This window comes from Curtobacterium sp. 18060, assembly GCF_902706105.1.
Classification (GTDB): domain Bacteria; phylum Actinomycetota; class Actinomycetes; order Actinomycetales; family Microbacteriaceae; genus Curtobacterium.
In genome coordinates this window covers 1-56,469 of record NZ_CACSJV010000001.1, presented here as the reverse complement: position 1 = coordinate 56,469, position 56,469 = coordinate 1, and the positions used below count along the sequence as shown (strand labels likewise).

The 56,469-nt window shown below is 71.2% G+C and carries 55 protein-coding genes and 1 tRNA gene (1 of these 56 only partly in view); 35 read left to right on the top strand and 21 right to left on the bottom strand.

From position 1 onward, the window contains the following. Position 1 carries a 1-nt sliver of an aldo/keto reductase gene (locus GVL05_RS00280; RefSeq protein WP_159570227.1) on the top strand. Its footprint begins 968 nt before the window's first position, so a 1-nt sliver of its 969-nt coding sequence is all that appears in the window; the start codon falls outside the window, past its left edge; only part of the stop codon is in view: it crosses the left edge, with 1 base visible at position 1. A 91-nt stretch (positions 2-92) separates the two neighbouring features. On the opposite strand, the gene GVL05_RS00275 is transcribed toward GVL05_RS00280, so the two are convergent. The 6 genes from GVL05_RS00275 to GVL05_RS00250 form a co-directional block, all read right to left on the bottom strand. Next, positions 93-377, bottom strand: coding sequence for a GlsB/YeaQ/YmgE family stress response membrane protein (locus tag GVL05_RS00275; protein ID WP_123293341.1), 285 nt, complete (start codon positions 375-377; stop codon positions 93-95). 101 nt (positions 378-478) lie between these two features. Continuing rightward, entirely contained in the window at positions 479-1,156 is a 678-nt protein-coding gene (locus tag GVL05_RS00270) for a FadR/GntR family transcriptional regulator (protein WP_111086323.1), read from the bottom strand. Between the two features lie 87 nt (positions 1,157-1,243). Continuing rightward, on the bottom strand, positions 1,244-2,101 hold the full coding sequence (locus GVL05_RS00265) for an SDR family NAD(P)-dependent oxidoreductase (protein WP_159570225.1): 858 nt from the start codon (positions 2,099-2,101) through the stop codon (positions 1,244-1,246). Continuing rightward, positions 2,101-2,970, bottom strand: a complete 870-nt coding sequence (locus GVL05_RS00260; protein ID WP_159570222.1) for a fumarylacetoacetate hydrolase family protein — start codon at positions 2,968-2,970, stop codon at positions 2,101-2,103. The genes GVL05_RS00265 and GVL05_RS00260 overlap by 1 nt, the downstream gene beginning before the upstream one ends. A 42-nt stretch (positions 2,971-3,012) precedes the next feature. Then, positions 3,013-3,852: an amidohydrolase gene (locus tag GVL05_RS00255; protein ID WP_159570219.1), complete on the bottom strand. Its 840-nt coding sequence runs from the start codon at positions 3,850-3,852 to the stop codon at positions 3,013-3,015. A gap of 382 nt (positions 3,853-4,234) precedes the next feature. Continuing rightward, the gene (locus tag GVL05_RS00250) at positions 4,235-4,510 is read right to left on the bottom strand and encodes a glutaredoxin domain-containing protein (protein WP_123340820.1); all 276 of its coding nucleotides are present in this window, start codon (positions 4,508-4,510) and stop codon (positions 4,235-4,237) included. Positions 4,511-4,559: 49 nt separating this feature from the next. Between GVL05_RS00250 and GVL05_RS00245 the strand changes: the two genes are divergently transcribed. The 7 genes from GVL05_RS00245 (at position 4,560) to GVL05_RS00215 (ending at position 11,732) form a co-directional block, all read left to right on the top strand. Next, the gene (locus GVL05_RS00245) at positions 4,560-6,248 is read left to right on the top strand and encodes an adenosylhomocysteinase (RefSeq protein WP_159570216.1); all 1,689 of its coding nucleotides are present in this window, start codon (positions 4,560-4,562) and stop codon (positions 6,246-6,248) included. Beyond that, positions 6,245-7,696, top strand: coding sequence for an amidohydrolase family protein (locus GVL05_RS00240; protein ID WP_311394730.1), 1,452 nt, complete (start codon positions 6,245-6,247; stop codon positions 7,694-7,696). Before GVL05_RS00245 ends, GVL05_RS00240 begins: the two co-directional genes overlap by 4 nt. Beyond that, positions 7,693-8,190: a cupin domain-containing protein gene (locus tag GVL05_RS00235; RefSeq protein ID WP_235035774.1), complete on the top strand. Its 498-nt coding sequence runs from the start codon at positions 7,693-7,695 to the stop codon at positions 8,188-8,190. Before GVL05_RS00240 ends, GVL05_RS00235 begins: the two co-directional genes overlap by 4 nt. Positions 8,191-8,215: 25 nt before the next feature. Next, on the top strand, positions 8,216-9,007 hold the full coding sequence (locus GVL05_RS00230) for a DUF3800 domain-containing protein (RefSeq protein ID WP_159570213.1): 792 nt from the start codon (positions 8,216-8,218) through the stop codon (positions 9,005-9,007). A 247-nt stretch (positions 9,008-9,254) separates the two neighbouring features. Next, positions 9,255-10,076 carry an ABC transporter substrate-binding protein gene (locus tag GVL05_RS00225; RefSeq protein WP_159570210.1) on the top strand — a complete coding sequence of 274 codons (822 nt, stop codon included), beginning with the start codon at positions 9,255-9,257 and terminating at the stop codon, positions 10,074-10,076. A 4-nt stretch (positions 10,077-10,080) separates the two neighbouring features. Beyond that, positions 10,081-10,959, top strand: a complete 879-nt coding sequence (locus GVL05_RS00220) for an amino acid ABC transporter permease (protein ID WP_123293349.1) — start codon at positions 10,081-10,083, stop codon at positions 10,957-10,959. Continuing rightward, positions 10,956-11,732, top strand: a complete 777-nt coding sequence (locus GVL05_RS00215; protein ID WP_123936818.1) for an amino acid ABC transporter ATP-binding protein — start codon at positions 10,956-10,958, stop codon at positions 11,730-11,732. The genes GVL05_RS00220 and GVL05_RS00215 overlap by 4 nt, the downstream gene beginning before the upstream one ends. Positions 11,733-11,747: 15 nt before the next feature. Here the strand turns inward: GVL05_RS00215 and GVL05_RS00210 are convergent, their stop codons facing one another. Further along, entirely contained in the window at positions 11,748-13,190 is a 1,443-nt protein-coding gene (locus GVL05_RS00210) for a DHA2 family efflux MFS transporter permease subunit (protein WP_123936817.1), read from the bottom strand. 76 nt (positions 13,191-13,266) lie between these two features. Here GVL05_RS00210 and GVL05_RS00205 point away from each other — a divergent pair, with 76 nt between their 5' ends. Then, positions 13,267-13,941, top strand: coding sequence for a TetR/AcrR family transcriptional regulator (locus tag GVL05_RS00205; RefSeq protein ID WP_159570207.1), 675 nt, complete (start codon positions 13,267-13,269; stop codon positions 13,939-13,941). On the opposite strand, the gene GVL05_RS00200 is transcribed toward GVL05_RS00205, so the two are convergent. Then, positions 13,938-14,903: an NAD(P)H-quinone oxidoreductase gene (locus GVL05_RS00200; protein ID WP_159570204.1), complete on the bottom strand. Its 966-nt coding sequence runs from the start codon at positions 14,901-14,903 to the stop codon at positions 13,938-13,940. The two genes, GVL05_RS00205 and GVL05_RS00200, sit on opposite strands and share 4 nt — an antisense overlap. Positions 14,904-15,017: 114 nt before the next feature. Here GVL05_RS00200 and GVL05_RS00195 point away from each other — a divergent pair, with 114 nt between their 5' ends. Next, complete coding sequence (locus tag GVL05_RS00195; RefSeq protein WP_123293354.1) at positions 15,018-15,428, top strand: hypothetical protein; 411 nt, start codon at positions 15,018-15,020, stop codon at positions 15,426-15,428. Then, on the top strand, positions 15,428-15,910 hold the full coding sequence (locus tag GVL05_RS00190; protein ID WP_159570201.1) for a hypothetical protein: 483 nt from the start codon (positions 15,428-15,430) through the stop codon (positions 15,908-15,910). The genes GVL05_RS00195 and GVL05_RS00190 overlap by 1 nt, the downstream gene beginning before the upstream one ends. Positions 15,911-16,005: 95 nt before the next feature. Here the strand turns inward: GVL05_RS00190 and GVL05_RS00185 are convergent, their stop codons facing one another. From GVL05_RS00185 to GVL05_RS00170, 4 genes are all read right to left on the bottom strand, one after another. Further along, positions 16,006-16,884: an aldo/keto reductase gene (locus GVL05_RS00185; RefSeq protein WP_123312106.1), complete on the bottom strand. Its 879-nt coding sequence runs from the start codon at positions 16,882-16,884 to the stop codon at positions 16,006-16,008. Positions 16,885-17,029: 145 nt separating this feature from the next. Further along, positions 17,030-18,277, bottom strand: a complete 1,248-nt coding sequence (locus GVL05_RS00180; protein WP_159570198.1) for an FAD-dependent oxidoreductase — start codon at positions 18,275-18,277, stop codon at positions 17,030-17,032. Between the two features lie 108 nt (positions 18,278-18,385). Beyond that, the gene (locus tag GVL05_RS00175) at positions 18,386-18,853 is read right to left on the bottom strand and encodes a DUF6264 family protein (RefSeq protein ID WP_159570195.1); all 468 of its coding nucleotides are present in this window, start codon (positions 18,851-18,853) and stop codon (positions 18,386-18,388) included. 10 nt (positions 18,854-18,863) lie between these two features. Beyond that, on the bottom strand, positions 18,864-19,736 hold the full coding sequence (locus tag GVL05_RS00170; protein ID WP_111086303.1) for a CoA ester lyase: 873 nt from the start codon (positions 19,734-19,736) through the stop codon (positions 18,864-18,866). A 297-nt stretch (positions 19,737-20,033) separates the two neighbouring features. Between GVL05_RS00170 and GVL05_RS00165 the strand changes: the two genes are divergently transcribed. Together GVL05_RS00165 and GVL05_RS00160 are read left to right on the top strand one after the other, a co-directional pair. Next, complete coding sequence (locus GVL05_RS00165) at positions 20,034-23,771, top strand: AAA family ATPase (protein ID WP_235035786.1); 3,738 nt, start codon at positions 20,034-20,036, stop codon at positions 23,769-23,771. 367 nt (positions 23,772-24,138) lie between these two features. Continuing rightward, a complete protein-coding gene (locus tag GVL05_RS00160; RefSeq protein WP_123936808.1) occupies positions 24,139-24,723 on the top strand; it encodes a CDP-alcohol phosphatidyltransferase family protein in 585 nt (194 codons plus the stop codon). 141 nt (positions 24,724-24,864) lie between these two features. Here GVL05_RS00160 and mscL read toward each other — a convergent pair whose 3' ends face one another. The 3 genes from mscL to GVL05_RS00145 form a co-directional block, all read right to left on the bottom strand. Then, entirely contained in the window at positions 24,865-25,365 is a 501-nt protein-coding gene (gene mscL, locus GVL05_RS00155; protein ID WP_133938858.1) for a large conductance mechanosensitive channel protein MscL, read from the bottom strand. Between the two features lie 71 nt (positions 25,366-25,436). Then, positions 25,437-25,721: an FmdB family zinc ribbon protein gene (locus tag GVL05_RS00150; protein ID WP_133938860.1), complete on the bottom strand. Its 285-nt coding sequence runs from the start codon at positions 25,719-25,721 to the stop codon at positions 25,437-25,439. 1 nt (position 25,722) lies between these two features. Continuing rightward, positions 25,723-26,307 carry a 5-formyltetrahydrofolate cyclo-ligase gene (locus GVL05_RS00145; RefSeq protein WP_123293363.1) on the bottom strand — a complete coding sequence of 195 codons (585 nt, stop codon included), beginning with the start codon at positions 26,305-26,307 and terminating at the stop codon, positions 25,723-25,725. A 115-nt stretch (positions 26,308-26,422) separates the two neighbouring features. Here GVL05_RS00145 and galU point away from each other — a divergent pair, with 115 nt between their 5' ends. From galU to GVL05_RS00120, 5 genes are all read left to right on the top strand, one after another. Further along, positions 26,423-27,313, top strand: coding sequence for a UTP--glucose-1-phosphate uridylyltransferase GalU (galU, locus tag GVL05_RS00140; protein WP_111086297.1), 891 nt, complete (start codon positions 26,423-26,425; stop codon positions 27,311-27,313). 87 nt (positions 27,314-27,400) lie between these two features. Beyond that, positions 27,401-28,060, top strand: a complete 660-nt coding sequence (locus GVL05_RS00135; RefSeq protein WP_111086296.1) for a GNAT family N-acetyltransferase — start codon at positions 27,401-27,403, stop codon at positions 28,058-28,060. A gap of 99 nt (positions 28,061-28,159) precedes the next feature. Then, the gene (locus GVL05_RS00130; protein ID WP_159570189.1) at positions 28,160-29,251 is read left to right on the top strand and encodes a hypothetical protein; all 1,092 of its coding nucleotides are present in this window, start codon (positions 28,160-28,162) and stop codon (positions 29,249-29,251) included. An 81-nt stretch (positions 29,252-29,332) separates the two neighbouring features. Then, positions 29,333-29,408, top strand: a tRNA-Ala gene (locus GVL05_RS00125). Between the two features lie 159 nt (positions 29,409-29,567). Next, positions 29,568-30,395: a hypothetical protein gene (locus GVL05_RS00120; protein WP_159570186.1), complete on the top strand. Its 828-nt coding sequence runs from the start codon at positions 29,568-29,570 to the stop codon at positions 30,393-30,395. Between the two features lie 87 nt (positions 30,396-30,482). On the opposite strand, the gene GVL05_RS00115 is transcribed toward GVL05_RS00120, so the two are convergent. After that, positions 30,483-30,866, bottom strand: a complete 384-nt coding sequence (locus GVL05_RS00115) for a hypothetical protein (RefSeq protein WP_123340806.1) — start codon at positions 30,864-30,866, stop codon at positions 30,483-30,485. 110 nt (positions 30,867-30,976) lie between these two features. On the opposite strand from GVL05_RS00115, the gene GVL05_RS00110 reads away from it, so the two are divergent. Continuing rightward, positions 30,977-32,020, top strand: coding sequence for an amidase domain-containing protein (locus GVL05_RS00110; protein WP_159570183.1), 1,044 nt, complete (start codon positions 30,977-30,979; stop codon positions 32,018-32,020). A gap of 41 nt (positions 32,021-32,061) precedes the next feature. Here GVL05_RS00110 and GVL05_RS00105 read toward each other — a convergent pair whose 3' ends face one another. The 4 genes from GVL05_RS00105 to GVL05_RS00090 all read right to left on the bottom strand — a co-directional run bounded on the left by GVL05_RS00105 (position 32,062) and on the right by GVL05_RS00090 (position 37,358). Then, positions 32,062-33,291 carry a hypothetical protein gene (locus tag GVL05_RS00105; RefSeq protein ID WP_159570180.1) on the bottom strand — a complete coding sequence of 410 codons (1,230 nt, stop codon included), beginning with the start codon at positions 33,289-33,291 and terminating at the stop codon, positions 32,062-32,064. Positions 33,292-33,442: 151 nt separating this feature from the next. Next, positions 33,443-35,305, bottom strand: coding sequence for a glycoside hydrolase family 2 protein (locus GVL05_RS00100; protein WP_159570177.1), 1,863 nt, complete (start codon positions 35,303-35,305; stop codon positions 33,443-33,445). 87 nt (positions 35,306-35,392) lie between these two features. Then, complete coding sequence (locus GVL05_RS00095) at positions 35,393-35,848, bottom strand: MaoC/PaaZ C-terminal domain-containing protein (protein ID WP_131877385.1); 456 nt, start codon at positions 35,846-35,848, stop codon at positions 35,393-35,395. Between the two features lie 49 nt (positions 35,849-35,897). Further along, positions 35,898-37,358: a CHAD domain-containing protein gene (locus tag GVL05_RS00090; RefSeq protein WP_159570174.1), complete on the bottom strand. Its 1,461-nt coding sequence runs from the start codon at positions 37,356-37,358 to the stop codon at positions 35,898-35,900. Positions 37,359-37,499: 141 nt separating this feature from the next. Between GVL05_RS00090 and GVL05_RS00085 the strand changes: the two genes are divergently transcribed. Then, positions 37,500-38,780 (top strand): phosphotransferase, encoded by a 1,281-nt coding sequence (locus tag GVL05_RS00085; protein WP_159570171.1) that lies wholly within the window; start codon positions 37,500-37,502, stop codon positions 38,778-38,780. Positions 38,781-38,882: 102 nt separating this feature from the next. Here the strand turns inward: GVL05_RS00085 and GVL05_RS00080 are convergent, their stop codons facing one another. Then, the gene (locus GVL05_RS00080; protein ID WP_173170823.1) at positions 38,883-39,239 is read right to left on the bottom strand and encodes a DUF1844 domain-containing protein; all 357 of its coding nucleotides are present in this window, start codon (positions 39,237-39,239) and stop codon (positions 38,883-38,885) included. Between the two features lie 288 nt (positions 39,240-39,527). On the opposite strand from GVL05_RS00080, the gene infC reads away from it, so the two are divergent. From infC to tyrS, 15 genes are all read left to right on the top strand, one after another. Next, positions 39,528-40,223 (top strand): translation initiation factor IF-3, encoded by a 696-nt coding sequence (gene infC / locus GVL05_RS00075; protein ID WP_123293372.1) that lies wholly within the window; start codon positions 39,528-39,530, stop codon positions 40,221-40,223. Between the two features lie 60 nt (positions 40,224-40,283). Further along, positions 40,284-40,478, top strand: a complete 195-nt coding sequence (rpmI, locus tag GVL05_RS00070) for a 50S ribosomal protein L35 (RefSeq protein WP_111086286.1) — start codon at positions 40,284-40,286, stop codon at positions 40,476-40,478. Between the two features lie 27 nt (positions 40,479-40,505). Further along, complete coding sequence (gene rplT / locus GVL05_RS00065) at positions 40,506-40,889, top strand: 50S ribosomal protein L20 (protein WP_111086285.1); 384 nt, start codon at positions 40,506-40,508, stop codon at positions 40,887-40,889. Between the two features lie 65 nt (positions 40,890-40,954). Continuing rightward, positions 40,955-41,818, top strand: coding sequence for an RNA methyltransferase (locus tag GVL05_RS00060; protein WP_123936799.1), 864 nt, complete (start codon positions 40,955-40,957; stop codon positions 41,816-41,818). Between the two features lie 92 nt (positions 41,819-41,910). Further along, complete coding sequence (gene pheS, locus GVL05_RS00055; protein WP_111086283.1) at positions 41,911-42,951, top strand: phenylalanine--tRNA ligase subunit alpha; 1,041 nt, start codon at positions 41,911-41,913, stop codon at positions 42,949-42,951. Continuing rightward, positions 42,951-45,443, top strand: a complete 2,493-nt coding sequence (gene pheT / locus GVL05_RS00050) for a phenylalanine--tRNA ligase subunit beta (RefSeq protein ID WP_159570168.1) — start codon at positions 42,951-42,953, stop codon at positions 45,441-45,443. The genes pheS and pheT overlap by 1 nt, the downstream gene beginning before the upstream one ends. A gap of 78 nt (positions 45,444-45,521) precedes the next feature. Then, entirely contained in the window at positions 45,522-46,619 is a 1,098-nt protein-coding gene (locus tag GVL05_RS00045; RefSeq protein ID WP_159570165.1) for an N-acetyl-gamma-glutamyl-phosphate reductase, read from the top strand. Continuing rightward, the gene (argJ, locus tag GVL05_RS00040; protein WP_235035773.1) at positions 46,616-47,824 is read left to right on the top strand and encodes a bifunctional glutamate N-acetyltransferase/amino-acid acetyltransferase ArgJ; all 1,209 of its coding nucleotides are present in this window, start codon (positions 46,616-46,618) and stop codon (positions 47,822-47,824) included. The genes GVL05_RS00045 and argJ overlap by 4 nt, the downstream gene beginning before the upstream one ends. Then, entirely contained in the window at positions 47,824-48,876 is a 1,053-nt protein-coding gene (gene argB / locus GVL05_RS00035) for an acetylglutamate kinase (protein WP_159570162.1), read from the top strand. Before argJ ends, argB begins: the two co-directional genes overlap by 1 nt. Then, positions 48,873-50,096, top strand: coding sequence for an acetylornithine transaminase (locus tag GVL05_RS00030; protein ID WP_159570159.1), 1,224 nt, complete (start codon positions 48,873-48,875; stop codon positions 50,094-50,096). Before argB ends, GVL05_RS00030 begins: the two co-directional genes overlap by 4 nt. Then, positions 50,093-51,055, top strand: coding sequence for an ornithine carbamoyltransferase (gene argF / locus GVL05_RS00025; RefSeq protein ID WP_159570156.1), 963 nt, complete (start codon positions 50,093-50,095; stop codon positions 51,053-51,055). Before GVL05_RS00030 ends, argF begins: the two co-directional genes overlap by 4 nt. Positions 51,056-51,064: 9 nt before the next feature. Continuing rightward, positions 51,065-52,261 carry an argininosuccinate synthase gene (locus GVL05_RS00020; RefSeq protein WP_123293379.1) on the top strand — a complete coding sequence of 399 codons (1,197 nt, stop codon included), beginning with the start codon at positions 51,065-51,067 and terminating at the stop codon, positions 52,259-52,261. A gap of 64 nt (positions 52,262-52,325) precedes the next feature. Further along, a complete protein-coding gene (argH, locus tag GVL05_RS00015) occupies positions 52,326-53,762 on the top strand; it encodes an argininosuccinate lyase (protein ID WP_123293380.1) in 1,437 nt (478 codons plus the stop codon). After that, a complete protein-coding gene (locus GVL05_RS00010; RefSeq protein ID WP_200849126.1) occupies positions 53,759-54,454 on the top strand; it encodes a DNA-3-methyladenine glycosylase in 696 nt (231 codons plus the stop codon). The genes argH and GVL05_RS00010 overlap by 4 nt, the downstream gene beginning before the upstream one ends. Before the next feature lie 127 nt (positions 54,455-54,581). Then, the gene (gene tyrS, locus GVL05_RS00005) at positions 54,582-55,895 is read left to right on the top strand and encodes a tyrosine--tRNA ligase (protein WP_235035772.1); all 1,314 of its coding nucleotides are present in this window, start codon (positions 54,582-54,584) and stop codon (positions 55,893-55,895) included. The last annotated feature ends 574 nt before the right edge of the window (positions 55,896-56,469 follow it).

Here is a 56,469-nt window from a genome sequence, read left to right as displayed (position 1 = left end):
AGCCCCGCACAACCAAAATCACCCCGAACCGCACGGATGCGCGGTTCGGGGTGACGTTGGTTGTGCAGCGAGTCGTGCCCGCCGAGACCTGCCTAGCGGGTCTTGGCGCTGCGACCCGAGAAGCGGATGTAGATGATCAGCACGATGATGGCGCCGATGATCGAACCGATGATGCCGGCCGGCTGGAAGAAGCCGTCCATCAGGTCGTGGCGGAAGATCAGGAACCCGAGGAACCCGCCCACGAACGAGCCGATGATGCCCAGCAGGATGGTCATGGGGATCGAGATGTGCTGCTTGCCGGGGACGACGAGCCGGGCGATGGCGCCGGCGATCAGGCCGACGACGATAAGACCGATGATGGTGCCAAGGACGCCCATGGTGTTTCCTCCGTGTTCTGCGGCCGGTCCGAGCGCGACGGATGTCGTGCTCAGGGCCGACGACCGACACAACACCCACCCGACTGCACGCGTTCTCGGTTTCAGTCGAGGGAGCGCCGCAACCAGCGCTCGACGCCCTCGACGTGCGACACCACGAGCGCCTGCACGAGCTGCGGATCCCGGCGTCGGATGGCGTCCACGATGGCGGCGTGCTCGTCGAGGGTGCGCTGCACCGAGCCGTTCTGCGTCAGCCCCCGCCAGACCCGCACCCGCACGGTCTTGCTCGACAGGGCGTCGAGGAGCCCGGACAGGTACTGGTTGCCGCCGATGCCCGCGATGGTCGAGTGGAACAGCAGGTCGTGCGCGACGAGGTCCTCGACACCGGTGTCCTCGCCGACGGACTGCATCAGCGTGGCGAGCTCGTCGATCTGCTGCTCCGAGGCCCGCGCGGTCGCCAGGACGGCGGACGCGGGCTCGAGGATGCGGCGGACCTCGAGCAGGTCGACGAGGGACCGGTCGTGGTGCATGTCGACGACGAACGACACCGCCTCGAGCAGCACGCCGGGTTCCAGCGACGTCACGTAGGTGCCGTCGCCGCGGCGGACGTCGAGCACGCGGATGAGTTCGAGGGCCTTCACCGCCTCGCGCAGGCTGTTCCGGGACAGGCCGAGCGACTCGCTCAGTTCCTTCTCGGGCGGGAGGCGCTGCCCGGGTTGGAGCTCACCGCTCACGATCATCTGCTGGATGCGTGCGATCGCATCGTCGGTCAGCGACGCCACGTCACCACCTCCTGATCCCGGCCCGCTCGCGGACGCGAGCCGACAGGTCGACGATAGCCGGGCCTCCCGGTCGTCACGGCCCGACCATCAGGCGGGCCGCAGCCGGAGGGCCTGCATCCCGCCGTCGACGGCCAGGTCGACGCCCGTCGTGGACCGGGCGAGCGGGCTCGTCAGGTAGGCGACCGCCTCGGCGACCTCCTCCGCCTGCACGAGCCGGCCGTGCGGCTGCCGGGCCTCGAGCGCTGCGCGTTCGGCGGCCGGGTCGCCCGCGGTGGACAGCAACCGCGCGACCCACGGAGTGTCCGCCGTGCCGGGGTTGACGGCGTTGACGCGGATGCCCTCGCGGATGTGGTCGGCGGCCATCGCGCGGGTCAGAGCGGCGATCGCACCCTTGGTCGCCGAGTAGAGCGCCCGCTGGGGCAGCCCTGCGGTGGCGGCGATCGAGCAGGTGTTCACGATGCTCGCGTTGCCCGACGCCCGCAGGTGGGGGAGCGCAGCGCGCGACAGCCGGACGGCGCCGAGGACGTTGACCTCGTACACGCGGCGCCACTCGTCGTCGTCGTTGCCCTCGACCGTGCCCTGGGCGCCGATGCCGGCGTTGTTGACCAGGACGTCGAGGCCGCCGAGCTGCTCGACGGCGGTGGCGACGGCGGCGCGGACCGACGCGTCGTCGCTGACGTCGCACGTCACCGAGAGGAACCCATCGACGGTCGACGGCTGCAGGTCGAGCACGGCGACCGTGGCACCGCGATCCCGCAGGGCAGCGGCGATCGCCGCGCCGATGCCGGACGCGCCCCCGGTGACGATGGCCCGGACGCCGTCGTGGCTGCCGGTGCTGCCGGAGCCGGTTCCGCCGGCGCTGCTCGTGCGGCCGGTGCCGGTGCCGGCGCCGCCGCCGGTGCCGGCGCCGCCGCCGGTGCCGGCGCTGCCGGTTGCGTCCGCCATCAGGCTGCCCCGACCGTCTGGCGCTGCGAGCCGAGCCCGTCGGCGGTGAGCTCGACGACGTCGCCGGGCTGCAGGTAAGGCGCGTGTCCGGCCAGCGCGACGCCCGCCGGGGTCCCCGTGCTGATGACGTCGCCGGGGTACAGCACCATGAACTGCGACAGGTACCGGACGATCTCCACAGGACGGAAGATCATGTCGGCGGTGGTGCCGTCCTGCCGGACCTCGCCGTTGACGGTCAGTCGGAGCGCGAGTGCCGCGGGGTCGAGGCCGGCGGCGGCGAGCGACCCGGGCGTCACCAGCCACGGCCCGAGCGGGTTGAAGGTCTCGCAGGACTTCCCCTTGTCCCACTGCCCGCCGCGTTCGAGCTGGAACTCCCGCTCGGACACGTCGTTCGCGATGGCGTAGCCGGCGATGGAGGCCTCGGCGTCCGCATCGGTCTCGCAGTACCGAGCCGTGCGGCCGATGACGATCGCGAGCTCGATCTCCCAGTCGGTCTTCGTGCTGTTCCGGGGGATCAGGACCTCGTCGTCGGGGCCGATCACCGTCATCGGGTCCTTCATGAACACGATCGGTTCGGTGGGGATGTCGGCGCCGGTCTCGGCGGCGTGGTCGCGGTAGTTCAGGCCGATGCAGACGACCTTGCCGGGGCGGGTGATCGGCGCTCCGCGCCGCATGCCGTCGGCCCGGTCTCGACCGATGATCGTCAGGTCGCCCGCGCTGCGGGCGTGGTCGACGCGGCCGACCGGGTCCGAGGCCAGGAAGGACCCGCTGATGTCACTGGTGATCGAGCGGAGGTCGAAGACCTCGCCGTCGGTGTCGATGGCCACGGGGATCTCGCTCCCCGCCGGGCCGAGTCGTGCGAACTGCATCGTTCCTCGCTCTCCGGCTGCGCCAGTGCAGCCAGAAACATCCTATGTCTGCGTGGTCCTCGGGACAAGGTAGATGCGCTCCGCGGTTCCGCCGAAGACGGCGTCGTGCTCGGTCGTCGACAGGTCGGCGAGTGCGTCCGTCGTCCGCTGCACGACCGCCGCGTAATCGGTCGCCAGGGTCGACACCGGCCAGTCCGAGCCGAACAACGACCGCTCGGGGCCGAACTGCTCCACGACCTCGCGGACGTACCGGTCGACCGGGCGGTCGCGCCAGTCCGGTCCGGCCTCGGTGAGCAGGCCGGAGACCTTGCACGTGACGTTCGGGCGTGCAGCGAAGTCGGCCATCCGTCCGGGCCAGGCCGGGTCACCCGTGTCGATCGATGGTTTGCCGGCGTGGTCCAGCACGAACGATGCGTCGGGGACGGCGTCGACCAGGGCCAGCGCGGCCGAGTGCTCTCGGGCGCGGACGAGCAAGTCGAACACCAGGCCGGCACCGGCGAGGACTCGCACCCCGCGGGCGACGTCGGGGCGGCCGAGCCAGCCGGGGTCCGGTTCGTCCTGTGCCAGGTGCCGGGTGCCGACGAGGCGATCACCGCCGGGAAGCGCACGGACGGCGGCGATCCGGTCAGCCACGTCCGGCGCGGTCAGGTCCACCCAGCCGACGACGCCCGCGACGGGGGCGGGCTGCTCGAGGAGCCAGGCGGTCTCGTCGGGATCGTGCACGGCCTGCACGACGATGGTCCGCGTCACGCCGGTGTCCTGCGTCGCTGCGCGGAGGTCGTCCACGTCGAACCGGCGGCGGATCGGGGCGACGGAGTCGTCCATCCAGGGGTACGGCCGGTCGGCGGGGTCCCAGAGGTGGTGGTGAGCGTCGATGATCACGCCCTCATGATGCCCGATTCATCCGATGTCCGCCCGGTGCTCGATGTGCTTGGTGCGAAAGCGACAGAAGTCGCCGCACCTGCCGGTCGGTCCGCCAGAGCGACAGTGTGCCGCCAATGTTCGGCGGCACACTGTCGCTTTCGCGAAAGCGTCACCCGCGCCCGACGGCGACCGGTGGGCTCTGGACACGACCACGGCCGGGAGGCACGGTGCGCGTCGGGCGCGCACCGCGCCTCCCGGCCGGGTTGATCCCAGAGCATCCCGCGAAGGCGACAGATCTCGTCCCGTCGCACGGTCGGTGCCGCCAGCGCGACAGGCTGCCGCCGATGTTCGGCGGCAGACTGTCGCTTTTGCGAAAGCGGCCGGCCGAGCCGCCCGCGGCTCAGACGGCGCCGGAGGCCTCGAGCTCGGCGCGCAGCTCGGCGTCGGACGGCTCGACGAAGTGCTTGCCGTTCGGCAGCACCACGACGGGGATGTTCTTCCGCCCGCTGATCGCTTCGGCACGGTCGGCCGCCGACAGGTCCTGCTCGACGTCGACGTACTCGTAGTCGACGCCGAGGGTGTCGAGCAGCGCCTTGGACCGGCGGCAGTCGCGGCACCAGTCCGCACCGAACATCGTCACCTTGTCGAACACTTCGGTCGTGGATGCATCGCTCATGCCCAGAGAGTACGTCGGCGGGGCCCCGCGCATTCCCTACGATTGGGGCATGCCGCCAGGACCCGACCCCGTGACGCGATCCTGGGCGTCGGCGGCCGTCCGACGCTTCGCCGCGGTCACGAACCTGCTCGTCGCAGCCCGTCGGTTCCGCATCGTCGGTGGCGACCCCCGCGACGCGTCGGCGCTGCACGGCCTGCTGACCGGCCTCGGTGCACGCCCGGCCGCGGACCACGAGCCGATCGACCAGCTCTGGTGCCTCGGTTCCCCCGAGGACTCCACCCCCGTCATCGAGCGCGAGGCCGACCGCCCCCGCGGCGCCACGCTCATCGTGATCGACGCCGGCCGGCACCTGCCCGCGGTCGACGAGGACGCCTTCGGCCCCGTCGTCACCGCCCGCCCGGGCGTGCTCGGCGTCCCGATGCTCTCCGACGACGTCTTCCTGGTCTCCACCGGCCGCGACCCCGAGGACGACCCGGCCGCCGACGCCCGGCTGCGCTGGGCGCGACGCTCGATGCCCGTCTCGCGCGCGGTCGCCGCCGAACTCCGCGACGGTGGACTGCTCCGCGGCACCCGCATCGGCGTCGCGATGTTCCTCGAGCCGAAGACGGCGGTGCTGAGCCTGCTCCTCCGCGACGCCGGTGCGGAGGTCGTCGTCTACGCGCACGCCGACGAGACCGACGACGCCGTGGCCGCGTCGCTCCGGGCAGCGGGGCTCACGGTGCACGCGAGCAGCACGGCCTCGCTGCCGGAGCAGAAGGCGCTCGCCCTCGCGATGCTCGACAGCCGGCCGCACATCCTGCTCGACGACGGTTCCCACGTCATCCGGCTCGCCCACCAGGAGCGTCCGGACCTGCTGCCGACGATGCTCGGCGCGGCCGAGGAGACCACGAGCGGCCTCCGACCCCTGCGCGTGATGGCGTCGCGGGGCGAGCTCGGCATCCCCGTGGTCGCCGTCAACGACGCCCGCACCAAGACGTTCTTCGACAACCGGTACGGCACCGGGCAGTCGACGGTGTTCGCCGTGCTCGACCTGGTCGACGGGCTCCCGTCCGGTACGCACCGAGTGCAGCCGGGAGGCGCGGCGGTCGTCGCCGGGTTCGGGCACGTCGGCGAGGGGGTCGCGTTGGTGCTCTCCGCCCTCGGGTTCCGGGTCACGGTCGCCGAGACCGACCCGGTGCGCGCCCTGCAGGCGCTGTTCGCCGGCCACGCCGTCGCGCCGCTCGCCGAGGCCGTGCAGGACGCCGACCTCGTGGTGAGCGCCACCGGGGTCGCCGACACCATCGACCTGCGCGTGCTGCGCTCGTGCGCGGACGGGGCCGTCGTCGCCGTCGCGGGCGGGGTCGACCACGAGGTCGCGCTCGACGACGCCCGCGCCGCCGGAGCCGGACTGCGGCCAGTGGGTCCGAAGGCCGAGCGCCTCGTGTTCCCCGACTCCGAGGGCGGACCGATCGTGCTCGACCGCGGCGGCTGCATCAACATCACGGCAGCCGAGGGCAACCCGATCGAGATCATGGACCTGTCCTTCGCCGCGCAGCTCGGGGCCGTCCGCATGCTGCTGGAGCGCGGCGACGAACTGGAGCGAGCCGTCGTGCCCATCGATCCCGCGGTCGATGACGCGACCGCCCGCACGGCGCTCGCCGCGTTCGGAACGCGCCCCGTTCCTCCCGGCCTTCCAGCCGAACACCCTGCGGACCGCGAGCCGGACGTCCGGACGCGTCGTTTCGGAGACCCCGCATGAGCGCTGCGCACCCGAGCGACTCGCACCCGAGCACCGCGCGCCCGACCGCCGCGCACCCTCGTGCCGACCACTCCGTCGTCGTGCACTCGGCGCGCGTCGTCGTGCCGATGACCGCGCCCCCGATCGCCGACGGCGCGGTCGCCGTGCAGGACGGCCGCATCCTGCACGTCGGTGACCGGTCCTGGGTCGTCGACCAGCTCACCGGCTCGGGTGCGACGTTCACCGAACGGCAGTGGCGCGGAGCCCTCCTGCCGGGCCTCGTCAACGCGCACTCGCACCTGCAGTACACCGGCATGGCCAGTGTCGGCCGAGGCCAGTACGACGGTTTCGAGGACTGGGCGTCCGCGTTCAACCAGGACTACGCCGAACCGCACGACTGGCGGGCCGAAGCAGCCGCTGGTGCCGCCGCCTCGATCCGCGCGGGCGTGACGAGCATCGCGGACATCGTCACCGACATCGAGGCCTCCACCGCGCTCGAGGATGCCGGGCTCGGTGGCATCGCCTACTGGGAGGTGATGGACTGGGAGAACGACGCGTGGCAGTCGCACGGCCGCGACCAGGTGCTCGACGAACTCGCCCGGATCCCGACCACTCCCGGCGCCGGTCTGTCGCCGCATGCGCCGTACTCGCTCGAGGTCGCGCCCCTCCTCGAACTCCCCGACATCGTCCGGCAGCGTGGGCTCCGCCTGCACCTGCACCTCGGCGAGGCCGCCTTCGAGGGTGAGCGCATCGCCCTCGGACCGGTCCCCGGACTCGACGGCGTCGACGGCGTCGGCCACGGCAACGACTGGCACCTGGCGAACGTGCCCTCGTTCCGGGCGCTCCGGGCACTCGGGTTCGGGGCGAGCGCCACCGCGTTCGTCGACCGGCTCGGGGTGCTCGGCCCGGACTGCCACATCGCGCACGGCGTGTACATGACCGCTGCCGACCGGGCGCTCCTGCGCGCTCGCGGCACCGCAGTCGCACTGTGCCCGCGGTCGAACGCCGTCATCGGCCTCGACCCGCCTCCCGTCGCCGACTACCTGCGCGAGGGCAGCCCGATCGCCATCGGCACCGACTCGCTGTCGTCGTCACCGTCCCTCGACCTGATGGCCGACGTCACGGCGTTGCACCGGATCGCCCGTGCCCAGGGCTACGGGCACCGGGACCTGCACGAGCGGCTCCTGTCTGCGGCGACGCTCGGTGGTGCGCACGCCATGGGACTCGCCGTCGGCCCGGACCGCATCGGCCACCTCGCCGTGGGCGCCCGCGCCGACCTGGCCGTCTTCGACGTCGACGCCCGGACCGTGCCCGACGCACTCGCCGAGCTCGTCGAGGACGGTGCCGGGCGTGCGTCCGCGACCGTCATCCGTGGGGTCGTCCGCGCGGTCGACGGAGCACTGACCGGCGTGCCCGCGTCATCGCCCGACCGCCCTGCCCGCCCTGTCATCCCTGTGGAGGAATCATGACCGAGACCGCACCCCGCCCCGGCATGGCCGCCCGTCGCACCGTCGACGGCGAACTGATCGAGTGGCTCGACGTGCCGAAGCGCGCCATCGCCCTCGGCATGGAGCCGCACCCCGAAGGTGGTTGGTACGTCCGCACCTGGACCTCGCCGGCCACGGTGACGACGCCCGCGGGGGACCGCCCCGCCGCGACCCTGATCCACTTCCTGCTGCCCCCGGGCGAGGCCTCGGCCTGGCACCGGGTGACGAGCGACGAGATCTGGATGTGGCACGGTCCGGACACCGTCGAGCTCGAACTCGGCGGCTCCGGCGATGCTCCCGAGCCCGGTGCGCGGATCACCCTCGGGCCCGACGCCGGACGTGACCGGGTGAACGACGCACAGGCGTTCGTGCGCGGCGGCGTGTGGCAGCGGACGATCCCGAACGACGGCGAGGTGCTGCTGAGCTGCCTGGTGTCGCCGGGCTTCTCGTTCGAGGACTTCACGATGGCCGACTGACGTACCACATTGGTATGTTGGTCGGATGGAATCCGGTCGCGTTCCCGCCCTCGCCCGTGCGGCGCTCGACGCTCCGTTCGAGTTCGCGTACGTGGACGAGACCGGTGACAAGGGGGATCCGGCTGTGTCCCCGGGCGCGACGCGCACCTACACGCTGGGATGCGTGCTCGTCCCTGGCGGTGACTGGACCGATCGTCTCGACTGGCTGACGGGGGTCCGTCGCGAGATCCGGGACACGTACGGCGTCCTCCTCCGCCATGAGCTCAAGGCGAACGTGCTCCTGCGCGGGCGAGGGGACCTCCGCCACCTCGGGCTCGGTGACGGCCAGCGTCGCGACGTGTTCCGCAGATCGCTCGGTGCGCTGAGCGTCGTGGCCTCCGGGGTCTTCGCCATCGTCATCGACAAGGAAGCCCGGCCGATGGACTACCGGCCCGAGGACCGGGCTTGGACCTACCTACTCCAGCGTCTCCGGATCCGGTCCGAGCAATCCGGCAAGCCGATCATCCTCGTGCACGACGCGGGCGACGACGCGACGGTCCGCGCGATCCACCGGCGCTTCCGGCGGCACAGCTTCGCACCAGGGGGTTCTCGTGTCAGCGCGCCGCTGCTCGTCGAGGATCCGGTCCCTCGTGACTCGGCGTCGTCCTACTTCGTCCAGGCGGCCGACCTGGTCGCGTACGCGGGGTTCCGGCGGTTCCAGTCGCCTGGCCCGAAGAGCGGCAGCGTCTGCGACGAGACGATGTGGGACGAGCTGCGGCCCGTCTGGCGCACCGAGGTGACGAACGCTCGGCGCGACGCCATCGTCGTCTGGCCGTGATCGCGTTCGGGAGCGTTCCGAGAACAGAAAGGGGGCGCCCCGTGCTGGGACGCCCCTTGATCTCAGACCTCAGCCGAGCATGCGCTCGGTTCAGCCCGCGTCGCCAGATTACCAGCCAGACGTCGACCCGTCGACTGGTGTGTGACACGAGACCGGGTCACGAGGAGCGCCCGGAGTCGCGTTGGTATCCCACCGCGAAGTACACTTCGACCTGCCCCCACCCCCCCCCTCGCACGAAGGCCCGACCGTGACCCGATCCCTCCGCCTCACCCTCGCCGTCGCAACAGCCGCGGTCGCCGCCCTCGCCCTGACGTCGTGCGCCGCCGGCAGCGGCAGCAACGAAGACGGCACCGTCACCGACGGCAAGCTGACGGTCGCCACCGGTGAGCCGGCGTACTCGCCGTGGATCGAGGACAACAAGCCGGAGTCCGGCAAGGGCTTCGAGTCCGCCGTCGCCTACGCGGTCGCGAAGGAGATGGGCTACAGCAAGTCCGACGTCGTGTGGAAGCGCAGCACCTTCGACAGTGCGATCGCACCGGGCCCGAAGGACTGGGATCTCAACGTCCAGCAGTTCTCGATCGACGCGAAGCGCAAGAAGGCCGTCGACATGTCGAGCGCGTACTACACGACCACGCAGGCCGTGGTGACGACCAGCACCTCGAAGGCCGTCGACGACACGAGCATCGCCGCGCTCAAGAAGGACGCCATCGGCGTCGCCACCGGGTCCACGTCGATCGCCAGCGTGAAGGGCGTGCTCGGGATCACCCCGCAGGTCTTCAACTCGAACGATGACGCCGTGCTCGCACTGAAGTCGGGCCAGATCGACGCGATCGTCACCGACCTGCCGACGGCGTTCTACATGGCCGCGGCGCAGCTCGACGACGGCACGGTGTCGGCGCAGTTCCCGTCCGACGGCAAGGGCGACCAGTTCGGTTTCGTCCTGCCGAAGGGCTCGGAGCTCACGAGCAAGGTGGACAAGGCGCTCAAGTCGCTGACGGACGACGGCACGCTCGAGGACCTGCAGACCAAGTGGCTCTCCTCGGAGACCAACACCCCGGTCCTGAAGTAACCGCATGACCGTTCCAGCAGGCGCCGGTACCCCGGTCGCCGCAGCCGCGCCGAGCCAGGTCGAGGCCGAGCGGCGGCTCTACCGCCGGCAGCGCGGACGCCGGTCGATCGTGGTGTCGGTGGTGTCGACGCTCGTGGTGATCGCGATCGCCTACTTCGGTGTCGTGAACACCCCCGGCTGGGCAGCGGTCCAGCAGTCGTTCTTCGACCCGCAGACCGCGATCGACACGTTCCCGGACATCCTGCTGGGCCTCTGGCTGAACGTCCGGATCCTGTTCTTCAGCGCCATCGGCGTCGCCGTGTTCGGCACCCTGCTCGCAGTGGTGCGGGGCCTGCGGAACCCGGTCTTCTTCCCGCTGCGGATGCTCGCGACCGGGTACACGGACCTGTTCCGCGGCCTGCCGCTCATCATCGTGCTCTACCTGGTCGGCTACGGGATCCCCGGTCTCGGGGTGTTCCCGCGGCTGCCCGCCGAGGTCTGGGGCACCATCGCGATCGTCCTGACGTACTCGTCGTACATCGCTGAGGTCCTGCGTGCCGGCATGGAGGCCGTGCACCCCTCGCAACGTCTGGCCGCGCGGTCGCTCGGGCTCTCGCACGCCAAGACGCTGCGACTCGTGGTGCTGCCGCAGGCGATCCGCAAGGTCACACCGGCACTGATGAACGACTTCGTCTCGATGCAGAAGGACGTCGGCCTGGTGTCGATCCTCGGCGCCGTCGACGCGGTCCGTTCGGCGCAGATCGCGCAGGCGGAGACCTACAACTTCACGCCGTACTTCGTCGCGGGGCTGCTGTTCGTGGTGATCAGCCTGCCGCTGATCCGCGTCACGGACGCGATCGCGCGCCGCCAGCAGCGGCGCGAGCAGATCGGAGGGACCGTATGAGTGAGGTCGGCCAGGAGGCCCGTGGTGCGTCCGGTGCGGACGCTGCGGTCCTCGAGCTGCGCGGGTTGCGCAAGGCCTTCGGCGAGCACGAGGTCCTGCGCGGCATCGACCTGACGCTGCACCGCCACGAGGTCATCTGCGTCATCGGGGCGTCCGGCTCGGGCAAGTCGACCCTGCTCAAGACGGTGAACCTGCTCGAGGGCATCGACGACGGCGAGATCCTGCTGCAGGGCACCGACATCGCCGATCCCCGCGTCGCGGTCGACGGTGTCCGTGCGCGGATCGGCGTGGTCTTCCAGCAGTTCAACCTGTTCCCGCACATGCGCGTGCTCGACAACGTGACACTCGCTTCGCGGCAGGTGCACGGCGTCGGCCGGGCCGAGGCCGAGGCGACCGCGCGTCGGCTGCTCGAACGGATCGGGCTCGCGGAGTTCGCCGATGCCTACCCGGATCGGCTCTCCGGCGGCCAGCAGCAGCGCGTGGCCATCGTCCGGGCGATCGCGTCCGACCCCGAGCTCCTGCTGCTCGACGAGGTCACGAGCGCCCTCGACCCCCAGCTCGTCGGCGAGGTGCTCGACCTGGTCACCGAGCTGAAGCGGCAGGGGTCGACGATCCTGATGACCACGCACGAGATGCACTTCGCGCGGAACGTGGCCGACCGGATCGTGTTCCTGCACCGGGGAGAGGTCGTCGAGCAGGGCGTCCCCGCCGAGGTCCTCGACGCCCCGCAGCACCCGGCGCTGGTCGAGTTCCTCTCCCGCGTCCACGCCTAGGACCAGACCGGGCGCTTACGCGACGGGAGCCGGGACGGCGGGCGTGGGGCGCGCCTCCCGAGCATCATCGGCGACCACGTCGGGGACGTGGGATCCGCGACCTGCCGGCAGGAACACGGCGACGAGTGCCGAGGCTGCGACGACGGCCGCTCCGACCAGCACGGCGGGCTGTGCCGCGTCGACGTAACCGGTGGGCGTGAGCTGGCCGCCGGCACCGGTGAACACGGCGGTGAGCACCGCGATGCCGAGTGCGACGCCGATCTCGCGCAGGGTGGAGTTCGCGCCGGAGGCCTTCGCGTGGTCGTCCTGCGGCATCCGCGCGAGCACGGCGGTCGAGATCGGCCCGAACACGGCGCCCATGCCGATGCCGGCGAGCAGGAAGCCGGGCAGGAGGCCGGTGAAGGTGACGTCGGCGGACATCGTGGCGGCGATCCAGAACAGTCCGGCGGACAGGAACGCCATGCCGCCGGCGATGAGCACCCGGGTGCCGACCCGTGGTGCGATGATCCCGGCGAGCGGCGCGACGATCATCGGTGCGAGCGTCCACGGCATCGTCCAGACGCCGGCCTCGAGCGGTGACCGGCCCTGCACCACCTGCAGGAACTGGATCAGGATGAAGACCGACCCGAACGCGCCGAACGAGAAGGTCATGGCGACGAGGTTGGCGAGGGTGAAGCTGCGGTCGCGGAAGAACCGGAGCGGCAGGAGCGGTGCGGCCGTCGTGGCCTGGCGGACGACGAACGCGACGAGCAGTGCACCGCCACCGATGAGGCCGACCAGCACCTCGGTGCTCGTCCAGCCCGCGTCGTTGCCGCGGACGATGCCGAACACGACGCCGAGCACCCCGAGACCCGCGAACACGACGCCGAGGACGTCGGTCCGGACCCGGGCGCCACGGGTGTTCGGCAGGGCGAACAGGGCGAGCGGGATCGCGATCACGCCGACGGGGACGTTGAGCCAGAAGATCGCCTCCCAGCTCCAGCTCTCGACGACGGCTCCGCCGATGAGCGGGCCGAGCGCGACGCCGAGGCCGGAGATGCCGCCCCAGACGCCGATGCCCACGGTCCGCAGGCGGTCCGGGACGCTGCCGACGAGCAGGGTCAGCGACAGGGGCATGATCGCCGCGGCGCCGGCCCCCTCGACCGCGCGCCAGACGATGAGGGCGGTCGGGTCGGTGCTCATCGCGGCGAAGGCCGATGAGACGGTGAAGACGCCGATGCCGGCGATGAACAGGTGGCGGCGGCCGATGCGGTCGCCGAGGCCGACGGCCAGCAGCATCAGGGCGGCGAAGGCGAGCGTGTAGGCGTTGGTGATCCACTGCAGCTCCTCGACCGAGGCGCCGAGGTCGGCGTGCACGGCGGGGAGTGCGCTGGTGACGACGAGGTTGTCGAGCGTCGCCATGAACATCGGGAGGGACGCGGCGGCGATCGCGAGCCACACGGGGATGCGTCGGGACATGGTGTCTCCAGTCGTTGGTAATCCGATGATTACTTGTCTCGACGGACTGTAGTAATCGACTGATAACCTGTCAACCATGAGCGCGGAGACAGCGGTCCGGATGCCGGCAGCGCAGCGTCGCGCGATGATCCTCGAAGCCGCACGCGGGGTGTTCGGCCGCCAGGGCTACCACGGCACCACCACCGACCAGATCGCCTCGGCGGCGGGCATCAGCCAGCCGTACGTCGTCCGGATGTTCGGGTCGAAGGAAGCGCTGTTCCTCGAGGTCTTCCGCGACACGCTCGGCATCCTGCTCGACGCCTGGCGCGAGACCCTGACGACCCTCGGCCCGGACGACGTGCCCGCGCACGTCATCGGTGAGCAGTTCGTCGACCTCGCTGCCGAGCAGGGCCTGCACACCGTGCTGCTGCAGGGGTTCGTCTCCGGTGCCGAGCCCGCGATCGGTGCGGCCGCACGCGACGGCTTCCTCGAGATCTACCGGTTCCTGCGGGACGAGGCGGGGATCCCGGACGACCAGGTGCAGGGCTTCCTCGGCAGCGGGATGATCTTCGCGATCATGCTCGCGATCGACATGCCCGCACGGTTCGACGAGGACCGCGACGCGGCGGACCTGCTCCGTGCGACGTTCGGCGCGAAGTGCGGGCAGGTACTCGACCTGGTGCGGCCGAGCGCGGCAGACCCGAGCGCGGCAGACCCGGGCGCAGCGCACCCGGGCGCAGGGCACCCGGGCGCAGCCCGCCCACGCGCCTAGAGCGTCAGCAGCAGCTTCCCGACGACCTCGCCGCCGCGGACCTTCCGGTGCGCCTCTTCGACCTCGGCGAGCGGCAGGACGGTGTCGATCACCGGGCGGACGCTGCCGTCGGCGACGAGGGGCCAGACGTGCTCACGGACGGCGGCGACGATCGCGGCCTTCTCGGCGAGCGGCCGGGCGCGCAGGGTCGTCCCGCTGATCGACGCCCGCTTCCGCATCAGCGCGCCGAGGTCGAGCTCGGCGGTGCTGCCGCTGCCCGAGGCGATGACGGCGATGTGCCCGTTGGGTGCGAGGGCCTGCAGGTTCCGCGCCAGGTACGACGGGCCGACGACGTCGAGCACCACGTCGACCCCGACGCCGTCCGTGAACGCCAGGACGCGCTCCACGAAGTCCTCGGTGCGGTGGTCGACCACCAGATCGGCACCCAGGTCACGCGACGCCTGGACCTTGCGGTCGCCACCGCTCGTCGCGATCACCGTGGCACCGAGGGCCTTCGCCCACAGGACGGCGTGCGAGCCCATGCCGCCGGTGCCACCGTGCACGAGCAGCGTCTGCCCGGGGCGGAGTCCGGCGAGCATGCCGATGTTCGAGTACACGGTGCAGGCGGCCTCGGGCAGGCCGGCGGCCTCGACCAGGTCGACCGTGTCGGGGACCGGCAGCACTTGCGTCGCGGGAGCCACGACGAGCGAGGCGTAGCCGCCGCCGGACAGCAGGGCGCACACGCGGTCGCCGACGGCCACCGAGGTCACCCCGTCGCCGAGAGCCCGGACGGTGCCGGAGACCTCGAGCCCGAGGATCTCCGAGGCTCCGGGCGGCGGCGGGTAGTTCCCCGCGCGCTGCTGCAGGTCGGCGTTGTTCACCCCGGCGGCGGCGACCTCGATGAGCACCTCGCCCGCGGCGGGCACCGGGTCGGGCAGATCGGTCACGGACATGGTGGTGTCGTCGAACGTGATGGCGCGCATGCCCTCGACGGTACGCCGGGCGGCCGGTCATCCTGTGAGTGCCCCATGTACGCTCGATGACGGATCTGCACCTCATCCGGGGGAGTGCGGACCGATCGAGGGGGACTCTCCACCATGCCGAAGAACAAGCTCATCGCGCTCGCCACCGCCGGCCTCGCGCTCACCCTGCTCGCCGGTTGCTCGACCGGGCCGTCGAAGGCCGACCAGTGCACCCAGTTCGAGAAGACGGTCAAGTCCGCCGCCGAGGGCGTGCAGTCCGAAGCCGCGAACCTCCAGTCCGACCCGGACGCCGCCGTCACGAAGCTCAAGGAGCTCGACGAGAAGATCTCCGACGGCGTCGACGACCTGTCCGACGACGCCCTGCAGGACAAGGGCGAGGCCTTCGAGGACGCCTACGGCGACCTCGTCGACCAGATCGAGGACATCGCGAAGGACCCGCAGTCGGCCGACGTCTCGGCGCTCACGAAGTCCAGCACCAAGGTGCAGGACGCCGGCAACGCCTTCCAGAAGGAGTGCAACTCCTGATGCGCCGCACCCTCACCGCGGTGACCACGGCGCTCGTCGCCGCGGCGCTGCTGGCGGGCTGCTCCGGCGGCTCGTCCAGCGACGGCGGCTCGTCCGACGACGGCGCCTCGACGGAGACGTCGAAGACGTCCGCCCCGTCGAAGACGTCGGCCGCCGCCGCGCAGACCAAGACCGAGGCGTGCGCCCTGGTCGAGAACGAGCTCAAGTCGTTCATCGCCGAGCAGACGTCGTCCTCGGCACCGGCGGACCCCGCTGCGCGGGCGAAGCTCGTCGGCGAGTTCACCGACCGTCTCGACGCGGCACTGCCGAAGGTCACCAACGACGACGTCCACGACGCCTTCGAGGACTTCACCGAGGACGCGAAGGAGTACGCCTCGGCGCTCACCTCCAGCGGCTCGAGCGAGTCCGCCGAGGCGAAGGACGCCCAGACCGACGTGCAGTCCTCGCTCAACGAGGTCTCGGCGGTCTGCCCGAGCAACTAGTCGCCACACCCGGCCCCGACACCACGACGCCCCGCAGCTCCGACCGGAACTGCGGGGCGTCGTCACGCGTCGTGGAGCGGCAGGACGAAGGCGACTCAGACGGCCGCCGGCTGCGACGCGTCCAGACGGGCGACGTCCTCCGGCCGCAGCTTCACGGTCGGTGCGGTCAGCGAGTTGAGGATCGACTGCGGCCGCGACGCCCCGGGGATCGGGACGACCACGTCGCTCTTCTGCAGCTCCCACGCGAGCGCGATGACCTGCGGGGTCACGCCACGGTCGCGTGCGATGTACGCGAAGTCCTCGTAGGCGGTGCCGAGGTCGGCGGCGTTCGCGATGCCACCGAGCGGGCTCCACGGCAGGAACGCGATCCCGAGCTCGTCGCAGAGCTCGAGTTCCGGCTCGCTCGACCGGAACTTCGGCGAGAACTGGTTCTGCACCGAGGCGAGTCGTCCGTCGAGGACCTCGTTCGCCGTCCGGATCTGGTCGGGGTCTGCGTTCGAGATGCCGGCCATCCGGATGACGCCCTCGTCGAGCAGCTCGCCGAGCGCGCCGACCGACTCGGCGTAGGGCACCGCGGGGTCCGGACGGTGGAACTGGTACAGGCCGATCGCCTCGACGCCGAGGCGCTTCGCCGACGCTTTCGCCGCCTGCTTCAGGTACTCCGGGTGGCCGTTCTGCGCCCAGGCGCCGGCCTCCGGTCGCAGGTGTCCGCCCTTCGTGGCGATGAGGATCGACTCGGTGTCGCCGTGGAACTCGCGGACCGCCCGGGCGATGAGCTCCTCGTTGTGCCCCACCTCGTCGTGGGCGGCCAGGTGGTACGCGTCCGCGGTGTCGATGAGCGTGACACCGTTCTCGAGCGCGGCGTGGATGGTCGCGATGGACTGTCGTTCGTCGGGGCGCCCTTCGATCGACATGGGCATCCCGCCCAGACCGATGGCGCTGACCGACACGTCTCCGATGACTCGTTGCTTCATGGCCCCAGCATGCGCCGGGGGTGCGCGGTCGCGCACAGGGTGCGTCGCGCAGTGGTGGTGACCACCCGCCGACCGGGAGGCCCGTGGCAGCCCCGCCCCGCGCCTCCCGTCCGCCGTCCGGTCCCGTCCACCGCGCCCGCTCCGTTCAGCGCCGCGCCCAGCTCGGCGCGTGCTCCGGAAGCGGCCCGAACGCGATGCCCCGGGCGTAGAGACCCCGCGACGGTGGCACGTACCGGGCGAGCAGCACGGGCAGCAGCGGTGGCCCGTCCTGCAGCCGTCCGGCGAAGGCCCGCTCGAACACGACGCGGTGCAGTACTGCCTGCGCCGACTGGACGATGACTGCCGGCGGCCTCCGACGACGCTGCACCGCGGCCAGCGCACCGTCCAACCCCGCACCTCGGAGCCCACGCTGCAACGACGGCACCAGGATCGCCGCCGTCGCCACGGCGTCCTGCACCGCGAGGTTGATCCCCACCCCACCCGCGGGCGACATCGCGTGCGCCGCGTCGCCGATGCACAGCAGCCCCGGCCGCCACCACCGCCGCAACCGGTCCATCCGGACGTCGAGCACGTGCACGTCGTCCATCGACCCGATCGTGTCGACCCGGTCGGCGAAGTCCGGACGGAGCCGGGCCACCCGCTCCCGGAAGGCAGCGACGCCCTGAACCCGCAGCGCGGCGTCCGAGTCCTTCGGGGCGAAGTACGCGACCTGGTGGTAGTCGGGCCGCGGGAAGCTCAGCAGCACGTCCTTCCCCGAGAACGCGGGGGTCAGGGCGCTCGCCGCGTCGCCCGACCGCCGGGGGAGCCGGAACCACCAGGTGTCGAACGGCACCGGGAACGCCCGCGGCACGAGCCCCGCTGCCCGGCGCAGGACCGAGTTCCGTCCGTCGCACGCGATCACGACGTCGGCGCGGAGCTCCTCGGGTTCGCCGCTGCCGTCGCGCGTGCGGAGGTGGACCCCGGTGACCACGCCGTTCTCCTCGATGAGCCCGGTCGCCGCGCGGCCCATCGCGATGTCGAACGACGGTTCCTGCCGGGCAGCGGTCACGAGCAGGTCGAGCAGGTCCCACTGCGGCACCATCGCCACGTGGTCGTACGGGGGGTCGAGCCGTGAGAAGTCGCCGAGCAGCAGTCGTGACCCGTCGGGCATCGGCAGGGAGAAGTCGTCGAGCCGTGACTGCGGCAGGGCTCGGAAGCGCTCGCCGAGGCCGAGCTCGTCGAGCAGCCGGATCGTCGAGGCGTGCACGGTGTCGCCCCGGAAGTCCCGGTTGAAGTCGTCGTGCTGCTCGACGACGCGCACGGCGATGCCGGCCCGGGCGAGCAGCAGCCCGAGGACGACCCCGGCGGGGCCGCCACCGACCACCGCGACCGTCGTCCGCGACACCGTCACCATGCTGTGGACGCTACGCCCCGTCGGACCCGCGCACTGTGCGCACGCACGACGCGACAGGACACGAGGTGATCACCTCGTGTCCTGTCGGAGAAGTGGTGCGCGACGGCGCTAGGCGCTCGCGGACACCGAGGACGACGCGGTCTCGTCGTCGGCGGCGTTCGCGAAGACGACCCCGCCCCACGTGATGACGGCGATCGCGAGCACGAAGCCGACCGCGGCGATCCACCACGACGACTTCCGACGGATCCACGCGCCGATCGCGAGCACGATCGTGGCGACGCCGATCACGAACGCGCCGCCGACCGCGATGGCCGTGCCGCCGATGTACCCGCCGGGCGAGCACCCGGCCGAGGCATCGCAGGTCGCGGTCGCCGAGATGACCGCGATGATGCCGACGACGGCGGTGACGATGGTCATCACGGCGCCGAAGGCCAGCAGCAGCACGGTGGAGATCCGGTCGGCGAGCTTCGCCGGCGGGAACAACGTGGTGCCGCTGCGCTCCCAGGCCGCGCGCTGCGGGTCCTGGGGGTCGGGCGAGGACTGCGGCGGACCGCCGGGGACGTTGGACCAGGTCATGGGAGCAGTCCTACCGCGCTTCCACGCCGAACGCCTGTGCGAGCCGCTGGATCTTCTGCGCCCGACCCAGGCGGGGCAGGTCGGAACCGTCGCGGATGACCTTGCCGCGGGCCTCGAAGTCGTCGAGGAAGTCCTGCGCCCAGGCGACGTCGGTCGGCGTGGGGGAGATGACCTCGTTGATGACGGGCAACTGCTCGGTGTCCAGGCAGAGCTTGCCGGTGAGGCCGAGCGACACCGCGACCTGCGACTGCTCCCGCAGGATCGGGTGCGACGACCCCACCGTCGGGCCGTCGATCGGGCCGGGCAGGTCGCCGACGCGCGAGGCGACGACGAGCTTCGATCGCGGGTACGCCATCGCGAGGGTGTCGGCGCTCGTGCCGGTGTCGCGGCGGTAGTCGCCGGAGCCGAACGCCAGTCGGAACGCGCCCTGGGCCCGCGCGATCGAGACGGACTCCTCGATGCCGAGCGCCGACTCGACCAGGGCGATCACCGGGGTCTGGCCGCCGAGCCGGTGCCACGTGTCGGTGACCTGGGCCGGGGACTCGGTCTTCGCGAGCATCACGCCCTGCAGTCCGGGCAGGCCGCGGAGTTCTTCGACGTCGTCGGCCCAGAAGTCGGTCGTGACGTCGTTGATCCGGACCCAGGCCTCGCCGCCTCCGGCCAGCCACGCGGCGACGCCCTGCCGTGCCGAGGGCTTGGCGGCGGGGTCGACGGCGTCCTCGATGTCCAGGATGATCTGGTCGGCGCGGGACCGCTGGGACTTCTCGAACCGGTCGGTCGCGGTGCCGGAGACGAGCAGCCACGAGCGGGAGATCTCGGCGGGGACCGATCGACGCCGGTTCGGCGTGGGGGCGGACGGGGTGGTGCGGTCGTCGATGGCCATGCCCCGTTGGTACCACATCGGACGCGTTGCACCGCAGATCCGACGCGTCACACCGCAGATCTGACGTGCGGTGCGTCCGTCGGAAACCCCGAAACCTCGGTTCATTGCCAGAGAGGGCGCTCGTTCCCGCCTACAGTGTCGGATGTGTGGCGAGCGGACAGGGCGACCGACGGTGAGGACGACGTGAACGACGACGTCCCCGTCGAGGGTGCCCACGAGCGCCCGGATGACGAGCGAGACGACCGCGGTCAGCGAGACCACCGCGACGAGCGAGACGACCGAGACGAGCAGCAGGACGTGGACGAGGACCGGACCGACGACGAACCGGACCGCACGCTCCGCCCGGAACTGCAGCTGACCAGCCCGCAGGCGATCAGCCTCGGCGACCCCCGGCTGCAGGCGGGCAACGCGGCCGAACCGACGTGGGACGGCTGGCGCGGCCAGCTGACCGGCGTCGGTGGCACGAGCCCGCTCACCCACTTCAGCGACCACCCCCGCGCGCGCATCGAGCTGTCGACGACGCACCCGGGCGGACTCGCCCAGTTCATCACCGGCAAGACCACCCTGCTGTCCAGCCTGATCCGCGACGAGGTGGCGCTCCGTGCGGCCCGCGTCGCCGCCGGCCAGGTCGAGGCGAAGGGCACCGAGCTCGCCACCGTGCGCGGGATCGACGCCGTGAAGCTCGGCATCGGCATGGCCGACTGGAAGCACGGCGACGAGCAGTTCCGCGGCCCGGTGCTCCTGCGCCCGCTGGCGATCCGCCGCCACGGCCGCGACTTCGAGGTCCGGCTGCTCGGCGAACCGGTGCTCAACCCGGGTCTCGCCGACGCCCTGCACGAGCAGTTCGGCGTCATCCTCGACGCGCAGTCCTTCGTGGCGCTCGCGCAGCAGGACGGCTCGTTCACCCCGAACCCCGTCATCGACCGCCTGCGTGGCCTGACCGCGCACATCCCCGGCTTCTCCGTGCACGCCCGGCTCGTGGTCTCCACGTTCGCCGAGGTCGCGACCGGTCTGGTCGAGGACACCGGCGACCTGTCCCACCCCGTGCTCGACGCCCTGGCCGGCAACCCGAGCGCCAAGTGGCAGGTCGAGCAGTCGTACCACCCGGTCGAGCAGACCCCGTCGGACGAGCGCAGCCCGGAGACCGACACGCTGCTGCTCGACGCCGACGACGAGCAGGAGAACGTGATCGCGCAGATCGCGGCCGGCAACTCCATCGTCGTCAAGACCCTGCCCGGAACCGGTGGCACCCAGACGATCGTGAACGCCCTGGGCGGCCTGGTCGCCGCGAACAAGCGCGTCCTCGTGGTGAGCCCGCGCCGTGCGACCCTGCGGGGCATCGCGGCGCGCTTCGGCGAGGTCCAGCTGCCCGGCGTCGCGGTCACGCCGTCGACCCTGCGCCGTGACGTCGTCCGTGCCATCGCCCGGAACGAGAAGGCGGCCCGTCCGAACCTGCGCGAGGTCGACGACGCCCTGGTCCGGCTCCGCAAGGTCCTGAAGGACTACCGCGGTTCGCTCACGCGCAAGGACGCCGACTTCGGCGTCTCGGTGCTCGACTGCCTGGTCGAGCTCTCGCGCCTGTCGCTCCTGCCGGTCCCGCCGTCGACGACCGCGCGGCTGTCGAAGCAGTCCGTGGCGTCCATGGTCGAGGGGCGCTCGCGCGTCGCCGAGACGATGGTCAGCGCGGCCAACCTCGGCGAGTTCCGCTACGGCCCCGACGACTCGCCCTGGTACGGCGCGAAGTTCTCCACCAGCGACGGTGCCCAGCGCGCCCACCGCATCGCGAAGGACCTCGACTCCGACGGGCTGCCGACGCTGCTCCGCCGGGCGCACGACCTGGTGAGCTCGACGCACATGCGCCAGTTCACGACGATCAACGAGCTCGGCATCTACCTGCGCCTGCTCACCGAGATCCGTGACACCCTCGACCGCTTCCTGCCGGTGGTCTTCGACCGCTCGGTGTCCGAGCTCGTCGCCGCCACCGCCCCGCGTGGCGAGGGCGCTCCGATGTCGTCGACGAACCGTCGTCGCCTGAAGAAGCTCGCTCGTGAGTACGTCCGCCCCGGCGTGCACGTCTCCGACCTGCACGAGGCCCTGACCCGGGTGCAGCAGCAGCGCGTGCTGTGGCAGCGCTACGTCGCGGCCGGCGTGAACCCCGAGGTGCCCACGGGCATCGCGGACGTGCAGGTGCTGTTCTCGAACGTCGCCGAGGACCTCGCGCGGCTCGACGAGCCGCTCGGCCGGTCCGAGCGCGACCGGCAGCTCGCGAACACCCCGGTCGACCAGCTCGTCCCCACCATCGCCGAGCTCGCGGCCGAGTCCGACGTCCTGCACAACCTGCAGGAGCGCACCGAGCTCATGCAGACCCTGCGCGACCTGCAGCTCGAGCCGCTCATCACCGACCTGGCGAACCGGCACGTGCCGGACCTGCAGGTGCCGGCCGAGCTCGAGCTCGCCTGGTGGCAGTCCGCCCTCGAGACCATGCTCGAGTCCGACCGGGCACTGCTCGGCGCGAACACCGACATGCTCGACCGGGTCGAGGCCGACTTCCGCCTCGTCGACGACGCCCACGCGGCCGGCGTCTCCCAGGGCCTGGCGTGGCAGCTCGCCGAGAACTGGAAGGTCGGACTCGTCGACTGGCCGGAAGAGGCCACGGCGCTGAAGACCCAGCTGCGCGAGGGTGCGATCACCTCGCGGCTGCTCCAGGACTCCGCACCGCACCTGTCCCGGTCGATCGCGCCCGTGTGGCTCGCGAGCCCGTACGAGGTGTCGCAGATCGCCGACACGATGCCGTTCGACACCGTGATCCTGGTCGACGCCGGCGCCGTGACCATCGCCGAGACCGTCGGAGCCGTCCGTCGTGCGCGCCAGACCGTCGTCTTCGGTGACCCGGTCACGCAGACGCCGTCGCCGTTCCGCATCGCCGTCGACCCCGAGCACCGTGCGCTGCAGGTCGACGAGGGCACCCTCGACGCCTTCCACGCCGACTCCGCACTGGCGAAGCTCTCCACACTGCTGCCGACCCTGTCGCTCTCGCGGTCGTACCGCGCCGGCGGCGAGGACCTGGCGGAACTCGTGAACCGTCGCTTCTACGGCGGCAAGATCGAGTCGCTGCCGTGGGCCGGCTCGTTCCTCGGGCACGGCTCGATCGCGCTCGACTACGTCAGCGACGGCAAGGCCGTGCCCGACCCCGAGTCCGGCGCCGTCGAGAGCGTCGACGCCGAGGTGGACCGCGTCGTCCGCCTCGTCATCGACCACGCCCGCACCCGCCCGTCCGAGTCGCTCATGGTCATCACCGCCTCGGCGAAGCACGCCGTGCGCGTCGAGCAGGCCGTACTGACCGCGGCGCAGGGCCACAAGGACTTGACCGAGTTCGTCATCGGCGATCGGGCTGAGCCGTTCATCGTGGCGACGCTCGAGCAGTCGGTCGCGCAGAGCCGCGACCGCGTCGTGTTCTCCATCGGCTACGGCCGCACCCCGCACGGCCGCGTCCTGCGTGACTTCGGTCCGCTCGGCAAGCCCGGCGGCGAGCGGCTGCTCGCGGTCGCGATGACCCGTGCGCGCCGCTCGATGGTGATCGTGACGTGCTTCCAGCCGTCCGACATCGAGGCCGAGCGCATGGGCCACGGCACCGTCGCCCTCGCCGAGATCCTGGCCGAGGTGCGTGCGCGCACCACCGCCGAGTACGTGCCGGACGACTCCGACCCGCTGCTCGTCGACCTGGCCCGCCGACTCGAGATGCGCGGCATCCCGGTCGCGCTCGGACACCGCGGCAAGCTCGGCCTGGTGGCCGCGCACGGCGGGGTCTGCGTCACGATCGAGACCGACGCGTCGCTGGTCAGGGGATCGCTGCGCGAGTCACTCCGCCTCCGCCCCGAGGTCCTGCGCCGACTCGGCTGGCACTACGTCCGCGTGCACGCGTTCCAGCTGTTCTCCGACCCGGACCGCGTCGCGAACACGGTCGCCGCCGTGCTCGGTGTCGACCGTGGCGCCACGCAGGAGATCTCGATCCCGCCGATCCCCGCCCGCCGATGAACACGCAGGATCTCGATCCCCGCGTGCCCGCCATCGGCCCCGCACGCCGATGACCGACCGGCCGAGTCGGCGGGCCTCCCGGCCCGCCGGTCCGGTGACGCCGGAGACGGACCAGCTGGTGGGCACGTGGACGCGAGCCGACGACGCGTCGTCAGCCGCGCCTCCCGTCCGGTCAGCGTCTCCGGAACGCGACACGGACGACCTGTCGGGAGGCCCGGTGCGGCGCCGCAGACGCGTCACCACCCAGCCGGTGCCGGGCTCGGACCCCAGCCCCGCGCCGGAGCCGGCGCGGCACGGATCCGGCGAGAACGATGTCCGTCTCCGGGCGGACGTCCCGCCCCACTGGTAGCAGGTAGCCTGGCCTGCGATGACTGACACCGTGCGGGAGCGCCCCGACTGGCAGACCTGGCCGAACCTGATCTCGCTGTTCCGGCTGCTGCTGATCCCGGTCTTCGTGTGGCTCGTCGTCGCCGGACACCCGGGCTGGGCGTTGGTCGCACTCGTCGTCATCGGCGTGAGCGACTGGGCGGACGGCTTCATCGCGCGCAAGTTCGACCAGGGCTCGAAGCTCGGCAAGGCGATCGACCCCGTCGCCGACCGACTCGCCATCATCGCGATCGTGCTGTCGCTCGTGCTGACCGGCCTGCTGCCGTGGTGGGTCGTCGCCGTCGTCGTGCTCGTCGACCTGGTGCTCGTGGTGCTGTCCAGCGTGCTGTTCCACGGCAACCCGGACCTCGACGTCACGTGGACCGGCAAGATCCGCTCCGCGCTGCTCTTCGTGGGCCTGCCGGTGCTGCTGTTCTCGGCCGTGCACGCCGTCGACGAGAACGCGCCGTGGGTGCGGGTCGTCGCACTGGTCTTCGTCTACCTCGGCACCGTGGGCCACGTCCTGGCGGGTATCCAGTACGCGACGGCGATGTTCGCCAAGCGGCGAGCGGTCACGGCCGCCTGACGCGCCCCCTGCCGCAGCGTGACGCCGGCTGCGGCCGGTAGCGCACGATCGCGCCCCCGAACGGGCATCGCGCCCCGAAGAGTCGGGGCGCGATGGCCGTGGAGGGGCGCGATCGCGGCGCTTTCGGCGGGGACGACCCTGCTAGAGCTTCGTCGAGCCGCCGATGCCGGGTCCCTCGGGAGCGGTGTTCGGGGCGATGTGCGCGCCGGTTCCCGTGCTCGTGGAGACGCCGTTCTGGGAGCGGAGCAGGTCGCGGATCTCGAGCAGCACCTCGACGTCCGTCGGGGGCACGTCCTGCGGGGTCTGCTCCTCGTCGTTCTTGACGCGCTCGAACGCCACCTTCTTCAGGTGGTTCACGGGCACGACGAGCGCGAAGTACACGACCGCGGCGACGATGACGAAGTTGAGCACCGCGCCGATGATCGCGCCGAACAGGATCTTCGCGTCCCCGCCGGAGACCGTCGGGATGTGGACGACGAGCGCCTTGTCGAGGCTCGACGCGTTGAAGACCGCGCCGATCAGGGGGTTTATGAGGCTGGTGACGATCGCGGTGACGATCGCGGTGAACGCAGCACCGATGACGACTGCGACGGCCAGGTCGATGACGTTGCCGCGGAGCAGGAACTCCTTGAAGCCCTTCACGGGACTCCTTCCGGTCGAGGACAGTCGCCGGACGGCGACCCCATCAACCTATCGGCGAGGAGTGCTCGTGGTCAGGAGGCGCTGGGCTTCGGCGTGCTCGGCTTCGACTCGGTCTTCGCCGGGGCGGACTTCGTCTCTGACTTGGCCGGCGTGCTCGACGAGCTCTCGGACTTCGGCGCCGGGCGGGAGTCGGTGCGGTAGAAGCCGCCGCCGTTGAACGTCACGCCGACGGGGGAGAACACCTTGCGCAGGACACCGCCGCACACCGGGCACTCGGTCAGGGTGGCGTCGGAGAACGACTGCTTGATGTCGAACGCGTTGTCGCACTCGGTGCAACGGTACGAGTAAGTGGGCACGTCAGCTCCGGAACGTGATGATGCGCGACGGCGTGATGATGCCGTCCACGGGTTCGTCGTGGGGTTCGCGCGGGACCTCGTCGAGGTACTCCGCGTCGAAGATCACAGCATAGACGGGCGGGCGCTTCGCCATGGACCCGAGGGTCTTGTCGTAGTAGCCGCGACCCCATCCCATCCGGACGCCGTCGTGCCCGACCGCAGCCGCGGGGGCGAGGATCGCGTCGACGTCGTTGATGGCGATCGGGGACAGGACCTCGCCGACGACCTCGGGCATGCCGAAGATCCCCTCGGTCTCGCTCTCACCGTCGCCGACGGCCCAGTCGAGCAGGCCGTCCTCGCGGGTGACCGGCAGGAGCACCCGGATGTCGTGCGCGAACGCCCAGTTCAGGAACGGCCGGACGTTCGGCTCGTCCGACGCCGACAGGTAGAGCGCCAGCGAGGTGACCTGGCGCTCCTCGGCGAAGCGCTGCAGGGTCGCGGTGAGCGCCGCACTGTCCGCGTCGCGTTCCGTCGTGGTCCGGGTGCGCCGCCGCTGCCGGAGTTCGGCTCGCAGGGCGCGCTTCTCGTTCCCGAGATCAGCGATCATGCGCAGGAGTCTACCGAGCGCATCCGTTGCGGCTTCCCGCCGGGAAACGCGCTGATGCCGTGTCCCCAGTAGCGATGACATGCCCCGGAAACCCGGATCGGATACGGTCTGGGGCATGGGCTTCCAGATTTCCAAGGCGGTGATCCCAGCGGCAGGGCTGGGCACTCGCTTCCTCCCCGCGACCAAGGCGATGCCGAAGGAGATGCTCCCCGTCGTCGACAAGCCAGCCATCCAGTACGTGGTGGAAGAGGCTGTCGACGCAGGACTCACGGACGTCCTGATGATCACGGGCCGCAACAAGAACGCACTCGAGAACCACTTCGACCACGTGTCGGAGCTCGAGGAGACCCTGAAGAAGAAGGGTGACCACGAGAAGCTGCAGAAGGTCAACCAGTCGACGGACCTCGCCGACATGCACTACGTGCGTCAGGGCGACCCGCTCGGCCTCGGCCACGCGGTGCTCCGCGCGAAGATGCACGTCGGCCGCGAGCCGTTCGCCGTGCTCCTCGGCGACGACATCATCGACGCCCGCGACCCGCTGCTCAAGCGCATGATCGAGGTCCAGGGCGAGAAGAACGCCACGATCGTGGCGCTGCTCGAGGTCCCCGAGTCGCAGACCCACCTGTACGGCATCGCCACGGTCGAGCCGACCGACACCGACGACGTCGTGAAGATCACCGGGCTCGTCGAGAAGCCCCCGCAGGGCGAGGCGCCCTCGAACCTGGCCATCATCGGCCGCTACGTCATCCGCCCCGAGGTCTTCGACGTCCTCGAGAAGCAGGAGCCCGGCAAGGGCGGCGAGATCCAGCTCACCGACGCGCTCATGAAGATGGCGAGCGCCGAGGAGTGGACCGGCGGCGTGTACGGCGTCGTGTTCCGTGGACGCCGGTACGACACCGGTGACAAACTCGACTACATCAAGGCGATCGTGCAGCTCGCCTCGGACCGCGAAGACCTCGGCCCCGACCTCAAGTCGTGGCTGAAGGAGTTCAACGCGGGCGAATGAGTCGGCCATCCCGCCCGGGACCGTGCACACGGACCCGGGCGGGACACCCCGTCCCGCACAGCGGCGGGATCCCGGAGGAACCAAGCGATGACGACGATCCCGACCCTGTCCCACGGGCGGGTCACCATCCGGCCCCTCCGGCTCCGTGACACGCGCGACCTCGACCTCGCGCTCGCGTCGAACCGTTCGTGGCTCCGCACCTGGGAGGCCACGAACCCCTCAGGACACGTCTCCACCGACGTCCGCGGCAGCATCCGCGCGCTCCAGGCCAACGCCCGCGCGGGACTCGGACTGCCGTTCGCGATGGAACTCGACGGCCGGTTCGTCGGGCAGCTGAACGTCTCCGGCATCACCTACGGATCCCTGGCCAGCGCCTCGATCGGCTACTGGGTCGTCGAGGACGCCGCCGGACACAACGTGACCCCGATCTCGGTCGCCCTGGCCGTCGACCACTGCTTCCGCGCGGTCGGCGTGCACCGCATCGAGATCTGCATCCGACCCGAGAACGCCCCGTCGCTGCGCGTCGTCGAGAAGCTGGGCTTCCGGTACGAAGGGCTGCGCCGCCGGTACATCCACATCAACGGAGACTGGCGCGACCACTTCTGCTTCGCGCTCGTCGCCGAAGAGGTCCGCGAGGGCGTCCTCGAGCGCTGGGTCCGCGGGCAGGTGCCGCCCGGCCTCGGTGCCGTGCCGCTCGCGGCCCGTGACGAAGCGGCGCTGCCGATCACCACCACGCCGCGTCTCTGACGGGAGGCCCGTGGCACGTCCCACGGATTCCGCCGCGACACGCGCAACACGCGTTCCGCAATCACGCGACGGGGATACCCCCGCCCCTACCGTGTCCCCATGGCAGGAATCGGCTCGTGGGGTGGCGGCATCGTCCTGCTCGTCGCGGCCGTCCTCTGGCTCGTCTACCTGATGCCGTCGTGGGCTGCCCGACGCCAGTACCTGGCCACCGAACGCAACGCGATCCGACTGCAGCAGACCCTGCGGATCCTGGCGCAGACCGCTGAACTGCCCGACGAGGTCCGTGTCGAGATGAACGCGAAGTCCCTGGCCGAGGCGCAGCGCGTCGCCCGGTCCGAAGAGGCCAAGCGCACCGCGATCGTCCGCGCCCACGAGGCCGCACGTCAGCGCGAGATCACCCGTCGGCTCGCGGAGCAGGCTCCCGTCCTCGAGCGTGCGTCGTCGGTGCCCGCACTGACCGCGATGCGCATGCGACGCTCCCGGCTCGGAGCCACCCTGTTCGGCACGCTCGGCGTCGTCGTCGCGCTCGTCGTCTTCGTCGCAGCGCCCGCCCTGTGGCTCGTCGGTGTCGCGGGGCTCCTCGCCGCGGGTGGGTCCGCAGCGGTCCTTGCCCAGCTGCACCAGGTGGCGACGGCACGGAAGACCCGTGTCGCGGCGGCCGAGGCGGGCGCGACCCGTGCCTCCCGGCCTGCGAGCACGTGGACGGACCCGGCGCCGCCGCTGACGACCGAGCAGTCCGCAGAACCCGCGCAGGACCGCAGCTGGACCCCGAACCGGGTGCCGAAGCCGCTGTACGTGGAGCGTCCGACAGCGCCCGCTGCCTCGCCGGAGTCGTCGGCCGAGCTCGCCGCGCGACTCAAGGAGCGCGTCGCCGAGGCCAAGGCCGAGGCCGAGGCGGAAGCTGCTGCCATCCGCGCAGGCGAGGCCGACCCGTCACTCGCCACCGTGTCCCGGATGCGTCCGGAGCTCGAGGACGCTGCCGCGTCGCTGTCCGCCCACGACCAGGGGCGTCTCGCCGAGCGGCTGGGGCTGCGGGCTCCCGCCGTCCCGGAGCTCGTCGCCGAGACGCCGGACGAGCCGACCACGCCGCCGGGCCCGCCGAGCAAGTGGGCCGGCATGGGCGTCCTGGACGACGACGCGTACCAGCAGGCCGATCTCGACGCGATCATGCGTCGGCGCCGCGCGGTCTGACCCGCGGCACCAGCGGCACGCCGAACGGCTGCCCACGATTTCGGATCGGCCGAACGGTGGTGCTAGTGTGATCGAGCACTTGGGGCTATGGCGCAGTTGGTAGCGCGTCTCGTTCGCAATGAGAAGGTCAGGGGTTCGAATCCCCTTAGCTCCACCAGGTAGCAACACGAACGGCCCGGAACCGACAGGTTCCGGGCCGTTCTGCTGTCGTCGTGCTGTGGACGAACAGGGGGGGTGTGTTGTCCGACGCACCGCCTTAGACTCCCCGTGCGCCGGTGGGCGCTTCCGGCCCGCCGGGCCCGACCAGGGGGAGAGCATGTTCCGTATCAGTCGTCTCATCGCGACCGTCGCGACCACGGTGGCCGTCGTCGCCGGCATCGTCGCCGTCGGTCCGTCCTCCACTGCGACCGCAGCGGTCACCCCGCTGGGAGTCGACATCTCCTGGCCGCAGTGCGGCCGCCAGGTCCCGACCGACCAGGCGTTCGGCATCGTCGGCGTCAACGGCTCCCTCGGCAACACCACGAACCCGTGCCTCGCCGAACAACTCGCGTGGGCTGGGCGGTCGGTCGGGGGTTCGACCCAGCCGAAGACGCAGCTGTACGTGCTGTTCGCCAATCCGGGCCTCGCGGCGTCGGTCTGGCCCACGTCGAACAGCTACCAGGGCACGGTGCCCACCAACCCGTTCGGCAAGTGCGTGACCAAGGGTGGCAAGAAGCAGGTCACCCTGGCGTGCTCCTTCATGTACGGGTACGCCCGCGGGTACGACGACGTGAAGAGCCGTGGCGTCGCGAGCCCGTCCGCGTACCGCTGGTGGCTCGACGTCGAGACGGGGCTGTCGTACCAGCGGGACACCGCCCAGAACCGCGCGGCGATGCAGGGCATGATCGTCGGGCTCAAGGCCGGTGGCGTGCGCACGATCGGCATCTACTCGAACGGTTCGCAGTGGAAGACCATCGCGGGCACGGTCAAGTCGAGCAGCCCGCTGCGCGGCCGGTCGAACTGGATCGCGATCGGCAAGGGCACGATCACCAAGGCACGGAAGACCTGCGCCGGGACACCCCTGTCCGGCGGCAAGATCGCGATGGTCCAGGTCGAGGTCCCCTACGGTTCCAGGACCATCGACCGCGACGTCTCCTGCACCTGACCGCCTCGAGGCCGACAGGCCCGGCGCCAGCTGGCACCGGGCCCGTCGTCCGTCATCGTGCCGAGCGGACCCGCCACGGCCTGAGCGTCAGCTCGCGAAGCTGTCCGTCAGGACACCCGCCTGCGCGAAGGACGTGTGGATCGCGTTCGCGGCCTGCTCGAAGGCGCGGTTGCCACGCGAGATCCCGATCGCCCCGCCCTTGATCGCGGACTTGCCGGAGCCGCGCAGCAGTCGAGCGACGGTGCGGCCGTCCGCGGTGACCATGATCTGCACGTCGAGCCGGGTGTGGAAGGTGCGGTCGTTCGCGAGCCCGCCGATGAGCAGCGTCAGGCCCATGCTGCCGCGCGTGGCCCGGAGTGCGCCCTGCTCGGCGTCGTCGACGGTGTAGCCCTCGCGGGCGAGGGCCTCGCGCACCCGTGCGCGAGCGGTCTCGGGGTCGGTGGCGACGAAGAAGTCGTGGCTCTCGGGCATGGTCTGCTGATCCTCTCGAACGCGTCCGTGCGGACACGGAGGACGCTCGCCCCCCGGAGACGATCATGCCGTGTCGGAACGTCAGGTGCGTCGCTTACGCTGGCTGTGTCATGACTGCCTCGATGAACCGCCGCGCACTCCTGTCCCTCGCCGGTGTCGCCGGGATCGGGCTCGCGGTCGCCGCGTGCTCGTCCGGCAGCGACGATGCCGGCAAGAAGGACGGCAGCAAGGGTCCGGTCGGCGGCGAGACGACGTCGTCCCCGTCCGCGAAGCCGGTGGCGAAGTCCCTGACCCCGGCGCAGGTCCCGCTCGTCGGCGGCGTCACGGTCACCGTCGCGGGCACCGGCCTCGCCGCGGTCAAGGGCGTCACGGTCGGCGGGGTGGCCGCGCGCGACGTCACGGCCACGGGCACGAAGGTCACCTTCACGGCCCCGCACCAGGCGATGTACACCGCTGTTGACGCCGCCGTCGCGCTCTTCACCGAGTCGATCGAGCCGAGCCCGTCCGCCAACCAGTCGTCCGACGGCAACGGCAGCGCCGCGAACGACGGGCAGACCGGCGCGACGCAGGACTCGGCCACGGCGACACCGACCCCCACGGCTGCGCCGGTGCCCGACGCGTCCACCGCGGTGGCGACGTCGTCGATGGCCTACGCCGCGTTGACCGACGTCGACCGGCAGCTCCAGTACGCGATGGCGCACTGGAAGGACTACAACTTGTCCGAGTACGGCACCATGAACCCGATCGGTGGCGACTGTGCGAACTACGTCTCCCAGACGCTCATCGCCCGCGGTTGGGAGCAGCGCTCCGACTGGTACAACCGGGCTGCCGGTGCCGAGCACAGTGCCACGTGGACGTACTGCCCGACGATGGACCCGTGGCTCGAGACGAACGCCGCGGAGTTCGGTCTGACGCGTCGGAGCTCGGACGAGCGCGACGAGGTCAAGGTCGGCGACATCGTGTTCTACGACTGGAACGCGAACGGATCGCCGGACCACACCACCATCGTGTCCGAGGTCTTCACCGAGCCCGACGGCACCATCCGCATCAAGTCGGCGAGCCACAACCAGGACGGCCCGTACCGCGACCTCGACGAGATGATCACGGTGCAGCACCCGGGCGGGACGGCCTGGTTCCACACCTTCGACGCGTAGCCCGACGGGCCCGCGCAGCGCTCAAGCGCACCCCGAACAGCTCAGGGGTACCCGAGGAACCAGAGCAGCACGACCGCGACCGGCTGCAGGCACACCCCGACCACGAGCCACGTCACCGCTCGCCGCCGCGTCCGCACGAACACGTCCGACCCGAGCACCGGCGCCATCGGCATGAGCAGCCGCGGCAACGACTGCTGCGGCAGGAACACCGCGACCAGGTACAGCCCGTACGACGCCGTGAACGCGAGCACGTCCGGTCCGAGGGCCCGGGTGCTCCTCCGCGAGAAGAACCACACCGCGCCGACGAGCACCGCGACGACGAGCACGATGCCGAGCGGTCCGAGCCACGTCGAGGCCATCGTGAACCACGGCGTCAGCGGCGCGAAGTGCTGTCGCCCGACGAACCCCACCCACCACGACAGTTCGGTGTCCAGGTAGGCGTTCGGCCGCCCGGTCACCGCCGAGGCGATCACCGGCCATGCCAGGCCCGCCGCCGCGACGACGAGGCCGGACGCCACGATCGTGATGCGGTCACGCCACGGGAACACCTCGGCAGGTCGAGCAGACCGGCGGGACCCGACCCACCGGACGACCAGGTGCACGGCCAGCGCCACCGCCAACGCGAGGACCCCGGGTTTCGTGAACGCCGCGACCACCCCGAGCGGCGCGATCAGCCAGTACCGACGCCGCACCAGCGCCAGCAGCGCGCCGAACAGCAGCACGAGCAGCAGGCTCTCGGCGTAGGCGACCTGCAGCAGGAACCCGGTCGGCGCGAACGCGAACAGTGCCGTGGCCCAGCGGGCCCGGTGCGAGCAGCCCACCGCGAGCACGAGCCGGTACAGCAGCACGCAGGCCCCGGCGCCCGCGATCGTCGCGACGAGCACGCCCGCGACCCAGAACGACGCCCCCGTCAGGGCCATGACGGCGCGCACGATGGCCGGGAACACCGGCAGGAACGCCCAGGCGTTCGGCGCGACGTGGCCCGCGGCGTCGAGGGGGAGTGTGGCCGGGTACCCGTGCTCCGCGATCGTCCGGTAGAACGAGGCGTCCCACGATCCGGAGAACGTGAAGAACGACGGGTCCTGCCGGTACGACGTGAACGTCCAGTCGTTCGCGGTCGCCAGCGCGTACATGGTGGCGAGCAGCAACGTGCTGACCAGGCGCGAGGCGGCCCAGATGAGCAGGGGCGCGGTCCACACACTGCGGGGTCCGGTCAGCAGGCTGCGCACCCCCGACCGGGAGGCCCGGCTCGTCTCCGCCACGCTCGTCACCCGCCCGATCCTCGCAGACCAGGGCCCGTGCCCGCGCCAGCGGGCGACCATGCGTCGGGCCGCGCGCCGACCTGCGTGCATCGTGAGCAGCAATGGTCGGGTCCGTCTGCCGGACCCGACCATTGCTGCTCACGAAGTGTGGGCCTCCCGGCTAGCGACCGGTGACCGCGCGACGGATCTGCTCGATCGGGACCTTCGGGGAGCGGTCGGCGTTGAGCAGGCCGTTGGTCTCCTGCATGGTGTCGGTCAGCTGCGTGTAGCAGGAGCCCGCCAGGAACGAACTCGCCCGGATCGCGTCGTACAGCGCCGTGATGCGGGTGACCCAGTCGTCGCCGTCGGTGGCCGAGGTGTAGCCCCAGCCGTCCTCCCGCTGTGCACCCGGCTGGTAGTTCACGCCACCGAACTCGGTGAGCATCACCGGCTGGCCGAGGTCCCGCGCACCACCCACGAGCACCCAGCGGTCCGACGGGCCGAAGTGGGCGAACAGTGCCGTGCGCGCGGCATCGTCCGCGTAGGTCTCCGCGAGGGCGTCGCCGGCACCCTCGTAGTCGTGGACCGTGACGATGTCGGAGTTGGTGTGCTCCCAACCGTCGTTCGAGATCACCGGACGCGTCGGGTCGATCGCCCGCGTGACGTCGGCCAAGGACCGGGCGTAGGCCTGCTGCGCCGGATCCGTGCTGATGTGCTGCACGCCCCAGCTCTCGTTCGCCGGCACCCACGTGACGATCGACGGGTGCGAGGCATCACGCTCGACGGCGTCCATCCACTCACGCATCAGGCGCTGGACGGCACGCGGTGAGAAGGCGTAGGCGCCGGGGGCCTCGCCCCAGACCAGGATGCCGAGCCGGTCCGCCCAGTACAGGAACCGGGGGTCCTCGATCTTCTGGTGGTTGCGGGCCGCGTTGAAGCCGAGCTCCTTGATGAGCTCGACCTCGCGGCGCAGTGCTCCGCGCGACGGCGCGGCGATGTGCGAGTCCGGCCAGTAGCCCTGGTTCAGGACACTGCGGACGTCGTAGCTGCGGCCGTTCAGCAGGAAGGTGCCGCCGTCGACGCCGACGGTGCGGAGCCCGAAGTAGGACGCGACGGAGTCGATCGGCGTCGTGCCGGTACGGGGGAGGAACGAGACCGTGGCGTCGACCAGGCGCGGGGCGTCCGGGGTCCAGTGCAGTTCGTCCTCGGCCTGCCCGTTCGTCTGGCGCGCGATCGGCACGACCACGTCGAACTCGTCCGAGGTGTCGCCGAGCGTGGCCTCGACGGTGGCGAGGTGCTCGTCGCGCTCGTCCCACCGGGCGACGACGCGCAGGCGCTCGCCGCCGGAGCGGCCGCCAGCGATCCGGACCGTCAGGCGGACGGTGGCGTGGTCGACGTTCGTCCAACGCAGGTACTCGATCGAGGCGGTCGGCACGGCTTCGAGCCACACGGTCTGCCAGATGCCCGTGGTGCGGCGGTACCAGATGGCGTGCGGGTCCTCGTGCCAGTCCTGCTTGCCGCGGGGCTGGGTCAGGTCGTGCGGGTCGTCCTCGGCGCGGACGACCAGGGTGTGGACAGCGTCGGGGTCGGTGGCGAGGGCGTCGGTCACGTCGAAGGAGAACGGCGTGTGGCCGCCCTCGTGCTCGCCGACGAACTGGCCGTCGATCCAGACGCGGGCGCGGTAGTCGACGGCGCCGAAGTGCAGGACGAGTCGGGGTGCGGCGGTGCCGAGACCGGCGGCCTCGAGATCGGCGCGGGTGATCGCGCGGGAGTACCAGACCACCGGGTGGAAGCCGGGCTCGTCGATGCCCGAGGCGACCGACTCGGGCGGGAACGGCACGACGATGTCGCGGGCGTCGGGGAACCCGGTGCGCCAGGCGGTGTCGTCGCCGTCGTTCCGGAAGGACCACGTGCCGTCGAGGTCAGCCCACGCGGTGCGGAGCATCTGCGGCCGGGGGTAGGTGCCGTCCTGCCGCGAGGCGAGGGGGAGTGCGGGAGCGGATGCGGTGTCAGGTGCGGCCACGGTGCCGTCGAGCGTGCTCATGGGTCCATGCTCCCGCGCCGGTACATCGTTGTAAAGGGCGTCGCAACGATTGCCATCCGGAGCACCCGGCGGGTGCTCGGGGCGACGTCAGGCGATCGCGGCGCCGCGCGTCAGGACCATCACGTCCATGCGTCCCTGCTGCACGACGTCGCCGCGCTGGTTCCGCAGCGAGACCGTCCGCTCGACGATGCCGGTCGTGCCGGAGCTCGTCAGGCGCGTCGACAGGATCTCGACCTCGCAGGTCACGGTGTCCCCGATGAACACCGGCGCGGTGAACCGCCACTGGTCGATCCCGAGCAGTGCCACGGCCGACCCCTCGAACACCCCGGTCCGTGCGATCAGCCCCAGGCAGAGCGAGGTGCCGAGCAGCCCGTGCACGACCCGCTGGCCGTACCGGGTCTTGCCGGCGAACTCGACGTCGGTGTGCACCTGGTTGTTGTCGTTCGTCCACGAGGCGAACGACACGACGTCCGCCTCGGTGATCGTGCGACCCGGGGTCGTGAAGGTCTGTCCGGCGGCGAGGTCCTCGAGGTAGTGGGGCACGCCTGCGATTCTCGCAGAGCAGCCCGACGAGCAGCAGGCCGAGCAGCGCTCACAGCCGTGCGAGCAGCTTCCGCGATCGTTGCAGCCCCCGCTCGAGCACCGCGTGCTCGGCCGTCGCCAGCGCCCCGTACCCGAAGGTGTCGGCGCCGTCCCGAGCCGCGGGCCCGGACAGCTGCCGGTAGGCCTCCGCCGCGTGTGCCGCGTCGAGGGCGTCACCGAGTGTCTCCTGCACCCGCCGCAGCCGGCCGAGCCGCCGCTTCCCGAGGTCGGCAACGTCACCGGCTGCCTGCAGTGCGTACCGCAGGCGCCGTGCCGCCTTCCGGATCTCGTGCAGGACGTCGAGACCCGCCGCACCACCGTCGACCAGTCGTCGGACCCGAGCGCGCTCGCGGTCGATGCGCTGCGCGACGAAGGCGGCGGCGGCGTCGTCGGCGTGCGGTCCGGCCGGGGCGCGGAGCAGCAGCTGGTCGAGCGTGTCGAGGGTGCGGAACCAGTCGTCCGAGCGCAGCGCCTGGCGGAGTTCCGCTGCGGCCGCGCTGCGGAGTGCCGCCGCCTGCTCGCCGATCCGGTCCAGCGTGGGGGCGTCGACGAAGCCGTCGGGGGCCCGTGCCGCCGACCGGAACAGCCCGCCGTGCAGGACCTCGGCATCGCGGGCGACCCCGGCGACACGTCCGGCTTCGGCGAGGGCGGCCCGCAGTGCCTCGGTCGCCTCGCGGTCGAGGGCTCCGCGGTACGCCGCGAGCACGCTCCGCAGCCGACGGACCACCTTCCGGAAGTCGTGCACCGACTCGTGGTCGTCGGCGCGGACTCGGGGGTCGACCGCGACGAGGTCGGCGCGCAGCGATTCGAGGACCCGCAGCACGAACGCCGCAGCAGTGCCCGAACGGGGTCGCTTCGACCGGATGCCGCGCCGCTCCAGTGCGAGCACGGGTGCTGGCGGGACCGCGACCGCCGAGGTCGCCGGCGGCTCGGTGGCCGCGTCGTCCAGGGCCCGCTCGGCCGCTCGTGCCGTGGTGCCGTCGCGCCCGTCGTCCGACAGCGCCCACCACCGTGCGGACCGCAGCACGGAGGTGTCCGGGTCGCCTTCGTCCACCCGGACGTCGGCGATCTCGGCCCGCACCCGACCGTCCTTGCCGCGCAGGGTCACGAGCGTCGTCGTGGTGTCCCGGACGCGGACCGTCGCCATCGCCCGCCCGCGCAGGAACACCTCGATCCCGTCACGCGGGGGCTGCTCGCCGTTCGGTCGATCGAGGTCCGCGCCCACCGGCACCGGGCCGTCGCCGTGGTCGAGGCTCCAGGAACCGTCCTGGGCGCGGGTGAGCGTCACCCCTTCGGCCGCGAGCACGCGCTCGTCGGAGTCCCACACGGTCTCGCGGAGCGACACGGGCTCGTGCCGTTCGACGGCGGATGCGAGAGGCTCGAGTGCCGGCAACCGGCGGTCGTCGGGGATCCGCCAGCTCCGGCGGGGATCGGTGCGGGCGGTGTCGGGGGCGGGGTGCTGGCTCGGCATGTCCGCAAGTGTCGTCCGACGGTGCCCGTGCGGTCCGAGCGCAGGCGCGTTCTGTGGACGGGCGGCCCAGAACCGCCCCCTGTGCAGGGATGAGTGACGGACTCGGCACCTCGCCAGCACTCGGCGCGTACGGTCCGCTGCATGAGCGACGGAGCCCGCCACCCCAGCGACACCGCCCCGAGCGACCACGACCTCGAGTCCTGGATCGCCGACCGCCGGTGGTACGCCTCGAAGGGGTCCGTGCCGCGCCTCCGCACCCTCTCCACCGCCGACGGCACCCGGCTCGTCCTCGACGAAGCCCCCGCAGCACCAGCGGCTCCGGTCCTCTACCAGTCACCCGTGACCAGCGGCCCCGACGGCACCATCGCCGACGCCACCGCCGACCACGCGTGGATCACGGCGCTCGCCGCACGCATCGACGCGGACCCGCAGAGCCTCCGCCCCATCGGCACCGTCACGGCTGCCCGCGTCCTGACCGGCGAGCAGTCCAACACCTCGGTCATCTGCGACACCGAGTCCGGTGCCCGCGTCATCATCAAGGTGTTCCGCGTCCTGCACCACGGCGACAACCCCGACGTCACGACGCAGCTCGCGTTGTCCGCAGCCGGCAGTGCTCGCGTCCCCCAGGTCTACGGCGCACTGCGGGGCAGCTGGCCCGACGTCGGGCAGGGCAGCGGCACGGCGACCGGTCACCTCGCGCTCGCGCAGGAGTTCCTGCCGGGCCTCGAGGACGCCTGGCGCGTGGCCCTTGAGGAAGCGCACGCCGGCACCCCCTTCGGCGATCGGGCCGAGCATCTCGGGGCGGCGCTCGCCGAAGTCCACCGCACCCTCGCCGAGGCGCTGCCGTCCGAGCCCGCCGACGAGGCGCGACGACGGACCGCCGTCGCGACGATGCACGAGCGGCTCGACACCGCCGCGCGCGAGGCCCCGGCGGTCGCCGAGCACGCAGACGCGATCCGAGCGGTGTACGCGGCGGCGACGGCGACGCCCTGGCCGGACCTGCAGCGCATCCACGGCGACCTGCACCTCGGTCAGGTGCTCGCTGCCCCCGAGCCGCGCGGGTGGGTCTTCCTCGACTTCGAGGGGGAGCCGCTCCGTCCCCTGGCCGAACGCTCGTTGCCGGACGTCACGCTCCGTGACGTGGCCGGCATGCTCCGGTCGTTCGACTACGTCGCCGGAGCCCTGGCGCACGACGCGGAACCGGTCGACGCAGCGGGCTGGGCGGACGAGGCACGCGTGCGGTTCCTCGACGGGTACCAGCGGGGGACCGGCACCGACCTCGGCGCACACCGGGAGCTCCTGGATGCGTTCGAGCTCGACAAGGCCGTCTACGAGGTCGTCTACGAGACCCGGAACCGACCCGACTGGGTCGGCATCCCGCTCACGGCCGTCACGCGCCTGGTCGGCCGCAGCGGGTCCTGACCGCGCACCCGAAGGCGGACGGGAGGCCCGTGGCGATCCCGCCACGGGCCTCCCGTCGTGCGCCGTGACGAACAGTGCCCGTCGCGCGTCAGCCGCCAGCCGTCAGTTGACGGGGCCGGTGTACTTCTCGCCCGGTCCGGCGCCCGGTGCGTCCGGGATCGCCGATGCCTCGCGGAACGCGAGCTGCACCGAGCGCAGCCCGTCGCGCAGCGGACGGGCGTGGTGGTCGCCGATCTCGGTCGCCGCGGCGGTGACCAGTCCGGCCAGTGCGGTGATGAGCTTGCGCGCTTCGTCCAGGTCGGTCTGCTCCTGGGGGTCGTCGGCCAGGCCGACCTTCACGGCGGCGGCACTGAGCAGGTGCACGGCCACGGTGTTGATGAGTTCGACGGCCGGCACCTCCGAGATGTCCCTGGCGGCGTCGATGCCGCTGCCGTCGTCGTCGATCGGGGTGTCGGTCACGGTGCTCCTCTGCTAGACTCGCTCGCGGCAGATGCTGTCCGTGTGCCATCAGGTTCTCCTGAAGCGCTCGGACGGTGTCACGAAAGAGGAGTCTCTCCCACCCGCGGCCGCGTTCCACCAGGCTACCGGGTCACCACCGCTCCGCGAGTGCACAGCAACTGGGTGCACTCGTCGGTCGGGTCCACGGATCCGACGCAGGGCGGCTGCCGAACGGATTCCGATCCGTGCGTCAGATCTCCTCTCTCGTGCTGTCGTCCAGGGCAAACGTCCCGGACGACCACCACCTGATTGAAGGAGCTCCGCATCACCGATCCCCGTACCAACGACCGAATCCGCGTTCCCGAAGTCCGACTCGTCGGCCCGCAGGGTGAGCAGGTCGGCGTTGTCCCGATCGCCATGGCACTGCGCCTCGCGCAGGAAGCCGAACTGGATCTGGTCGAGGTCGCGCCGAACTCGAAGCCGCCCGTGGCCAAGATCATGGACTACGGCAAGTTCAAGTACGAAGCCGCTCAGAAGGCCAAGGAAGCCCGTCGCAACCAGGTGAACACGGACCTGAAAGAGGTCCGTTTCCGCCTGAAGATCGACGTGCACGACTACGAGACGAAGCGCAAGCGCGCCGAGGGGTTCCTCCTCGGTGGCGACAAGGTGAAGGCGATGATCCTCTTCCGTGGCCGCGAGCAGTCGCGTCCGGAGCAGGGTGTCCGTCTCCTCCACAAGTTCGCGGAGGAGATCGCCGAGTTCGGCGTCGTCGAGTCCCGTCCCACCCAGGACGGCCGCAACATGACGATGATCATCGCCCCCCTGAAGAACAAGTCCGACGTCAAGGGCGAGCAGAACGCGAAGCGCGCTGCACAGAAGGCCGAGCGTCGTGCCACCGAGCACGCTGCGAAGGACCACTCAGACGCCGAGACCGAGACCGAGGCCCCGGCCGAGGCTCCCGCGCAGGACACGGCACCGGCCAAGAGCGACGCTCCCGCCGAGTAGGTCCCCCAGACCGACCCCGCAACGACGCGGCTCCCATCCATCCCACGGAAAGGCACCACCATGCCCAAGCAGAAGACCCACTCCGGGTCGAAGAAGCGCTTCAAGATCACCGGTACCGGCAAGGTCATGAAGCAGCAGGCCGGTATGCGTCACAACCTCGAGGTCAAGAGCTCCAAGCGCAAGGCCCGCCTGAACGAGGACCAGGTCCTCTCCAAGGCAGACGCGAAGAACGTCAAGAAGCTCCTCGGCCACTGAGCCCCCGGATCGTAAAGGAATAGTGCAATGGCACGAGTAAAGAGAGCGGTCAACGCCGCCAAGAAGCGCCGCGTCATCCTCGAGCGCGCCGAGGGTTACCGCGGCCAGCGTTCGCGTCTGTACCGCAAGGCCAAGGAGCAGGTCACCCACTCCCTGGTCTACGCGTACCGCGACCGTCACGCGAAGAAGGGCGAGTTCCGTCGCCTGTGGATCCAGCGCATCAACGCTGCGTCCCGTGCGAACGGCCTGACCTACAACCGTCTGATCCAGGGTCTGGGTCTGGCCGGTGTCGAGGTCGACCGTCGCATCCTCGCCGACCTCGCGGTGAACAACCCCGAGACCTTCACCGCGCTCGTCGAGACCGCGAAGAAGGCCCTCCCGGCCGACACCTCGGCCCCGAAGGCTGCGTAGTCAGTTCTTCTGCTCGCGAAACCCCCGCCGCACGGCGGGGGTTTCGTCGTTCCTAGACTTGGGTCGTGAGCGAACTCCTCGAGAACCCCCGTGCCGGACGTGTGAAGGCCGTCGCGGCCCTGTCGAAGAAGGACGTCCGTGCCGAAACGGGCCTCTTCCTGCTGGAGGGGCCGCAGGCGGTGCGTGAAGCACTCGAGTACGCCCCGGAGCTCCTGCGCGAGCTCTACGTGACGCCGACTGCCGCAGCCCGTTACGGGCTCGACGACGCGCCGGTCGACACCTGGTTCGTCACGGAGCAGGTCCTCGACGCGATGGCCGACACCGTGACGCCGCAGGGCGTCGTCGCCGTCTGCCAGCAGTTCCCGACGTCGGTCAAGGACGTCTTCCCGGACCGTCGCGTCGGTGACGCTGCCGCTGCCGTCGACCTGGAGGCCCGTGGGGACACCGACGAGCCGGCCGCGTTGCCGGGGCTGGTCGCCATCCTCGAAGAGGTGCGGGACCCGGGGAACGCCGGCACGATCATCCGTGCCGCCGACTCCGCCGGCGCCGACGCGGTGGTCCTCACCGGGCGGTCGGTGGACCCGTACAACCCGAAGGTCGTCCGGTCGACCACGGGCTCGCTGTTCCACGTGCCGGTCTCGGTCGGCGTGACCCTGGCCGACACGATCGCGCGGGCGAAGGCACTCGGGTACACCGTGCTCGCGGCCGACGTCTCGGGCGACGACCTGCCGGTGGTCCGGGCCGAGGGCATGCTCGACGGTCCGACCGCGTGGGTGTTCGGCAACGAGGCCCGTGGGCTCACCACCGAGGACCTCGCGCTCGTCGACCGTGCGGTGAAGGTGCCGATCTACGGCCAGGCGGAGTCGATGAACCTGGCGACGGCGGCCTCGGTCTGCCTGTACGAGTCGGCGTTCGCACTCCGGAGCTGACGTTCCTCCACAGGCCTGCCGGTACTGACGGTCATCCACCGTCTGCTCGGTGCAGGCGGGTGGTATCCCGTCGGCCGGTAGGCTTGGGTCTCGTGTCAGAACCTCTCGAGATCAGCGAATCGGCCGTCGCCGACGCCGTGGACGCAGCACTCGCCGCCGTCCGCGCCACGACGACGGTCGCCGAACTGAAGCAGGCCAGGGCCGAGCACACCGGTGAGCAGTCGCCGTTGGCTCGGATGAACGCGTCGATGCGCAGCGTCCCGCCGGAGCAGAAGGCCGCGGCCGGCAAGCTCGTCGGTCAGGCCCGCGGGCGGCTGAACGCGGCGATCGCGGAGCAGGAGTCGGTCCTCGCCGTGGCCGAAGAGCGCGCGCGGCTCGAGGCCGAGCGCGTCGACGTCACCGCGTTGCCGACCCACCGCCCGACCGGCTCGCGCCACCCGCTCTCGCTGCTCAACGAAGCCGTCGCGGACATCTTCGTCGGCATGGGGTGGGAAGTGGCAGAGGGCCCCGAGCTCGAGCACGAGTGGTTCAACTTCGACGCCCTGAACTTCGACCAGGACCACCCGGCCCGGGCCATGGCGGACACGATCTTCGTCGAGCCCGTCGACCGCCACCTGGTCATGCGCACCCACACGTCGCCCGTGCAGGTGCGGTCGCTGCTGTCCCGCGACCTCCCGCTCTACGTCATCGCCCCGGGCCGTGTGTACCGCGCCGACGAGCTCGACGCCACGCACCTGCCGGTCTTCACCCAGGTCGAGGGCATCGCGATCGACAAGGGCCTGACGATGGCACACCTGCGCGGCACGCTCGAGCACTTCGCCCGCCAGGTCTTCGGCGCCGAGGCACAGATCCGTCTGCGCCCGAACTACTTCCCGTTCACCGAGCCCAGCGCCGAGATGGACGTCTGGCAGCCGAACGCCAAGGGTGGCGCCCGGTGGGTCGAGTGGGGCGGCTGCGGCATGGTCAACCCGAACGTCCTGCGTGCCGCCGGCATCGACCCGGACGAGTACCAGGGCTTCGCCTTCGGCATGGGCATCGAGCGGACGCTGCAGTTCCGCAACGGCCTGAACGACATGCGTGACTTCCTCGAGGGCGACATCCGCTTCTCGCAGCAGTTCGGAACGGTGGTCTGATGCGCGTCCCACTCCGCTGGCTCGGCGAGTCCGTCGACCTCCCCGAGGACGTCACCCTCGAGCACGTCCACGCGGCGCTCGTGTCGGTCGGCTTCGAGGAAGAGGACGTCCACACGTTCGACCTGACCGGCCCCGTCGTGGTCGGCCGGGTACTCGAGCGCGTCCCCGAGCCGCAAAAGAACGGCAAGACGATCAACTGGTGCCAGGTTGACGTCGGTGAGCCCGAGCCCCGCGGCATCGTCTGCGGTGCGCACAACTTCGACGTGGGCGACCTCGTCGTCGTGACGTTGCCCGGTGCCGTACTGCCCGGACCGTTCCCGATCGCGGCCCGCAAGACCTACGGCCACGTCTCCGACGGCATGATCGCCTCGGCACGCGAGCTCGGTCTCGGCGACGAGCACGAGGGCATCCTCCGCTTCGCCGACCTCGACATGGAGCCCGACGTCGGCCAGGACGCCATCGCGCTCCTCGGCCTCGACGATGCGGCGGTCGAGATCAACGTCACGCCGGACCGTGGGTACGTGCTGAGCATGCGCGGTGTCGCGCGTGAGTACGCCCACGCCACCGGCGCGAGCTTCCACGACCCCGTCGACCGGGTCGCACCCCGCACGGCCGAGGGCTTCTCGGTCACGATCGACGACCAGGCCCCGATCCGCGGTCGCGTCGGCGCGAGCACCTTCGTCACCCGCGTCGTCCGTGGCATCGACCCCACCGCGAAGACACCGGCTTGGATGGTGTCGCGGCTCGCACTGGCGGGCGTCCGGTCGATCTCGCTGCCGGTCGACATCACGAACTACGTCATGTTCGAGCTCGGCCAGCCGCTGCACGGCTACGACCTGTCAACCGTCCGCGGCGGCCTGGGTGTCCGTCGTGCGGCTGTCGGCGAGACGCTCGAGACCCTCGACGGCGCCATGCGGAAACTCGACCCCGAGGACCTCGTCATCACCGACGACGACGGCCCCGTCGGGCTCGCCGGCGTGATGGGCGGCGCCCGGACCGAGATCTCGGCGAGCACGACCGACGTCCTGATCGAGGCAGCCGGCTTCGACCAGGTCTCGATCGCGCGGACCGCTCGCCGCCACAAGCTGCCGAGCGAGGCCTCCCGTCGGTTCGAGCGCGGCGTCGACCCGCTCGTGGCCGAGGCTGCTGCGAACCGCGCCGTCGACCTCCTCGTCGAGCTGGCCGGCGGCACGGCCGACGCCCTCGGTTGCACGCTCGTCGACACCGAGCCCCGTGCGACGGTCGCCATGCGGACCTCGCGTCCGGCCGAGCTCATCGGCGTGGACTACACCGACGCCGAGGTCGTGGACACCCTCCGTGCGATCGGCGCGACGGTGCAGGCCGACGGCGAACAGCTCGTTGTCACCCCGCCCACGTGGCGTCCCGACCTGACCGACGACACCACGTTGGTCGAAGAGGTCGCGCGGATCGTTGGGTACGACCGCATCCCGAGCGTGCTCCCCGTCGCCCCGCCCGGGCGCGGGCTCACTCCGCACCAGCAGGCGCGCCGTCGGGTCTCCGCGGCCCTCGCCGCCGCGGGTCTGGTCGAAGCGGTGACGGCGCCGTTCGTCTCCGCCGCGACGCAGGACGCCTACCCGGGGATCGACCCGGAGGGCGGCCCGAGCGTCGTCCTCGCCAACGCCCTCGACAGCGAGCAGAACCTGCTCCGCCGCAGTGGTGTGCCGGCCCTTGTCGACGCCGCCCGTCGCAACGTCTCGCGCGGCCTGCTCGACGTCGCGCTGTACGAGACCTCGCGGGTGTTCCTGCCGGTGACGGGCGTGACGCTCGGTACCGACGAGGTCCCAGCCGGTGCCGCGCTGCCCGACCGCGCGACGCTCGAGGCGCTCGACGCGTCCCTGCCCGCCCAGCCGTTCCACGTGTCCGCCCTGCTCACCGGCAACCGCGTCGGCAAGCAGGCGGGTGTCACGGCGGAGCCGTACGGCATCGCCGATGCGATCGACGCGGCTCGCCAGGTCGCGTGGGCCGTCGGCGTGGAACTGCGCGTCGCGCAGACCACACACCCGTCCCTGCACCCGGGCCGCGCGGCATCGCTGCTCGTGGGCGACACCGTCGTGGGCGTCGCCGGCGAACTCCTGCCGGAACTGTCCGCCGCCGCGGTGCTGCCCCGCGTCGTGGCCGTGGTCGAGCTCGACCTCGACGCCATGGTGGCAGCGGCCCCCGACCTCGTCGCGGTCGCGCCGATCGTGTCGTACCCGGCAGCGACGCAGGACCTGTCCCTGGTCGTCGACGCCGGGGTGCCGGCCGGTGACGTGTTGGATGCGGTCCGCTCTGGTGCCGGAGACCTGTTGGAGTATGCTCGGCTCGTGGATGACTACCGGGGCTCCGGCGTGGACGAGGGACAGAAGTCCCTGACGTTCGCCCTGCGCTTCCGTGCCACGGACCGCACGCTGACCGCTGCCGAGGCCACCGAGGCCCGTGACGGCGCAGTCCGACGTGCCGGCGAGCGATTCGGGGCGACCCTGCGCGACTGACCCACGACGGGATCAGCACCGCCCGGGGTCGCCGCCTCCGACTCTCTCGACGACCAGTCCGACCAAAGGTGGAATCCCATGTCCGTATCCGTCGCCGTGGCGGGAGCCTCCGGCTACGCGGGTGGTGAGCTCCTGCGCGTGCTCTCCGCCCATCCCGAGTTCGACGTCAGGACGGTGACGGCGTTCTCGAACGCCGGACAGCCGTTGATCGCGACGCAGCCGCACCTCCGGTCGCTGTCGCACCTGACCCTCGAGAAGACGACGGCCGAGACGCTCCGAGGGCACGACGTCGTGTTCTTGGCGCTGCCGCACGGCCAGTCGGGGGCGATCACCGAGGAGCTCGGCGACGACGCCCTCGTGGTGGACTGCGGCGCGGACCACCGTCTGACTGACCCCGCGGCCTGGGCGCAGTTCTACGGTGGCGACTACCACGGCGCCTGGACCTACGGCCTGCCGGAGCTCCTGCTCGCCGCCCCGACCCCGGGTTCGGCCGACGAGTGGCGCGAGGTCGAGGACATCGCGTCGCAGGGCAAGCAGCGTTCGGCCCTGGTCGGCACCAAGCGGATCGCGGTCCCCGGCTGCAACGTCACCGCGGTGACGCTCGGCATCCAGCCGGGCATCCAGGCCGGGCTCGTCGAGTCGGACGACATCGTCGCGGTGCTGAGCGTCGGCCCGAGCGGTGCCGGCAAGAAGCTCGCCAACACCTACCTGGCGTCCGAGATCATGGGCTCCGCCAGCGCCTACGCGGTGGGCGGCACGCACCGGCACGTCCCGGAGATCCAGCAGAACCTGGTCGTCGCGGGCGCTGCCGATGTGACGATCTCGTTCACGCCCGTGCTCGTGCCGATGTCGCGGGGCATCCTCGCGACGACGACGGCCAAGATCACCCCGGGTGTCAGCGCCCGCGACGTGCGGCTCGCCTGGGAGCAGGCCTACGCCGACGAGCCGTTCGTGCACCTGTTGCCCGAGGGCGAGTTCCCCCGGGTCGCGGACACGATCGGCGCGAACACCGCGCTCGTCGGCATCGCGGTCGACGAGGCCGCAGGCCGCGTCGTCGCCGTGACGGCGCTCGACAACCTCGCGAAGGGCACGGCGGGTGCCGCCGTCCAGTCGACCAACATCGCCCTGGGTCTGCCGGAGACCCTGGGCCTCAGCGTGGACGGAGTCGCACCGTGACCGACCTCACCGACGTGAGCAAGCCCACCCAGGGCGAACCGGGCCTCCAGGGCGTCACCGCGGCAGCGGGTTTCCGCGCTGCCGGGGTGACGGCCGGCCTGAAGACCAGCGGCAAGCCGGACGTGGCACTCGTCGTCAACGACGGGCCCGACGCGGCCGTGGCCGCGGTCTTCACCAGCAACCGCGCGCAGGCGCACCCGGTGATCTGGTCCCGCCAGGTCGTCGGTGACGGCGTCGCGCGGGCCGTCGTCCTGAACTCCGGCGGCGCCAACTGCTTCACGGGGCCCTTCGGGTTCCAGACCACGCACCTGACCGCCGAAGCCGTGGGCGACGCCCTCGGCATCGGCGCGGGCGACGTCGTCGTCTGCTCCACCGGCCTCATCGGGGTCGGCGACCAGACGTTCCGCGACAACGTGCTGCGCGGGGTCGACCTGGCGAGCACCGCACTGAGCGCCGACGGCGGCCCGGATGCGGCCACGGCCATCATGACGACCGACACCAGGGCGAAGCAGTCCGTGGTGACCGAGGACGGCTGGACCGTCGGCGGCATGGCGAAGGGTGCCGGCATGCTCGCACCCGGGCTCGCGACGATGCTCGTCGTGATCACCACCGACGCCGTGCAGACCCCGGACCAGCTCGACCAGGCGCTCCGTGCGGCCACCCGCATCACCTTCGACCGCGTCGACTCGGACGGCTGCATGTCGACGAACGACACCGTCGTGCTGCTGTCGTCGGGTGCGAGCGGGGTGACGCCCGAGGTCGGCGACTTCCAGGAAGCCCTGACCGCGGTCTGCGCCGACCTGGCCCGCCAGCTGCAGCAGGACGCCGAGGGCGCCAGCCACGACATCGCGATCGAGGTGGTGCACGCCGCGACCGAGGACGACGCCGTCACCGTCGGCCGGAGTGTCGCGCGCAACAACCTCTTCAAGGCCGCCGTCTTCGGCAACGACCCGAACTGGGGCCGGGTCCTCGCGGCCATCGGCACCACGGACGCCGACTTCGACCCGTACGCGGTCGACGTCAGCATGAACGGTGTCCGGGTCTGCCACGCCGGCGCCCCGGACCAGCCGAGCGACACCGTCGACCTGACGCCGCGGGACACCCACGTGCGCATCGACCTCGGCGTCGGGACGCACTCGGCGACGATCCTGACCAACGACCTCACGCACGACTACGTGCACGAGAACAGCGCGTACTCCAGCTGATGGCGAACGACACCGAAGGGGCCGGGACGCCCCTCACGAAGGAAGAAGAGCACGAGTTCGCCGCCGTCAAGGCCGCGACCCTGATCGAGTCCCTGCCGTGGCTCAAGCGGTTCTCCGGCAAGGTCGTCGTCGTCAAGTTCGGCGGCAACGCCATGGTGAACGAGGACCTCAAGCGTGCGTTCGCCGAGGACATGGTCTACCTCCGCTACGCCGGGCTGCACCCCGTCGTCGTGCACGGCGGGGGCCCGCAGATCTCGGCCGCGCTCAAGGAACAGGGCATCGAGTCCGAGTTCCGTGGCGGCTACCGCGTCACCACGACCGAGGCGATCTCGGTCGTCCGCGACGTCCTGGCGGGCGAGGTCAACCGCGAGATCGTCGACCTGATGAACGAGCACGGCGAGGGCCTGGCCGTCGGCGTGTTCGGCGACGGCGGGTCGCTGTTCACCGGCGAGCAGAAGGGCGTGATCGTCGACGGGCAGGAGTACGACCTCGGGCACGTCGGTGACATCACCCACGTCGACCCCTCCGGGGTGCTCGCCGCGATCGAGGCCGGCCGGATCCCGGTGGTCTCGAGCATCGCGATCGACGACGCCCACCCGGACCAGGCGCTCAACGTGAACGCCGATGCGGCCGCGGGTGCCCTGGCGATCGCGCTGCGGGCATCGAAGCTCATCATGCTCACCGACGTCCCCGGCCTGTACCGCAACTGGCCGGACCGCGACTCGCTCGTCGACCTCATCGCGGTCGAGGAGCTCCGCGCGCTCCTGCCGTCGCTCGAGTCGGGCATGATCCCGAAGATGACCGCGTGCCTCGACGCCGTGGTCGGCGGGGTCGGCGGCGCGACGATCATCGACGGCCGGATCCCGCACTCGATCCTGCTCGAGGTCTTCACCCTGCGCGGTGCGGGCACCGAGGTGATCCCGGACCCGAGCCGACGCACCGAGAACCAGATGACCCACGCCGAGATCGGCCGACGCGTCGCAGCACCGTCGACGAGCACCAGCACCGGCCAACACGTGGCCAGCACGACCGAGAAGGGGCAGCAGCCGTGAGCAGCGAGACGCAGACCGAGACCTGGAACGACCGGTTCGGGGCGTCGCTCATGCGATCCCTGACCCCGCCGAAGATCATGCTCGAGCGCGGACAGGGCTGCCGTGTCTGGGACGTCGAGGGCAACGAGTACCTCGACTTCCTGGCGGGCATCGCCGTCAACTCGCTCGGCCACGCGCACCCTGTCCTGGTCGAGGCGATCGCGGACCAGGCCGCGAAGCTCGTGCACGTGTCGAACTACTTCGCGACGCCGCCGCAGCTCGAGCTGGCGGAGCGTCTCAAGCGCATCACCGGTGCGGGCGACGCCGGGCGGGTGTACTTCGGCAACTCCGGTGCCGAGGCGAACGAGGCCGCGTTCAAGCTCGCGCGCCTCAACAAGGGCGCCGACGGGCAGAAGACCCGCATCCTCGCGCTGAAGCAGGGGTTCCACGGCCGGACGATGGGGGCACTCGCGCTCACCGGCAAGCCCGCGCTGCAGCAGGACTTCCTGCCGATGATCCCCGGGGTCGAGCACATCGACTCCACCGTCGCTGCGCTCGAGGCGTCCATCGACGACACGGTCGCCGCGATCGTCATCGAGCCGATCAAGGGCGAGGCCGGCGTCGTCGACCTGCCCGAGGGGTTCCTGCTCGCCGCGCGCCGGCTGACCGAGGAGCACGGTGCGCTGCTGATCCTCGACGAGATCCAGACCGGCGTCGGCCGGACGGGCAACTGGTTCACCTACCAGGGCCACGGCTTCACCCCCGACGCCGTCACGGTGGCCAAGGGCATCGCCGGCGGCTTCCCGATCGGTGCGCTCGTGACCTTCGGGTGGGCGTCCGACCTGTTCTCGGCCGGTCAGCACGGTTCGACCTTCGGCGGCAACCCGCTCGGCACCCGCGTGGCGAACGCGGTCCTCGCCGAGATCGAGCGCGCCGACCTCGTCGCGGCCGCCGTGGTCAAGGGCGAGCGGATCCGGGCCGGCATCGCCGGCATCGGCTCACCGCTCGTCGAAGAGGTCCGCGGCACCGGCCTGCTCATCGGCGTCGGGCTCACCGGCCCGATCGCGGCCGCGGTGAACGCCGCCGCCCTCGAGCGTGGCCTCATCATCAACGCCCCGAACGAGTCGAGCCTGCGCCTCGCGCCGCCGCTCATCGTGTCCGACGCCGAGATCGACGAGTTCGTGTCGATCCTCGCCCAGAGCCTCGCGGCCGTCGCTGCCGCCCAGGAGACCTCCGCATGACCCGCCACTTCCTCCGGGACGACGACCTCAGCCAGGCCGAGCAGTCCGCGATCCTCGACCTCGCCGACCAGATGAAGGCCGACCGTTGGGGCGCGAAGCCCCTCGCTGGCCCGCAGAGCGTCGCGGTCATCTTCGACAAGTCGTCGACCCGCACCCGGGTGTCGTTCCACGTCGGCATCTCCGACCTGGGCGGCAGCCCGCTCATCATCTCGACGGCGAACAGTCAGCTCGGCGGCAAGGAGACCCCGTCGGACACCGCCCGCGTGCTCGAGCGCATGGTGTCGGCGATCGTCTGGCGCACCTACGGGCAGGCCGGTCTCGAGGAGATGGCCGCCGGCACGACCGTCCCCGTCGTCAACGCACTCTCCGACGACTTCCACCCCTGCCAGCTGCTCGCCGACCTGCTCACCATCCGCGAGCACCGTGGCACGCTGGCGGGCCAGACCGTGGCGTTCATCGGCGACGGCGCGAGCAACATGGCGCAGTCGTACCTGCTCGCCGGCGCGACCGCGGGCATGCACGTCCGCGTCGCGGCTCCCGCCGAGTTCTCGCCGTCCCCGCAGGTCGTCACCGACGCCGAGCACCGTTCGGCCGAGACCGGCGGCTCCGTCCTGGTCGTGACCGACCCGGTGGCAGCGGTCGCCGGTGCCGACGTCGTGGTCACCGACACCTGGGTCTCGATGGGCAAGGAGTCCGAGAAGCAGTCGCGCCTCGACACCTTCTCCGGGTACCGCGTGGACGACGCCCTGATGGCGCACGCTGCCGACGATGCGGTGTTCATGCACTGCCTGCCCGCCGACCGTGGCTACGAGGTGACCGCCGACGTCATCGACGGGCCGCGCAGCATCATCTGGGACGAGGCGGAGAACCGTCTGCACGCCCAGAAGGCGCTGCTGGCCTGGCTCCTCGCCGCGAACGGCGCGACGACGGCAACGGCGAACGCCGTGGCGACCGCGTAGGCGCACCGCATGGCTGACCGCGTCGTCCTCGCCTACTCCGGCGGCCTCGACACCTCCGTCGGGATCGGCTGGCTGCGTGACGCCACCGGCAAAGAGGTAGTGGCACTCGCGGTCGACGTCGGCCAGGGCGGCGAGGACCTCGACGCGATCCGGCAGCGCGCGCTCGACTGCGGGGCCGTGGAGTCGATCGTGGTCGACGCCAAGGACGAGTACGCCGACGAGTACATCGTGCCGGCGCTCAAGGCCAACGCGCTGTACCAGAAGCGCTACCCGCTGGTGTCGGCGCTGAGCCGCCCGCTCATCGCGAAGCACCTCGCGCTGACGGCGAAGCAGCTCGGCGCCGACAGCGTCGCGCACGGCTGCACCGGCAAGGGCAACGACCAGGTCCGGTTCGAGGCAGCGGTCGCGGCGATCGCCCCGGACCTGCGGAGCGTGGCACCGGTGCGTGACCTCGCCCTGACCCGGGACAAGGCGATCGCGTACGCCGAGCAGCACGCCCTGCCGATCCAGCAGTCGCAGCGGTCGCCGTACTCGATCGACCAGAACGTGTGGGGCCGTGCGGTCGAGACGGGTTTCCTCGAGGACCCGTGGAACGCCCCGACCGAGGACCTCTACGCCTACACGCAGGACCCCGCCGTCCCGCGCGACCCGGACGAGGTGACCATCACGTTCGAGCGCGGCGTCCCGGTGGCGCTCGACGGGCAGCGCTTCAGCGTGCTGCGGATCGTGCAGGAGCTGAACGCCGTGGCTGGCAAGCACGGCGTCGGTCGGATCGACGTCGTCGAGGACCGCCTCGTCGGCATCAAGTCGCGCGAGGTGTACGAGGCCCCTGCGGCGATCGCGCTCATCACGGCGCACGAGGAGCTCGAGCGCCTCACCCTCGAGCGCGACGTGAACCGCTACAAGCGCGGTGTCGAGTCGGAGTGGGCCGACCTGGTCTACGACGGTCTGTGGTTCGGCGGGCTGAAGCGCAGCCTCGACGCCTTCGTCGACCACACCCAGCAGCACGTCTCCGGCGACGTCCGCCTCCAGCTGCACGGCGGTCGCGCGACGGTGACCGGCCGTCGCTCGGAGCAGAGCCTCTACGACTTCGACCTCGCCACGTACGACACCGGCGACACGTTCGACCAGTCCCTCTCGAAGGGCTTCATCGAACTCTGGTCGCTCCCCAGCAAGATCTCCGCCCGCCGCGACGCGGCGAACTGACAGCACGCCACCCGGCGGACGACACCCGCCGCCACCCGGCCCGACGACAACGACGCAGGACGACATGACCGACGAGAAGACCGACGCCACCAACACCGGAGCCCTCTGGGGCGCCCGCTTCGCCGACGGCCCGAGTGCGGCCCTGGCAGCGCTGTCGAAGTCGACGCACTTCGACTGGCAGCTCGCCCCGTACGACATCGCCGGCTCCCGCGCGCACGCCCGGGCCCTGCACACGGCCGGGTACCTGACGGCGGACGAGCTCGAGCGCATGCTCGCCGGACTCGACCGGCTCGAGGCCGCGCACGCCGACGGCACGCTGCAGCCCGACGAGTCCGACGAGGACGTCCACGGTGCCCTCGAGCGTCTCCTCATCGCCGACCTCGGTCCGGAACTCGGCGGCAAGCTCCGCGCCGGCCGCAGCCGCAACGACCAGATCGCGACGCTCGGCCGCATGCACATGCTCGACCACGGGCGGCGCATCGGCCGACTCGTGATCGACCTGGTCGACGCGATCACCCAGCAGGCCAACGAGCACCCGTCGGCGATCATGCCGGGTCGCACGCACCTGCAGCACGCGCAGCCCGTCCTCCTCGCGCACCACCTGCTGGCGCACGCGTGGCCGTTGGTCCGCGACCTCGAGCGCCTCCGCGACTGGGCGGGCCGCGCGAGCGTGAGCCCGTACGGCGCCGGTGCCCTCGCCGGCAGTTCGCTCGGCCTCGACCCCGCCGCGATCGCCGCGGAGCTCGGGTTCGACCGCCCGGCCGACAACTCGATCGACGCCACGGCCGCCCGCGACGTCGTCGCCGAGTTCGCGTTCGTCCTCGCGCAGATCGGCATCGACGTCTCGCGTCTGTCGGAAGAGGTCATCCTCTGGAACACGAAGGAGTTCGGCTTCGTCCGGCTCCACGACGCGTTCTCGACCGGCTCGAGCATCATGCCGCAGAAGAAGAACCCCGACATCGCCGAGCTCGCGCGCGGCAAGTCCGGTCGTCTGATCGGTAACCTGACAGGCCTGCTCGCGACCCTGAAGGGACTGCCGCTCGCCTACAACCGCGACCTGCAGGAGGACAAGGAGCCCGTCTTCGACTCGGTCGCCACGCTCGAGGTCCTGCTGCCGGCCTTCACCGGCATGATCGCGACGCTCACGTTCGACACGGACCGGATGGCCGAGCTCGCGCCGCAGGGCTTCTCGCTCGCGACCGACGTGGCCGAGTGGCTGGTCCGCCAGGGCGTCCCGTTCCGCGATGCGCACGAGGTGTCCGGTGCGCTGGTCCGGTACTGCGAACAGCGCGGCATCGAGCTCGACGACCCGACCGACGACGAGTACCGGTCGGTCTCCGAGCACCTGACCCCCGGGGTCCGTGCCGTGCTCACGATCGAAGGCAGTGTCGCGTCCCGCTCGGGTGTCGGCGGGACCGCTCCGGACCGTGTGGCCGAGCAGCTGGCGTCCGTCACGCGTCGCGTCCACGACCTGGCCGAGGGCGCACCCTTCACGCGATGACCGTGGGGCTGCTCGCGATGCTCGCCGAGCCGGCGCCGCGCATCGCACCGGCGCTGCTCGGTGCGACGATCGCTGGCCGAGGCGTGACCCTGCGCATCACCGAGGTCGAGGCCTACTTCGGCCCCACCGACCCCGGCTCGCACGGCCACCGCGGTCCGACCGAGCGCAACCGCCACCTGTTCGGCTCGCCGGGCACCCTGTACGCGTACCGCTCGTACGGCATCCACACCTGCGTCAACGTCGTGAGTGCACCGGCCGGCACCTCCTCCGGTTCCCTGCTCCGCGGTGCGCAGGTGATCGAGGGCGTCGACACCGCACGCGGACGACGTGGCCCGTCGGTCGCCGACGTCGCGTTGGCGCGTGGCCCCGGCAACCTCGGTGGTGCCCTCGGCGCGGTGCTCGGACAGGACGACGGCACCTCGCTGCTCGACGGGTCCGGTCCGTTCGTGCTCACGTTGGCACCCGGCCTGGAGGCGCGGCTCGCCTCCGCCCCGCCGGCCCGGGTCATCGAGGAACTCCTGACCGAGACCACACCCGGCCCCGGCGGGACGGGTCCGGTCCCGCGCATCTCGCGCGGACCGCGCACCGGCGTCGGCGGCATCGCCGGCGGTGCGCAGTACCCCTGGCGCTTCTGGTTGACGGGCGACCCGACGGTCTCGACGTACCGACGGCACAAGGGTGCCCTCGACTGATCCCCACCGGCACGGCCGGCCCGCCGCTGGCGCGTCGCGCCGGAACCGGCGGCGTGGGCCCAGACGCACCACGGGCCTCCCGGTCGACGGCGCGATGTCGGTGGTGCGCCGCCGCTACGATGGCGGGGTGTCCAGTGATACCGCTCAAGACGTCCTGACGCGCCAGCAGAACGACCCCACCTTCGCCTCGGTGTGGGACGAACTGCGCTGGCGCGGTCTGGTGCAGGTCTCGACCGACGAGACCGCACTCCAAGAGGCCCTCGACGGTGATCCGATCACGTACTACTGCGGCTTCGACCCCACGGCACCGTCGCTGCACTGCGGCAACCTGCTGCAGCTCCTGACCATGCGTCGGTTGCAGCTCGCCGGGCACAAGCCGCTGGCGCTCGTCGGGGGATCGACGGGGCTCATCGGCGACCCGCGTCCGACGGCGGAGCGCACGCTGAACACCCGCGAGACCGTCGCCGAGTGGGTGGCGCGTCTGCAGGGGCAGGTGTCACGGTTCCTGAGCCCGGACGGTGACAACGGCGTCCGGCTGGTGAACAACCTGGACTGGACGTCGCCGATGTCCGCCATCGACTTCCTGCGCGACGTCGGCAAGTACTTCCGGGTGAACTCGATGCTCAAGAAGGACGCCGTCGCCGCGCGGTTGAACTCCGACGCTGGGATCAGCTACACGGAGTTCAGCTACCAGATCCTGCAGGGCCTCGACTACCGCGAGCTCTTCCGGCAGTACGGCTGCACGCTGCAGACGGGTGGCTCGGACCAGTGGGGCAACCTGACCTCTGGGACGGAGCTCATCCGTCGTGCCGAGGGTGCGACGGTGCACGCGCTCGGGACACCCTTGATCACGAACTCGGACGGCACGAAGTTCGGCAAGAGCGAGGGCAACGCCATCTGGCTCGACGCCGAGATGACGTCGCCGTACGCGCTGTACCAGTTCTGGCTCAACACGGCGGATGCCGACGTGATCGCGCGCCTGCGGGAGTTCACGTTCCTGTCCCGCGCCGAGATCGAGCGACTCGAGCAGGCGGTGGCCGACGAACCGTTCCGACGCGAAGCGCAGCGGACCCTCGCGTTCGAGGTCACTTCGCTCGTGCACGGGGTCGACGCCACCCAGGCCGCGATCGACGCTGCGGCCGCGCTGTTCGGCAACGGGGACCTCGGTGCGCTGGATCCGGACACCCTGCGGTCGGCGATCGCGGAGCTGCCGGGGTCGGTCACCATCGAGGCCGGAGCCGACGTGGCCCGGGCGCTCGTCGAGACCGAGCTCGTGAAGTCCCTCGGCGAAGCCCGGCGGGCGATCGACCAGGGCGGCGTGTACGTGAACAACGTCCGAGCCGAGGACGCCAACGCACCGCTGTCGGACCTCGCCCTGCCCGGGGGAGTCCTCGTGCTCCGCCGCGGCAAGAAGACCCTCGCCGGCGTGACGCTGGCCTGATCGCCCCGGCACCCGGGCGACGCGTGTTGCACAACGCGACACGCCCGGGATCGGGCCTGGCTTGGCACACTCGCCCAGGCCTGCGTAAAGTTCCTACTCGTCACCCCAAAGGTGCGGCGGAGCGGCTGGAGCGAAAGCCCAGAGCACGTCGGCCCTCAAGCGGGACCATCCTCCACTGAAGATCAGATCTGGCCTTGTGCTCGATCGCTTCGACGCCTAGGATGACAAGCCCACCGGTTCTCTCCCCTCGGGGATGAGCCACAGGACCTCCGGGTCCGACGACACACCGGTGGCAAGCCTAGTACACAAGCCTCGTGGCTGGAGCTCGAACCTGAGCCGAAGAGCGAGTGCGTCTGGTCCTTGAGAACTCAACAGCGTGCACATTGTCAATGCCAATTTATTGATTGACCTCGTGCCTGGGCAGCTTTGGTTGTTCAGGTCATGATGCAATTCCTTTTGGATTGAAGATTGTCAGTAGACAGTCAACAGTCAGAATCAACTCGGTCTGATGCCTTCGGGTGTTGGGTCTGTATTTTTTTACGGAGAGTTTGATCCTGGCTCAGGACGAACGCTG

Excerpts from the sequence above, each read along its gene's own strand:
- GVL05_RS00275 (WP_123293341.1), bottom strand. The coding sequence starts at position 377 with ATGGGCGTCCTTGGCACCATCATCGGTCTTATCGTCGTCGGCCTGATC.
- GVL05_RS00265 (WP_159570225.1), bottom strand. The coding sequence starts at position 2,101 with ATGGCGGACGCAACCGGCAGCGCCGGCACCGGCGGCGGCGCCGGCACC.
- GVL05_RS00260 (WP_159570222.1), bottom strand. The coding sequence starts at position 2,970 with ATGCAGTTCGCACGACTCGGCCCGGCGGGGAGCGAGATCCCCGTGGCC.
- GVL05_RS00250 (WP_123340820.1), bottom strand. The coding sequence starts at position 4,510 with ATGAGCGATGCATCCACGACCGAAGTGTTCGACAAGGTGACGATGTTC.
- GVL05_RS00245 (WP_159570216.1), top strand. The coding sequence starts at position 4,560 with ATGCCGCCAGGACCCGACCCCGTGACGCGATCCTGGGCGTCGGCGGCC.
- GVL05_RS00240 (WP_311394730.1), top strand. The coding sequence starts at position 6,245 with ATGAGCGCTGCGCACCCGAGCGACTCGCACCCGAGCACCGCGCGCCCG.
- GVL05_RS00235 (WP_235035774.1), top strand. The coding sequence starts at position 7,693 with ATGACCGAGACCGCACCCCGCCCCGGCATGGCCGCCCGTCGCACCGTC.
- GVL05_RS00230 (WP_159570213.1), top strand. The coding sequence starts at position 8,216 with ATGGAATCCGGTCGCGTTCCCGCCCTCGCCCGTGCGGCGCTCGACGCT.
- GVL05_RS00220 (WP_123293349.1), top strand. The coding sequence starts at position 10,081 with ATGACCGTTCCAGCAGGCGCCGGTACCCCGGTCGCCGCAGCCGCGCCG.
- GVL05_RS00215 (WP_123936818.1), top strand. The coding sequence starts at position 10,956 with ATGAGTGAGGTCGGCCAGGAGGCCCGTGGTGCGTCCGGTGCGGACGCT.
- GVL05_RS00210 (WP_123936817.1), bottom strand. The coding sequence starts at position 13,190 with ATGTCCCGACGCATCCCCGTGTGGCTCGCGATCGCCGCCGCGTCCCTC.
- GVL05_RS00205 (WP_159570207.1), top strand. The coding sequence starts at position 13,267 with ATGAGCGCGGAGACAGCGGTCCGGATGCCGGCAGCGCAGCGTCGCGCG.
- GVL05_RS00200 (WP_159570204.1), bottom strand. The coding sequence starts at position 14,903 with ATGCGCGCCATCACGTTCGACGACACCACCATGTCCGTGACCGATCTG.
- GVL05_RS00195 (WP_123293354.1), top strand. The coding sequence starts at position 15,018 with ATGCCGAAGAACAAGCTCATCGCGCTCGCCACCGCCGGCCTCGCGCTC.
- GVL05_RS00190 (WP_159570201.1), top strand. The coding sequence starts at position 15,428 with ATGCGCCGCACCCTCACCGCGGTGACCACGGCGCTCGTCGCCGCGGCG.
- GVL05_RS00185 (WP_123312106.1), bottom strand. The coding sequence starts at position 16,884 with ATGAAGCAACGAGTCATCGGAGACGTGTCGGTCAGCGCCATCGGTCTG.
- GVL05_RS00180 (WP_159570198.1), bottom strand. The coding sequence starts at position 18,277 with ATGGTGACGGTGTCGCGGACGACGGTCGCGGTGGTCGGTGGCGGCCCC.
- GVL05_RS00175 (WP_159570195.1), bottom strand. The coding sequence starts at position 18,853 with ATGACCTGGTCCAACGTCCCCGGCGGTCCGCCGCAGTCCTCGCCCGAC.
- GVL05_RS00170 (WP_111086303.1), bottom strand. The coding sequence starts at position 19,736 with ATGGCCATCGACGACCGCACCACCCCGTCCGCCCCCACGCCGAACCGG.
- GVL05_RS00160 (WP_123936808.1), top strand. The coding sequence starts at position 24,139 with ATGACTGACACCGTGCGGGAGCGCCCCGACTGGCAGACCTGGCCGAAC.
- GVL05_RS00145 (WP_123293363.1), bottom strand. The coding sequence starts at position 26,307 with ATGATCGCTGATCTCGGGAACGAGAAGCGCGCCCTGCGAGCCGAACTC.
- galU (WP_111086297.1), top strand. The coding sequence starts at position 26,423 with ATGGGCTTCCAGATTTCCAAGGCGGTGATCCCAGCGGCAGGGCTGGGC.
- GVL05_RS00135 (WP_111086296.1), top strand. The coding sequence starts at position 27,401 with ATGACGACGATCCCGACCCTGTCCCACGGGCGGGTCACCATCCGGCCC.
- GVL05_RS00130 (WP_159570189.1), top strand. The coding sequence starts at position 28,160 with ATGGCAGGAATCGGCTCGTGGGGTGGCGGCATCGTCCTGCTCGTCGCG.
- GVL05_RS00120 (WP_159570186.1), top strand. The coding sequence starts at position 29,568 with ATGTTCCGTATCAGTCGTCTCATCGCGACCGTCGCGACCACGGTGGCC.
- GVL05_RS00115 (WP_123340806.1), bottom strand. The coding sequence starts at position 30,866 with ATGCCCGAGAGCCACGACTTCTTCGTCGCCACCGACCCCGAGACCGCT.
- GVL05_RS00110 (WP_159570183.1), top strand. The coding sequence starts at position 30,977 with ATGACTGCCTCGATGAACCGCCGCGCACTCCTGTCCCTCGCCGGTGTC.
- GVL05_RS00100 (WP_159570177.1), bottom strand. The coding sequence starts at position 35,305 with ATGAGCACGCTCGACGGCACCGTGGCCGCACCTGACACCGCATCCGCT.
- GVL05_RS00090 (WP_159570174.1), bottom strand. The coding sequence starts at position 37,358 with ATGCCGAGCCAGCACCCCGCCCCCGACACCGCCCGCACCGATCCCCGC.
- GVL05_RS00085 (WP_159570171.1), top strand. The coding sequence starts at position 37,500 with ATGAGCGACGGAGCCCGCCACCCCAGCGACACCGCCCCGAGCGACCAC.
- rpmI (WP_111086286.1), top strand. The coding sequence starts at position 40,284 with ATGCCCAAGCAGAAGACCCACTCCGGGTCGAAGAAGCGCTTCAAGATC.
- rplT (WP_111086285.1), top strand. The coding sequence starts at position 40,506 with ATGGCACGAGTAAAGAGAGCGGTCAACGCCGCCAAGAAGCGCCGCGTC.
- pheT (WP_159570168.1), top strand. The coding sequence starts at position 42,951 with ATGCGCGTCCCACTCCGCTGGCTCGGCGAGTCCGTCGACCTCCCCGAG.
- GVL05_RS00045 (WP_159570165.1), top strand. The coding sequence starts at position 45,522 with ATGTCCGTATCCGTCGCCGTGGCGGGAGCCTCCGGCTACGCGGGTGGT.
- argB (WP_159570162.1), top strand. The coding sequence starts at position 47,824 with ATGGCGAACGACACCGAAGGGGCCGGGACGCCCCTCACGAAGGAAGAA.
- argF (WP_159570156.1), top strand. The coding sequence starts at position 50,093 with ATGACCCGCCACTTCCTCCGGGACGACGACCTCAGCCAGGCCGAGCAG.
- GVL05_RS00020 (WP_123293379.1), top strand. The coding sequence starts at position 51,065 with ATGGCTGACCGCGTCGTCCTCGCCTACTCCGGCGGCCTCGACACCTCC.
- argH (WP_123293380.1), top strand. The coding sequence starts at position 52,326 with ATGACCGACGAGAAGACCGACGCCACCAACACCGGAGCCCTCTGGGGC.
- GVL05_RS00010 (WP_200849126.1), top strand. The coding sequence starts at position 53,759 with ATGACCGTGGGGCTGCTCGCGATGCTCGCCGAGCCGGCGCCGCGCATC.